This window comes from Snodgrassella sp. ESL0324 (assembly GCF_013344955.1).
Classification (GTDB): domain Bacteria; phylum Pseudomonadota; class Gammaproteobacteria; order Burkholderiales; family Neisseriaceae; genus Snodgrassella; species Snodgrassella alvi.
This window is the reverse complement of sequence record NZ_JAAEDS010000001.1, coordinates 1-57671: the sequence shown is the minus strand read 5'-3', so window position 1 is coordinate 57671 and position 57671 is coordinate 1. Positions and strand designations below refer to the sequence as shown.

Sequence of the window (57671 nt, the reverse complement as noted above, 5' to 3'; positions counted from 1 at the left end):
TGATGGTTGTCGTTGCACCTTCATCTATTTTCAGCTCAAGTGCAACACGATTACGTTCCAGTCTGGTAACCTTGGGAGTAATTTTTACCGCATTTTTACCACGCTGGCGATAGGCATCCTGCAAACCTATTATTGCCTGCTCCAATGTAGCCGGATTAAATACGCGTGATTGACCCAGACCAAAACCACTCAGGTTTTTCTTAATATCATTATTATTGATGGATTTACCGCCAGTAACATCAAAGCTGCTGATAATTGGCCGTTCCACTACAGTTAACAGGACCTGATTACCCATGGTTTCAACCCGTACATCATCAAAAAAACCTGTCGCATACAGTTTTTTGATAATCTCTTCACCCTCCGTATCGGTAAAAGTATCACCGATTTTAACCGGAAGGTAACTGAAAACAGTTGTGGGAGCTGTACGCTGTAAACCCTCTACCCGAATGTCTTTTATGGTAAACGGTTCGACTGCTAAAGCCAGTGAAGACAGGCCAAGCGCCATTAAACTGACAGTAATCTGTTTTAATTTCATCATTCATCCAAACAAACGGGTAATATCATTGAAGAAAGCCACCAGCATTAACATTAACATGGCAGCAATACCAAAACGCAACCCCATTTCCTGTATACGCAAACTCAGGGGTCTGCCACGAATCCACTCGATGGCATAATACAGTAAATGCCCCCCGTCTAATACGGGAACGGGTAATAAATTGAGTACGCCAAGACTTACGCTGACCAGAGCCAGAAATTCTGTATAACTTTGCCAGCCCATAGCAGCAGTTTTGCCAGCTACATCTGCAATAGTCAATGGACCGGAAAGATAATGCAGTGACGCCTGACCAGTAAGTAATTTGGCAAACATGGAAAGAGTAAGTGTAATGTAATCCCACGTGCGTTGCATAGCCAATCGTGCAGATTCAAAAAAACCGGGCTGATAATGCTGGCGAATCTGGGCATCCCATGTTTTATCACGCATGGCACCTACACCAACCTGACCAATTATTGCTCCCTTTTCAAGCACTGATTCCGGTCGCAGGCTAGTTTGCAGAATCTGTCCGCTTCGCTGATAACTAATGTCAAGTTTTGCACCGGCACTGGCCCGGATACTGTCTACCCAATCCTGCCAGCCAGTAAGTTTGCGTCCGTTAATGGTCAATAAGATATCACCTGTACGCAGACCAGCTTTAGCTGCGACACTATCCGGTATAACCATACCTATCTGATTAATAACTTTGAAAGGTGCAATACCCAGATAACCGGTTTTGGCAACATTAGCAGCAGCATCGGTACCGGCAATATTCAGTTGCCGCTGCTGCGGTTGTCCGGCTGCATTGATAACATCAACCTGAACTTTGCCGCTATCCAGATTAAGCATAATTTTAGCCTGAGCATCCGTCCAGTCTGTGACAGCCTGTCCGTTAACGCTATTGATACGGTCGCCTTGCTGAAAACCTGCATCAGCAGCTACTGTAGCTGGCTCAACCATACCCACCCAGGGGCGAATTTGAGTAATACCGCCTATACTGAAACTTGCTGCATACAGCAGTACTGCTAATATCAGGTTGGTCAACGGGCCGGCAACAACGATTGCAATACGTTTAAGAGGATGCTGCTTATCAAAAGCATAAGGTAAATCAGCTTCACTGACATCTCCTTCACGGGTATCAACCATTTTGACATAACCCCCGAGAGGGATGGGTGCCAGACACCATTCGATATTGCCGCGTTTTAAACAAAAAAATGGTTTACCAAAACCAATACTAAAACGCAGTACTTTAACACCACACCAGCGAGCCACAACCAGATGGCCTAATTCGTGCAAACTTACCAGCAGTAAAATTGCTACAATAAAAGCAAATATGGTTAATAACATGGTTTATCCTGTTCTCATCCGGCAGACCGGCCAGCTATCCATGCACTAGCTACACTACGCACCCGTGTATCAAGTTGCAATAGTTCTTCTATAGAAGACGCAGTTTGCCCGCTAAAATATTGCAGACAGTTATCAACAACTGACGCTATATCAACAAACTGAATGTTTCTGTCCAGAAAGGCAGCTACGGCAACTTCATTAGCTGCATTCAGCACACATGAACTGGCCGGATGATTGCTGTGTAATACATCATAAGCCAGTTTCAGGCATGGAAAACGCACGAAATCCGGTGCCAAAAAGTGTAAACCACTTAAACTGGTAAAATCCAGCTGTTCAACCCCTGAATCAATTCTGTCTGGTAAGCCCAGACAATGTGCAATCGGAATACGCATATCCGGTTTACCCATTTGAGCCAGTACAGAACCATCTCGGTAACGAACCATACTGTGTATCACACTTTGCGGATGAATAATCACTTCCAGCTGTTCAGCAGCAGCATTAAATAACCAGTGAGCCTCTATTAACTCAAGGCCCTTATTCATCATACTAGCTGAATCAACAGAAATTTTGCGACCCATCTGCCAGTTTGGATGGCATATTGCAGCCTCAGGGGTAATAGCCGCAAAATCTGCCAGTGCAGTATGCAGAAAAGGACCACCTGATGCCGTTAAAACCAGCGATGCTACGCCAGCATGCTCCAAATTTCCCTGATAATTATCAGGTAATGCCTGAAAAATAGCATTATGCTCACTATCTACAGGTAACAGCCGTGCACCGTACTGCTGAACAGTCTGCATAAATAAGGCACCGGCGACTACCAGAGTTTCTTTATTTGCCAGATAAATAGTCTTACCGGCTTTTGCTGCTGCTAATGTAGGTCTTAAGCCGGCGGCACCCACAATAGCAGCCATTACAGCATTAGTTTCACTATCCTGTGCAACATCACACAGGGCCTGCTCTCCAAATAAAACCTCTGTGGTAACAGCAGCCGTCTGTAATTGTACTCGCAGAACATCCGCCTGCGCAGCGGTAGCAACCACAGCGTAAACTGGATGATAACGTACACACAGTTCTGCCAGACGATCAATTTTCTGGTGTGCGGTTAACGCAAAAACAGAAAACCTTTCAGGATGGCGCCCAATAACATCAAGAGTACTCTGACCAATGCTGCCAGTCGCTCCCAGAATAGTTATAGATGTAGGATTATAACCACTCATCAAAAAATCACTTTACACTAAAACAGGCTATCAAGGCGGCATAAACACTCAGTACAGCAATCAGGGAATCTATCCGATCAAATACACCGCCATGTCCGGGTAAAAGCTGGCTGCTGTCTTTTACACCACCGGCACGCTTTAACCAGCTTTCCAGCAAATCACCGCAGATACTGACTGCAGTCAGAACAAAAGCCAGACACAGAGTTTGCCACCAAGGCAGAATAATGGGTAACCAGCCTTGCTGTTGCAGGACAATTGTATAGATAGCAACGCAAATAACCGCACCAATAGCACCTTCCCAGCTTTTATTCGGACTGATAGTTGGAGCCAGTTTACGTTTACCTACAGCCCTTCCGACAAAATAGGCAGCAATATCGGCAATCCACACTAACGCCATGATCGATAAAAGAGCACCGGCAGCTTTAGTATCCGGCCGCAAGGAAATTAATGCCTGCCAGAAAGGCACCATTAATAGCCAGCCAATCATGACACCAGACAAGTTGGCTCTGATTTTCCATTTAAATTTTAACCAGACTGGTACGATAATCAGCCAGAACAACAAAACCATTATCTGTATCCAGAGTGGTAATGCCGTCTGCTGATAATAAAAATAAAGACATCCGCCGCCTACTGCGCTGACCAGCAGATAGAGGGCATTCTGTATGTTAGTGAAATGGGCAATACGGGCATATTCCCATAAAGCCAGTAAGGCAATCAGACCGCTAAATGCAGCCCATAAACTGTTGTTAGCCCCGAACAACATACCTATCATTAAGGGCAGTAAAACCAGAGCAGTAAGAATACGTTGTTTGAGCATAAATAAATTTAGAGTCGCTGTTGGGTAAGTGGCAACTGCTCCGAGGTTCTGCCAAACCGTCTCTCCCGTTCCTGATAGGAACGTACAGCATTAGCCAGCTGAGATTCATCAAAATCCGGCCACAGAACTGGCGTAAAATATAACTCGGTATAAGCCAGTTGCCATAGAAGAAAATTACTGATACGGGTTTCGCCGCCTGTACGGATAAATAAATCCGGTTCGGGAGCATAACCAAGTGACAGATATGGCAGGATGCTGGTTTCAGTCAGTTTGGTATCTCCGGCCTGAATAGCCTGATTAACCGCCTGCAAAATATCCCAGCGACCACCATAATCAGCAGCTATAGTCAGAGTTAGCCCGGTATTGGCTGCTGTCAATGCTTCTGCTTCTTCAATCCCGTGTACGATTTCTGCTGCAAAACGGCTGCGATCACCAATGACACGCAGACGCAGATTATTTTTATGCAATTTTTGTACCCGTTTTTGCAATGACTGCAAAAACAGCCCCATCAGAAAATTAACTTCGTCCAGAGGACGACGCCAGTTTTCAGTAGAAAAAGCAAAGACTGTCAGATACTCCACACCCATACGTGCGCAGTTTGCTGTCATTTCTTCCAGCATTTCCAGCCCTTTTTTATGCCCCATAATCCGTGGCATCAGACGTTTTTTAGCCCAACGTCCATTACCGTCCATAATAACGGCAATATGCCTCGGGATTTCGGTATGTTCGGGCACACTCTGAGTACTACTAGTAACCAAAATACATCCTTTACTGCAATTATATAGTTCAGATTGCCATCAGATCGGCTTCTTTAGTTGCCAGCATCTTATCAATTTCAGCAATGTATTTATCAGTAAGCTTCTGAATACCTTCTTCACCGCGATGAACTTCGTCTTCACTGATTTCTTTGTCTTTATGCAGACGTTTGAGGTCATTATTGGCATCACGTCGTATATTACGCACGACTACCCGGCCATCTTCAGCTTCACCACGGACTACTTTAATCAGATCTTTACGTCGCTCTTCGGTAAGCATTGGCATGGGTACCCGAATCAGATCACCCATTGCTGCCGGATTCAGGCCAAGATTTGAGTTACGAATAGCCTTTTCGATAACAGCAGCCATTTTACTTTCATAGGGTTTCACCCCGATGGTGCGGGCATCCAGCAAGGTTACACTGGCAACCTGACTAACAGATACCATGCTTCCGTAATATTCCACCTCAACCTGATCTAGTAAACCGGTATGAGCGCGCCCTGTACGAACTTTAGACAGATTATCGCGCAATACATCCAGTGATTTCTGCATTTTGGTTTCAGCAGTGCGTTGAATTTCGTTAATCATGAATATTCCTGTCTGGCCTGACAGCATTTATTTCAATTTTCTCAAATTTTTGCTGTCAGAAAATGGCAAACGCGCATACTAACGCAGTTATACGCGTCACCACAAGTTTAGTTAAGCAGTCTGATGTTTATACATGGACTAATGTACCTTCATCTTCACCCCAGATAACCCGTTTAAGTGCTCCCGGTTTGAAGATGCCGAATACCACAATATTCAGTTTCTGTTCACGACATAAAGCAAATGCTGTGGCATCCATTACTTTCAGATTCTGGCTAATCGCCTCATCAAAAGTAATTTGCTGATAACGTTTGGCTTCAGGATTGGTTTTAGGATCAGCAGTATAAACCCCATCAACATTGGTTGCCTTTAACATAATATCACAATTCATTTCTACTCCACGCAAACTTGCTGCGGTATCTGTAGTAAAAAACGGATTGCCGGTTCCTGCTGCAAAAATCACCACCTTACCTTCTTCCAGATACTGGATGGCTTTCGGGCGTGCATAAGTTTCTGCTACCTGCTGCATACTTAGTGCTGACTGCACTCTGGCTTTAACCTGCTGACTTTCAAATGCTTCTTTCAGAGCCAGTGCATTCATCACCGTTGCCATCATGCCCATGTAATCGGCAGTAGCACGTTCCATGCCTTTGGCTGATTGCGCCATTCCGCGAAAGATGTTACCGCCGCCAATAACAATAGCCACTTCTACACCCATATCGACCACTTCTTTAACCTGTGCAGTGATTTGCATAATAGTATCGCGATTGATACCAAAAGCATCCGGCCCCATCAGGGACTCTCCGGATAATTTCAATAATACACGTTTGTATTTTGCTGGTTTGGTCATGATCATTCTTTCTGTCAGTTTGCTATTAGATGTTTAACAGCGATCGATAAATTTTAAAAAAATGGGAACTTTTATTTCAGCTATCTCAACCTGAGTAAACAGATAACTCAAAAAAAAGCACCCTGATTCAGGAGCCTGAATCCAGAGTGCCCGTAGCATAAACAGCCTTATACTTTAGAAGCAGCGGCTACTTCAGCAGCATAATCCACTTCTTTTTTCTCAATACCTTCACCAACATGGAATGCAACAAAACGACTTACTTCAGCATTTTGTTCTTTCAGGAATTTTTCCACAGTCTGATCAGGATTAATAACGAACTGCTGACCCAGCAGAGTTACTTCAGCCAGGAATTTCTGTACCCGGCCTTCAACCATTTTTTCAATGATATTTGCCGGTTTGCCGGAAGCTGCAGCCTGCTCTTCATAAATGTGGCGTTCTTTTGCCACAATTTCCGGGTTCACTTCAGCAGCAGAAACGCATTGTGGTTTGGATGCAGCAATGTGCATGGCTACCTGACGGATAGCCTGTGTATCGCCACCTTTGTGTTCCACCAGTACACCGATTTTGGTACCGTGCATATAGGTTACCAAACTGTTATCAGTTTCAATCCGTTCAAACCGTCGTACAGTGATATTTTCACCCAGCTTAGCAATGACAGCTTTACGAGCTTCTTCAACAGTAACGCCATCATCTGTTTTGGCTTCTGCCAATGCTTCCAGTGTAGCAGGGTTGTGCACGGCAACAGCTTTAGCCACAGCCTGAGCAAATGCCATAAAGCTGGCATCTTTGGCAACGAAATCTGTTTCACAGTTAATTTCAGCAACTGCACCTACTTTGCCATCCACGTATTCAGCAACTACACCTTCTGCTGCAGTACGGCCAGCCAGCTTACCAGCTTTTGCACCGGATTTAATGCGCAGAATTTCTTCGGCTTTTTCCATATTACCTTCGGCTTCTACCAAAGCTTTTTTGCATTCCATCATGCCCAAACCGGTAGCAGCACGCAAATCACCTACCATTTTTGCAGTAATTGCAGCCATGTTTTACTCCTTAAACTTAATTATGCTCAGCCAGACAGATATCAGGCTGAAAAATTGTTTTAAAAAAAGGGGCACTAACGTCCCCTTCTTTTACAAAGATATGAGATAACTAATTATTCAGCAGCAGTTGCAGCCTGTTTCTCTTCTGCGGCCTGAGCAGCCTGAACCACTTCCTGTAAAGACTGAGCTTTACCTTCCAGAATGGCATCAGCAATACCACGGCAGTACAAACGAATTGCCTTAGCTGAGTCATCATTACCCGGAATTACATATTTAACATCATCAGGGCTGTTATTGGTATCAACCACAGCGATAACCGGAATACCCAGTTTAGCTGCCTCTACCAAAGTACCTTTCTGATAACCGGTATCGATAACGAAAATCGCATCAGGCAGGCCTTTCATATCTTTAATACCGCCCAAAGAACGTTCCAGCTTAGCAACTTCACGCTGCATTTCCAATACTTCTTTTTTACCGTAACCGGCTTCAGTAGCATTTTCCAGCGCAACAGTTTTTTCTTCCAGACGTTTAATAGACTGTTTTACGGTTTTGTAGTTAGTCAGCATACCGCCCAACCAGCGATGATCAACGTAAGGAGCACCGGCGCGGGTAGCTTCTTCCTTAACGATATCACGTGCCTGACGTTTAGTACCTACGAACAGTACAGTTCCTTTATTGGCAGCCAGACGGCGTACTACATCCTGAGCCTCTACAAACATCGGCAGGGTTTTTTCCAGATTGATGATATGGATTTTGTTACGCGCACCAAAAATGTACTCAGCCATTTTCGGATTCCAGTAACGTGTCTGATGACCAAAGTGTACGCCTGCTTCCAGCATCTGGCGCATAGTAATTTGTGACATAATAATCTATCCTTAAAAGGGTTAAAGCCTGACACTGCCACGCATAGAACTCTGTAACAGAGCACCCTTTCGCGTACAGTGCGAGCGTTGTTTATTTTTACCGAGGTAAAACACTCAGATGATACAGAAAAAAAGCAGTTACGGCAAGTATGCAGCTTTAGGGTATCCTGCCTGAGTATTAACAGGCTAAATTATGCAGATACATACAGATAAAAGACAACAGCGTGGTTATTTGCGCCGGCAGCGGCAGCAGTTAAAGGATGATATACGTCAGCATGCTACTACCCGAATTAACCGTCTACTCTATCCTCTGATCCGACGTGATAAACGGATAGCCGTATACTGGGCAGTAGGCAGTGAATTATCACTGTGGTCATTTATTATTACTGCTCAGAAACGCGGAGCAACAGTTTATTTGCCTTATATTGCAGCCAGACAACGACAATTATGGTTTACTCCCTGCCCTATCTTCTCTCGTAAGCAAGCCACAGCCCGTTTTATGGCTCAGTACGGTTTAAAACAAAAGCGCGGTTTAATTCCTCAATTTCATGGTCAGCGCATTCGGGCTCGCTATTTACATACTCTGATTGTACCGTTGCTGGGAATCGATCAAAGAGGTAATCGTCTGGGACAAGGCGGCGGTTATTACGATGCCACACTTTCTGCATTACAATCCTGGCAACCGAAATTAATAGGGGCTGGTTTTGCCTGCCAGCGGTTACAAGAAATTCAAACTGAAAAACATGATATCAAAATACCTTATTTTGTCTGTGAACAAGGTATTGTGCACTTTAAGCTGGGTATAAATAAATTATCTGCTTGAATATTTATACAGAAAATGGTTTTAGTATTTAAGATACTTTTAAAAGTATAAATAAGCGATAAATTTAATTTCAAAAATCTTAAATAGATTGTAAAAATAAAATATTATGCAAAAGTAATATTTTTAAATGAAGATATTGCGGGATACATTTATTTATTAGAGCTTGGCTTATGATTTCCTGATGATATGCTAATTAAACTATCTAAAGATAGAAAATTTTTGCTCGAAAGAATAGAAAATACGGTTTGGCTGGAATAAACGGTTATTTATCTGAATATAAACCAGTCTTATCAAATTTTATTTTTCAAGATAATTTATTCTATGATTTTTATTTTAAAGATGATTTTATTATGCTTAAACCAGACAGGATAACTGTATTAATTATTAATAATATCAACACAATTCAGAGTAAGAATTAGAAACTGAAAACTATCAGTATCACCTTGGTTAATACAATACACTTTATCTGCTGATGCAAAATATACCATTTATATTTTAAGTGAAAGTTTTGGCTATTATTCCGTAGAAATTTAAAAGAAAAAGATAAAAATTAAATGATTATTTTCTTTAAGCTTCAGCATTATTAAACTGTATTATTCAATAAGTTTTCTCTTCGTTGTTATCATTTAGTAATCAGAAATTTAGCTGTCTGGTTATTTCTGAATAGATCCCATTTTAAACTAAATCAAATCAAATCAAATCAATTATAAGGTTAGCTAAGTCTTATATTCGAAGGTGCCACAAACAAATATATAATTCAGCACATAAGTACAATTTTTTATAAGGCAAAACAATAAAATACGGATATTCAGTATATTTATTGTTTTGCCCGATAATCGGTAATAGTCTGGAACTGATAATTACAAGCGAGTAAATATCTGCTCTTCAGGCAAGCGTGATTTTGGCCGGGTAGCATTACTGTCATTAGCGGCACGATAGCCAAGACTGACTACCAGTACACTCTTCAGTCCCTGTTGTTGCAGACCAAGAATTTCATCCATTTTCTGATCATCAAAGCCTTCAATTGCTGTTGAATCGATACCAATAGCTGCTGCTGCAAATAATAACTGCCCCAATACAATATATAACTGTCTGCTTTCCCACTCTAGCTGGCTATGAGATGTTGCACTATTTTTATTAACAAAAAAATGGCGGCCTTTATCCGTCATTTCCTTAAATTCATTCTCTCCGAAACGGCCATCCTTTTCTTCCTGAACCAGTACATTCTGTAAATGCTGCTCATCCAGGGGGGTTTTAGCACAGAATATTAAGGTATGTGATGAATCAGCTACCCGCGGATGATTCATTTCTACAATTGCCGGCATGATTTTGGCACGAGCATCGTCATTATCTACTACAAAAAAATGCCAAGGCTGTGAATTTACTGATGAAGGGCTATTTCTGATAACTTCAAATAGTTGCGCCAACTGCTCTTCCGGAATTTTTTTTGTTTTATCGTAATGTTTGGTCGTATAACGCTGTCTGGATATATCAGTAATATTCATTGTCTGGATTCCTGTTGTTTCTCAATAATTATTTAATAATTCAATTGATTAATTTAATTCGAAAATAATAATCATATTGATTAAATAAGTAAGGATACTCATAAAATATATATAACCACTATATATAATATACCGACTATATAAATTAATTAGCTTACATTTATATATATTTGAATATGGTACTTCTGAAAAATTTTACCAGTAGTGTTTTATGTAAAAAATTGTTCAGTAAAATAATAATGTTCATGGTATACATTACTTTTAAACCAGTATATCCAGTGTATCTAACTTCTCAATAACATACTGAAATCATCACTATTCATTGTTGTTTAATTTTTTGCTGACACTGATAACAATATATTTTACCGCCAAATATATTTTTATGATTCCGGCAATAATCAACTACGCCTGATGAGATATTTTTATGACACATGGAGCAAAAATAATAAGTTGCTGAACTCAAATTTTCATTTTGTGGATGAGCTATATAAGCTGATTTAGTTATCAATTGATCAGATAACTTATTCAAACCAAAATAACTTGGCCAGTCATATCGTGCAGGTTGATGCAACTGCACCAGCTGACGGGCGAATTTTTGTATACTGGCAATTTGTGCTGTACGGATAAAACTTAAGATACCCGCGGGTTTGCTTAACTGCTGTACTTTTGTTTGCAATTGCTCATTTTTTATTACGCTATCCAACCCGGAAATCGGATTTCGGGGACGCCGGATACAGGCATCGTTAGAGACGAGTATCAGGCTATATAATGACGGACGCAATTTTCTGCCAAAACGGCTGGGCAGCTGAATCTTATCTGAAAGTAATAAATTATTCAGCAGGCTAATATGACGTCGGTTTTGTTCAAGAGGAGAAGACATTCCCTGTTCATTACCTTCATATATACGTGAAAACTCACCCTGCTCATTAATAATCAGGCTGCCAGTTATTCTTTTACTTTCACATACAAATATTTGCATATGACGATTAATTAGTAAATGGTCAATTTGTGCCACTTTTCCCTGATACTTTAATCTTAAATCATTGATAATTACCCATTCGGAATGATTGCCAAAATGAAACTGCAGCTGATAAGCAGATTCTGCTTCACCTTTGATTCCCGAACGGATTAACCGCAGATGATGTTCAATATGCTGACGCGTCTGCTGTGTTAGATCAGACCGTTGCAATAGCCGGTGGAGTATTTCTATGTCTTTTACTTTACTGTCAGCCTGCTTAAAAATCATTTTTAGAATTCAATTGCAATAATTAGTGATAGACGTCTGTCCGGGTCTGATATTGGGCTGCATATGATTGTCCGGTAAATGATAAAACCACCGGAAACCAAAAGAGTCGTATTATATTTAATAATACGACTCACTAGCTATAATGATTATGCCAAATAAGCTATTATGTTTTTCTCATGATTTAGCTATCAAGTTTGATAAATTTCTGCATATCATTAGTCTGACAGGCTGTTAACTGCGAAAATAAAAAAACCGCTGTTATCAGCGGTTTTCAGAATCTGGTGCCCAGGGACGGACTCGAACCGTCACACCTTGCGGCGGGGGATTTTGAGTCCCCTGCGTCTACCAATTTCGCCACCTGGGCTAGCGAAGAAGACGCATTATAACGGATTTTCCATGGCTGTAAAGAATTTTTTTATGGTAAAAAATTTTTTTAACTGATTCTGAATAAAATATTGATTTTATTTTTGGATTTTTTTATATTTTACTTATTAATTTTAAAATTAAAAAATTTCTGAATTTTAAATATTTATTTAAAGTTCATTTTTGTATTATTATTAACTTTATGCTTAACATACAAAATTTTCTGGCTGTATTAACATCCGCGATTTTATTGGGTGCCTGCCAGCCTCAGTCGGCAGTTAACAATGCTCAGCCGGCAAGTGCTGATTCAGCCAAACCACTGCATCAGTATAATTTTGAAGGCAGTGATGTACGCGATGCCGGCTTGGGTGGTAAAGATTTTTCCTTGCTTGGTTCTGACGGTAAAACAGTACATCTGCGTGATTTTCAGGGTAAAATAGTAGTATTAGTGTTCGGTTATACTCATTGTCCGGATGTTTGCCCGACTAATCTGCTTGCTTATGCAGATGCAATAAATCAGCTAGGTGAGCAGGGAAAACAGGTACAGGTATTGTTTATTACGGTTGATCCGCTGCGTGATACACCACAGGTTATGGAGGCTTATGCTCCGGCATTTAATCCTGACTTTATTGGTTTAACTGTAGATAAACAACATCAGCAAGAGCTTAATAACGTTATTAATCAGTATAAAATTGCTGTACATAAAGTAGCAGGCAGTAGTTCCGGTGAATATTTAATGGATCACAGCACAGGAACATATTTAATTGATAAACAAGGCCGTACCGTAGTTTATGAACCACACAGCCAGACAGCGGCACAATTGGCTCATGACATAAAACAATTACTGGATTAAAATTATTTAATTATTATTTTTATAATTTCTGCAAACTTATTTTTCTGCAAAAATAATTTATCGCTTAATAAGTTTGCTTTTATGTATATTATTCAACACTGACAAAAAAATGACTGTACAATTAACCATAGCGTTATCTAAAGGTCGAATTTATGAAGAAACCTTGCCATTACTCGCTGCGGCAGGAATTAATGCTATTGAAGACCCGGAAGAGTCACGTAAACTGATTATTAATACTAACCATGACAATATCCGTTTAATCATTGTTCGGGCAACAGATGTGCCTACATATGTGCAATACGGAGCAGCTGATTTTGGAATCGCTGGAAAAGATGTTTTAATTGAACATGATGGTGACGGGTTATATCAACCTTTGGATTTGAATATTGCCCGTTGCAGAATGATGGTAGCCGTACGCAAAGGGTTTGACTACGCAGCAGCTTCACAACCCGGCTGCCGCTTACGCGTAGCCAGTAAATACCCTAATATTGCTGCTGAACATTTTGCCGGCAAAGGCGTACACATTGATTTAATTAAATTATATGGTTCAATGGAGCTGGCACCTCTGGTAGGGTTGGCTGATGCAATTGTTGATTTGGTTTCGACGGGTAATACGTTAAAGGCAAATAACCTGGAGGCTGTTGAGCATGTTGTAGATATTTCCAGCCGGCTGGTCGTAAATAAGGCGGCCTTAAAGCTGAAATATGCAGCTATACAACCAATTATTAATGTATTTACTAGTGCACGAAATCACGAAATTTAAATTTTTATTAACAGGAATTCTATAAATGACTACGGAAAATTCGGCCAAACTGGCAGTACTTATTGATGCTGATAATGCTTCAGCCAGTATTGTTGAATCTTTACTGGAAGAGATTGCCAAATACGGTATTGCCAGCGTTAAACGCATTTATGGCGACTGGAGCAGCGGCCTGTCCAAATGGAAAGATGCACTGTTACCACACGCTATTACCCCTGTACAGCAATTTGCCTATACTAAGGGAAAAAATGCCACTGATATGGCTATGGTAATTGATGCCATGGATTTATTATACAGTAATACTTTTGACGGCTTCTGTATTGTATCCAGTGACAGTGATTTTACCCGTCTGGCTTCCCGTATTCGTGAAAATGGTCTGACTGTTTATGGTTTCGGGCAGAAAAAAACGCCTGAATCTTTCCGTAAAGCATGTGATAAATTTATTTATACTGAGAATTTACTTAGCCATACCACAGTAGATATGGGTGAAGATAAAGTCCAGACACCGATTTTCCGCAATAAACGCAAAACTCCGGCTGAGCTGAAACAGGATACTGCACTGATGAATCTGTTCCGCAATGCAGTGAAGGAGCATGCAGATGATGATGGCTGGACATCACTGGGCGTTATCGGTCAGTATATCAACAAGGTTAATTCCGATTTCGATGCACGTAATTATGGTTATACCAAACTCTCTTATCTGATCAGTGCCATCGATATTTTTGAAACTCAGATGCACGGCAATCATTTATGGCTGCGTCTGAAAAAACGCAATAGTAGCCTTGCGCCTAAAACAGAAAGCAAACCTTACACATCGGTTAGTGAGCCGACAGCTTTCCAGCAGAATAATGATGCGCCACTGGTTATTACCATTCCGGCAGTCAGCACAGCCATGCCGGCAGAAAAAGTAAGTGTAACCATTGAGCCGGAAGAAAAAAGCAAAGCTAAAGAACCGGTGCTGGTACAGATTGAAACCAGAGCTCCAGAATTCACCAGTTATGAAAAGGGCCGGGATGATCAGACTAAACGCGGCCGTGGCCGTCCCCGCAAGACGGTATTCGAAACGACGGTAACTCCTGCGGAAAGTAGCCGTGGTCGTGGTCGTCCGGCAAAATCCGGTTTCAATAACCGCTCATCCAAATCTGGTCGTTCTTCCGGTGAAACATCCAGCCAGCACCACTGGAACCGTCTGGTCCCGATGGTACAAAAGGCCATTGAAAGAACCTGTGATATTGAAGGCTGGGCGACAGTAAGCTCAGTTGCTCGCGAGCTAGTAACCAGCGATGGCGGCTTTAATGCTAAAGACTATGGTTTTGACAATGCCAATAATGCTATCTCGGCAATTAGCAGTGAGTGGGTAGACAGCCGTAAGGCCGGCCGTGGCTTACGGGTACGGGTAGTAAAACCTTATGACATTGAAGTAGATGGTAATACTATTCCGGCTCATGAACTGGCCACTAAATCAAAAACACCGGTTATCGATGAAGATGATGATAATTTCGGCAATAATTTTTAATTAATGATATCAGGATCGGGCAGCTCAGGCTGCCCGTTATACATAGGCATGAAATATATTTCTACGCTGGATGCTGATTTTAAAGCCCGGCTAACTGCATTACAGGCATTCGAAACAGCACAGGATCCGCAAGTGGATGCAGCTGTAGCCGCTATTTGTACAGATGTGCAGCAACGCGGTGATGAAGCTGTAATTGAATATACTAATCGTTTTGATCACACACAGGCTCAGTCTATGGCTGATCTGACATTAAGTCAGACAGATCTGGCCGCAGCATTTGCCCATCTGCCGGCAGATGTGCAGACAGCTTTACAAACTGCTGCTAAACGGATTGAAAGCTATCACCAGCACCAGAAACAGCAATCATGGCAATATGAAGATGAAAATGGTACTTTACTGGGGCAGCAAATTACTGCTCTGGACAGAGTAGGCATTTATGTACCTGGCGGTAAAGCGGCTTATCCAAGCTCAGTGATGATGAATGCTATGCCGGCACATGTAGCCGGTGTCGCTGAAATTGTGATGGTTGTGCCGATGCCATATGGAGAGAGAAATGATATTGTTCTGGCGGCAGCTTATGTAGCCGGAGTAACTCAAGTCTTTACTATAGGTGGCGCTCAGGCCATAGCAGCTTTAGCTTATGGAACACAAAGTATTGCTCAGGTTGATAAAATTACCGGACCCGGCAATGCTTATGTGGCTGCAGCCAAAAGGCGGGTATTTGGTGTTGTTGGTATTGATATGGTTGCCGGCCCCAGTGAGATTCTGGTGATTGCTGATGGTACTACTCCGGCCAAATGGGTGGCTATGGATCTATTCAGTCAGGCAGAGCATGATGAAATTGCACAGGCTATACTGATCACAACCAATGCAGATTATGCTCAGGAAGTAGAAGCCCAGATGGATGAGTTAATGGCACAGATGCCACGCAAGGATATCATTGAAGCTTCACTGACTAATCGCGGAGCCATTATTCAGGCTCAGAATCTGGATGAAGCATGTGATATTGCCAATTATCTGGCACCTGAACATCTGGAGCTTTCGGTAGCTGACCCACAAAAATGGGCACCGAAAATCCGGCATGCCGGTGCTATTTTCATGGGGCAATATACCAGTGAGAGTCTGGGAGATTATTGTGCCGGCCCTAATCACGTATTACCAACCAGCCGTACTGCTCGGTTTGCTTCCCCGCTGGGTGTATACGATTTTCAAAAACGCAGCAGTCTGATTCAGGTTTCTGCTGAGGGTGCCCGACAGTTAGGACAAATTGCCAGCATTCTGGCACATGGTGAAGGCCTGACTGCACACGCAAGGTCTGCTGAACTGCGTATGGAATAAAAATTTTATTCACACGTGCCAATGCTTCAATAGCATTGGCATTTTTATTTATGTTGTGTGACTAACTATTTCATGCAGATTTTAATCTATTTCTGGAATCTGTGTTTAATCTGAACCAAGATAATTGAAAATACAAACTCTAATAATACGATAATAATTTAAATCAAATATCATAAAAATAAACAATTTTCTAATAAAAAACCTAAAAATATTTTGTATTTTTATATGCTGAATGTTTCCAGACTACAATACTAAACGTCAATTTAAACAATTATTTGTAAGCGTTATTTTTTCTCTATTGACACACTCTGGTAAGCTGGGCTTATACTGAATTGCGAATACATTACTATTCTAATTTTATAGTAAGGAGTTAATAATGCAGATTAAAAGACTGGATCATCTGGTATTAACTGTTAAAGATATTCAGGCCTCCTGTGATTTTTATGCTAATGTACTTGGCATGCAGGTAAGTACATTTGCAGATAATCGTACTGCTTTGCATTTTGGTCAGATGAAGATTAATTTACATCAGCAAGGACATGAGTTTGAACCTAAAGCGAAACATCCTACTCCCGGTTCTGCTGATTTGTGCTTTATTGTAGAACAGACTCTGGATGAAGTAATGGCTGTTTTACATCAGCATAATATTCCATTAGAACTAGAGCCAACTTCTCGTACCGGGGCTTGTGGAAAAATTACTTCGATTTATATTCGTGATCCGGATAATAATCTGATTGAATTATCGAATTATCCAAATTAATAATTTTACCCAGATAATTTATTACTAACAAAAACATTCGAACAAGATAACTAAATACCTAATGATTATTTATTGCTTAAAATAAATCAGTTAATCATAATAAATAAATTTAAATAATATCTAAACATATATTTTCCAAATTTTATTATATTAATTCATATAAAATTTTTATAAAAATATTTTATATATGGTATTGCAATTGTAAAATCTATTCATATATTATTATTGCATCAATTCGATGTTTATTTCTATATTTGGAGATTTTATATGCAAAAAAAACCTTTAGGAACGACTTGTAAGACGGGTGAAAAATGTCCTGAAAGTGGTGTTTGGAAAGTCCAAGAAGAACCATCAACAACCGCTCCTATTGCCGTAGGTAATACATTTCCACCCTATCGTGGCAAAGCTGTTACTTGGGTATTAATTATGTACGCTTAGTATAAAAAAGCCTAAATCTTTAGATTTAGGCTTTTTTATACTATTTAATAATTATTCAATAATATGTTCAATTACTTAGTTTATATGTTTATAGTTAAAAATTTTACTAAATACTAACAATCCACTATAACAACTGTTAAATACCTTGAGCAAAAGCTGAATTAAACTAACTACAATTTTTGAAATTTATTTACTCTAATCAAACAAATCAAAATGTAATAACTAACGTGCAATGCGATTGTCTACTTAATAATATATTCTACCTAGAATAAGCTCAATTTCTAAATACAAAGCAATCTTAAATTATTATAATATCCAAGAAATTATAATTCTATTCGTTAAAAGTTATTTGCATTAATCTGACTGAGCGGGCTAAGCTGTCTGTGATTATATTTTTTGAGCTATGCCATAATATATCCTGCATTTTTACAATAATATTTAAAAGTCAGTTTATTGAATTACTTTAAGATAAGGGGAAAGAATTTCGCTGCTTTCCCCTGTTAATCATTATATTCAGATTCGTTCTGCCAGCTCCTGAGCCTTGCCTACATATAATGCAGGAGTAAGCGCCAGTAACTGTGCTTTTGCCGTGTCTGGAATTGCCAGCTGATTTATAAATGTCTGCAAACTTTCAGGGGTAATTCCATGCTTACCACGGGTAAGTTCTTTAAGCTGCTCATACGGGTTGGCTATCCCATAGCGGCGCATTACTGTCTGAATCGGCTCAGCCAGCAGCTCCCATGTTGCATCCAGATCTGCGGCAAACGCAGCAGAATTGATTTCCAGCTTATTCAGACCACGCAAATGCGCTGTCAGTCCCAATATAGTGTAACCGAAGCCCGTCCCCATATTACGCAATACAGTACTATCGGTTAAATCGCGCTGCCAGCGGGATACCGGCAGTTTTTCAGCAAGGAATCCCAGCACAGCATTGGCCATACCCAGATTACCTTCTGAATTTTCAAAATCAATCGGATTGACTTTGTGTGGCATGGTAGAAGAACCAACTTCTCCGGCTTTAACTTTCTGCCGGAAATAGCCAATAGAGATATAGCCCCAGATATCACGGTTAAAATCGATCAGAATGGTGTTTATACGGCTAATCGTCTGGAAAAATTCCGCCATATAATCATGTGGTTCAATCTGAATAGTATAGGGGTTAAAGGTCAGCCCCAGATTATATTCAACAAAACGGCGGCAATGTCCTTCCCAGTCTATATCAGGATAGGCAACCAGATGCGCGTTGTAATTACCCACAGCACCATTGATTTTGCCCAGAAACTGCTGTTGCCGAACTAATTCCATTTGTCTTTGCAAACGAGCCACGACATTGGCGATTTCTTTACCCAGTGTACTGGGAGTAGCCGGCTGCCCATGGGTGCGGCACATCATAGGCAAAGCAGCATGAGTATGAGCCAGATTGCGCAATACAGTTATCAGTTTATTAAGCTTAGGCAGCAGTACTTCATCACGTGCCTGTTTCAGCATCAGAGCATGTGAAAGATTATTGATATCCTCACTGGTACAGGAAAAATGAATGAATTCACTGACTGCTATAACTTCAGGCACATTGGCAAAACGCTGTTTCAGCCAGTATTCAATAGCTTTCACATCATGATTGGTTGTGGCTTCTATAGCTTTAACTGCTTCGGCATCTGCTATTGAAAATTCAGCAATAACACGATCAATTTCTGCAATGGTGGCCGGACTGAATGGCGGAACTTCACTGATTCCTGCTTCGGCTGCCAATGCTTTCAGCCAGCCAAGCTCAACCTGTACGCGAGCATGCATCAGACCATATTCAGAAAAAATCGGGCGCAAATCAGCCACAGACGATGCATAGCGCCCATCCAGCGGAGACAGCGCATATAACGGATTTATCATGTTTCTTCTACTTCCAGAGTTATCAAAAGACAATTTTCAGTTAATCCGATGCGACAGCATTAACCGGTTAAATCAGTAAAAAGCTGTAATGCCTGCTTTCCCGGTTTCGGATGATTCAGTATCTGACGCAAATCAAGTAAGCGATGCACAATAGTCTGAGTAACAGTATTGGCTTGCTGCATCGCATGCTCATCACAATCAGGACGAGCTTGCCCTGACAGCATCGAATCAAACAGTTTACGTACATACATACTGTCATGACCATAAAAATTGACACCGATGTCGGTCATGCCGGCTTTATCAAAAAGGGTAGCAACCATGCAGCTTTCTATTGTAGCCAGACCAAGAGCACCATCTTCCCCGCCTAGCTGCCGAAACAGAGAGTCAGCCGGAAAACCACCACAAGCGAGAAAATAGGCACGGTTAAAAACGGTATTGGTGGCGGTAATCATTTCAAAAGTACGCCAGATCAGATCAAACTGTTCATGCTCCCGGTATTCTTCCGGAATATTGTATCCGGTTACCGGCAGGCGCAATAAACCACTCTGCGGGCGAAAGTGAAATACGGCACATGCTGCCTGTAAGGCATGAGGCTGATAGGCATCATCGGCATCCAGAAAAGCAATATGGCTGCTGGCAGACAATAATGCCCCCCAGTTACGCGCCAGCGCAGGTCCGCGATTAGATACCAGATATTCTGCACGAATTTTTTGCGGATAACGCTGCTGCCACTGCTGAATCAGGATGGCGGTATTATCGGTAGAGGCATCATCAATCAGCCACAGACAACCCAGCTCAGGCTGTGCCAGTACACTCTCTACAGCCCGCGCCAGTGTGTTTTCTGCGTTGTAGCAGGGAATAATGACATCAATACAATTCATGCTACATACCTTAAAAAATAAGGCTGCCTAAATGCATCAGACAGCCTCGTGACTGTTTCTTAAACGCCCTGTTTCAGACTGGCTTCAATAAAGCCATCAAGGTCACCATCCATAACTGCCTTGATATTGCCGACTTCATAGCCGGTACGTAAATCCTTAATGCGCGAAGAGTCGAATACATAAGAACGAATCTGATGTCCCCAGCCCACATCATCTTTACTGGCTTCCAGATTCTGCTTTTCTTCATTACGCCGGCGCATTTCCAGCTCGAACAATTTTGCCTTAAGCATATTCATTGCTTCTTCGCGGTTGCGGTGCTGAGAACGGTCATTCTGGCACTGCACCACAATACCAGTCGGTTCATGGGTAATACGTACAGCTGAATCAGTTTTATTAATGTGCTGACCACCAGCGCCAGAAGCACGATAGGTATCAATGCGCAAATCAGCCGGATTGATTTCAATTTCAAAGCTGTCATCGACTTCAGGATAGACAAATACCGATGCAAATGAAGTATGGCGTTTGTTATTTGAATCAAAAGGTGAATACCGTACCAGACGGTGAATACCGGTTTCAGTACGCAGTAATCCGTAGGCGTACTCTCCGTCCAGTTTGATAGTAGCACGATTCACACCGGCAATTTCGCCTTCATCTTCTTCAAGTATTTCTACTTTGAAGCCTTTGCGTTCGCCATAACGCACGTACATGCGCAACAGCATCCCAGCCCAGTCTTCCGCCTCTGTACCGCCGGCACCGGCAACAATATCTATGAAGCAGTTATTGACATCGGCAGGCTGATTAAACATACGTTTGAATTCAAGCTGTGCCAGTTCATCCTGTAAGGCGGTAATATCTGCCTGAACGGCTTCAAAACCGTCTGTATCATTTTCCTCCACAGCCATCTGCAGCAGCATCCGGTTATCTTCGATACCGCTGTGCAGATGATCCAGTGTGAGTACGATGCCCTCCAGCACTTTGCGTTCTTTACCGACTTCCTGAGCTTTTTTCGGATCGTTCCACAACTCAGGATCTTCTGACAGACCAATTACTTCTTCGAGGCGGTCTTTTTTGCCAGCGTAGTCAAAGATACCTCCGTAAATCGTGACTACGGGATGCCATATCATCCAGAATATTATTTAATTGATTAATCTGCTCCGCTTCCATGATGTTCTCTTAGCCATGTATTTGAAAATAGGCGCGTATTATAACAGAAGCCGGTGTGTCAATCAGGCCGCTTTTAAGCGGCCTGATGATAAAGAATAAATTGTAATCAGATGTTGATTGATAATTCTTTTTACCCGTTTACGGTACGAGGTGCCAAAGCAGTTAGTTTGTATAATAAATAGCGCAGTACGATGCCATAAGTAGGCAGGAAAAACAGAGCGGCAACGCTGATTTTGAACGCATAATCGGTCAGGGAAATCTGTAACCAGTTCTCGGCCATAAATGCATCCGGCGAATGGTAAAACGCAACAGCAAAAAACAGCAATGTATCTACAGCACTGCCTAAAACAGCAGAAGCGCTGGGAGCAGGCCACCAGCGCCGGCACTGCCGCAGCCGGTTAAATACCAGAATATCCATCAGCTGACCGACCACATAGGCTGTAAAACTGGCCAGGGCAATACGGGCAACAAATAAATCAAAATGGCTTAATGCCGCCCAGCCCATCCAGTGCCCGTCTTGAAACAGGACAGAAATGGCATAAGAAAACAGTAATGATGGCAGCATTACCCAGAAAATGATTCGGCGCGCCAGACCTGAACCAAAAATTCTTACCGTTAAATCAGTGGTAAGAAAAATAAACGGAAAGGTAAAAGCGCCCCAGGTATTGTGTAATCCAAATAAAGTAAAGGGAAACTGTACCAGATAATTACTGGCTACGATTACCAGCATGTGCCAGAACGTCAGCCAGCGCAATGCTTTAGAGCGTTGCGCATCAGAAAATTCATACATATTTATTCCTATCAGTCGTATCGGTAACTGCGCCAGGCAGTAAAACTGCCCGAATGATGTAAACCGGCAGCCTGAGATACATGTGTCATTTTAAGAAGATTTATTTCACCTGAAACTGAAGTAATCGCTGTGCAGCCATATCGCTATAGCGTGTATCAGGCTCACCATAATTGGCATACGGATGGATGGCGATGCCGCCACGCGGTGTAAATTCACCATATACCTCAATGTATTTGGGCTGCATCAGGGCAATCAGATCTTTCATGATGATATTGACACAATCTTCATGAAAATCACCATGATTGCGGAAACTGAACAGATACAGTTTTAACGATTTACTTTCTACCATACGCAAACGCGGTAAATAATTGATATAAATGGTAGCAAAGTCCGGCTGGCCGGTTTTCGGGCACAGGCTGGTGAATTCAGGACAGATAAATTTAACGAAATAATCGTTATCAGGGTGTTGATTGTCGAAGGCTTCCAGCAGCTCCGGGGCATAATCACTACGGTATTCCGTATGCTGATTACCCAGCAGGCTCACCGTGCCCAGATTATTTTGCGCACGCATATATTTGATTTCCTAGTTTTTTTATGTGGGAGGTTTACGAACCACAGGGTGGGCGATTGTACCTGAAATTTGTCTGAAATCAAAACTATATCAGTACAATCCGCTCTATTCCGTAAAGACAATATAATGGTTATTATTAGTATATTATTCCGATAATTTATAAAAAATCATCATAAAAAATAATTAAATGTTATTTAAATCCGAATTTAAGCAATAATATATCTTTGCCAAAGTTTTGTCCTTGCTTTTTAAGCATATTCATTATAGCCTGATGGATAAATCACGAAAAATTTAAAATAATAGAGTCAGACAGGAATTACTATGAATCAGGTAGCATCCCGCCCAATTGATGATGTCAGAATTAAAGAAATTAAGGAGCTGTTGCCACCCATTGCTCATTTATACGAATTGCCCATTACAGAGCAGGCCTCTGAGGTAGTACACAATACACGCCATGCTATTGCTGATCTGGTACATGGCAAGGATAAACGTCTACTGGTGATTATCGGTCCGTGTTCTATCCATGATCCGGCAGCTGCTATTGAATACGCTCAGCGTCTGAATGTATTACGTGAAAAATATGCACAAGAATTACTGATTGTTATGCGGGTTTACTTTGAAAAACCGCGTACTACGGTAGGCTGGAAAGGATTTATTAACGATCCGCATATTGATGGTTCCTATGATATTAACTATGGTTTGCGTCTGGCACGTAAACTGCTGCTGGAATTAAACAATATGGGGATGCCGGCAGCTACTGAATTTCTGGACATGATTACTCCGCAGTATTTTGCTGACCTGATTTCATGGGGAGCAATTGGTGCCCGTACAACCGAAAGTCAGGTACACCGTGAGCTGGCCTCAGGTTTAAGCTGTCCGGTAGGTTTCAAAAATGGTACTGATGGCAATCTGAAAATTGCTATTGATGCCATTGGTGCTTCCAGCCATCCGCATCATTTTCTTTCAGTAACCAAGGCCGGCCATTCGGCCATTGTACGCACCAGCGGCAATCCTGACTGCCACATCATTCTGCGTGGCGGTAAAGAACCTAATTACAGCCATGAATATGTACAGGCGGCGGTAAATGAACTGAACAAAAATCAGGTTACTCCTAATCTGATGATCGATTGCAGCCATGCCAACAGCCGAAAGGATTACCGCCGGCAAATGGAGGTAGCACAGGATATTGCCGGACAGATTCAGGCAGGTGAACAGCACATTATGGGTGTAATGGTAGAAAGTAATCTGATGGCCGGACGACAGGATAACCCGGAAAATTACGGTCAGAGTATTACCGATGCCTGTATTGGCTGGGAAGAAACAGAAACTATGCTTGCCTTACTGGCACAGGCTGCACAGGCACGTCAGCAAAAGTAAACAGTATCGACACATGTGATATCTTAAAATTATCCCCGCTATTTGCGGGGATAATTTTTTACCGTACTGATTTAAAGCTAAGCAAATGCTGACGCGTAGCCAGCCATGCGCCCAGCATACCCAATCCGCAGACTACCAGCATAATAGCCAGTATTTCCCATAGATTGAAAAAACGCCAGACAACATGCACGCCATACGGCTGCAAAATCGCACTGAGTAAAGGCTGGGTCTGATAGTTAAGCCAGTAACACGAACCAATGCTGATTGCCGCAGCCAGCAGGCTTTGCCAGATAGCCAGATACAGAAACGGCCGACGGATAAATGAAGCCGGAGCGCCCAGCAGTTTGGTAATTTCGATTTCTTCCCGATGGCTGAGAATTTGTAACCGGATAGTATTGTAAGCAACCAGAGCAAAAGCCAGACCCAGTGTAATGGCCAGAAACCACAACAACTGATGGATAAACTGATTAATCTGATACAGCGTCTGCATCCACTCAGCATCCATTTTTACGCTTTCAACCATAGGTAATTGTTCGAGCTGAGTCTGTAAGGCAGTCAGTTCTTCCGGCGAACCTGCCTGCGGTGTAACCGTGAATGCATCCGGCAGAGGGTTACTGTCAAGCATTGAAACCAAATCCTGATTACCCATGCTGCGCTGCAACTCTTCCAGCCCTTGCTGTTTACTCACAAATACTACTTTTTCAAGTTGTTTATTGGCCTTTAAGGCTTTTTCAACGGTATGATTATCATTGGCTGTGGCATTAATCTGCATATAAAGTGTCATGGTGGGCACTTCATTCATCTGCCCCAGTACCTGCTGACCGCTCTGTACACCCAGATACAGAGCCAGCGGTAAAGTCATGGCAATGGCCAGCATAAGTAAAATCAGCAGGGTTGCTACCGGCTGACGCAGTAATTGACGTAATGCCTTGTATGCCGCTTCTTTATGCAGAGAAATAAACTGGATCATGCGTATAACCTGCCTTCCTGTAAGCGGATAATACGGTGTCCGTAGTCTGCCATTAATGTTTCATCATGTGCTGCCACCATAATCGTAGTACCGGCCTCATGAAATGTTTTAAACAGTTCCATAATATCCAGTGCATAGGCTCTGTCCAGATTGGCAGACGGTTCATCTGCAATCAGCAGGCTGGGCTGATGTACCACAGCACGCGCAATACACAACCGCTGCTGCTCGCCGCCGGACAAAGTAATCGGATCAGCCAGTTCACGTCCGCTCAGACCAACTTTTTCAATCGCTATCCGCGCCCGCCGCTCAGCCTGTTTACGTTCATAACCGGTGATACGCAGAGGTAACATCACATTTTGCAACACATTGCGGTCAAATAATAATTTATGATCCTGAAAAACGATACCGATATGCTGACGCAAATAACCGAGCTGGTTATCATTTAATCGCCCCAAATCCTGATTATTCAGCCATACCTTGCCCTTAGTAGGTTTAACGATACCGCTGATCAGTTTAAGAATCGTTGACTTACCCGCACCGGAATGGCCTGCAATAAAAATCATTTCACCTTTGCTGATAGAAAAACTCAGGTTTTTCAGGGCAGTAAAACCGCCGGGATACGTTTTTGAAACCTGCTCAAAACGAATCATCTCTACATGTCCGTTTGTTATATGAATATTGATCAATTATACCGCAGCATACTGCCAAAGAAAGCCTGCACCTGTTCAGTATCTCCAGTTCGCGGTATGCTACCCTTTTTTAACTATATCTGTATGCAACCAAGGAAACTGCAATGCAACCGATTACCATGTATACCACCGGGGTATGCCCTTACTGCCAGATGGCTAAGGCATTACTCAAACAAAAAGGTGTAACCGATATCAATGAGATCCGGATTGATACGGATGCGCAAATCCGGGAGCAGATGATGCAGCGTACCGGCCGCCGGACTGTTCCGCAGATTTATATCGGTGAGGTACATGTCGGCGGCTTTGATGATTTGAATGCTTTGAATCAAGCAGGTAAACTAGACGCTCTGCTCGCAGGTTAAGCACGTACTATCTTTTTTCACTTTTCATCCGGTACAACCAGATGAAATCTGCAATATTAATTTTATTCCCTTGTTGAAAGAAAAGCATGAGCAAAAAAGAAAAAACACCAGAACAAACCTCACAACAACCGGTATTCAGTATTGAAAAAATTTATCTGAAAGATTTATCACTGGAAGTACCGCATGCGCCACAGATCTTTCTGGAAAGCGGAGAACCACAAATTGAAATGCGTGTTACTTCTGCTTCTGAAAAACTGGAAGATGAATTTTATAATGTAACAGTAACTGTTACTGTTACTGCAAAAATGACTGAAGAACGTGTATTATTTCTGAATGAAGTGGCACAAAGCGGTATCTTCCGCATTGCCAACATCCCGGATGAAGATGTAGAGCTACTGCTGGCTGTAGCTGCTCCGAATATTCTGTTCCCTTATGCACGCGAAACTGTATCTAATACCATTACACGCTCCGGCTTCCCGCCGGTAATGCTGGCTCCGATCAATTTCGAAGCCATGTATCAGGCTGAACAGGCTAACGCCGGCAATGCCTGATATAGAATTATAGACAAAAAGCTGCTTTATCCCGATACAATAATACTTGCGGATAAAGCAGCTTTTTTATATCTGTTACGATGCAGCTACAGCATCACCGGTAACGACTTTGAAATTCAATGGCAGCCAGTATACCTACTCCACATAAATACAGAATATAATACATCGCGCCAATCTGACTAAAAAGGCTGAACCACTGCACCAGAGGTAAGGTTAAACCGCCGACAATGGCATAAGCCACATTGTAGGAAAAAGAAATCCCTGTAAACCGTATAGCCGGCGGAAACATTCGTATCATGGCAGCTGAAACAATACCGGCCACACCAGCCGCCAGCCCTAGCAATAAATACAGAACAAAAATCAGGCTATCACTGAATTTGCCCAGTGCCGGATAAAATAACGCTGTCATTACACCTGTAAACACAATTCCGCCAATCAGTACCCGTCCGGTGCCCAGCCGATCTGCCAGCAAACCATAAATCACACAGCCCAGCATTTGCATCACAATAGCCATACTCTGCATTTCAAATGCCTGCGTACTGGAAAAGCCAAAACTGCCGGTTAATAACTGTGGCATAGCCAGCAAAATCACCACAATACAGCCAGTCAGAAACCAGGTAAGCAGCATGCCGAGAGCTACAGCAATTTTATGTTTAAAAACCAGAACTTTAACCGGCATTTCCGTTGTCAGCTCCTTGCGTTGCTGCATTGCTTTGAAAACCGGCGTTTCATGCAGATAGCTGCGTAAATACAGAGTCAGCAGCCCAAACAGCCCGCCAATAATAAAAGGTATACGCCATGCTCCGTTCAGAATAGCTTCACTACTGAAATGTTTTGCCATACCCAGCGCAATCAGAGAGCCCAGTAATATTCCCAGCGACAACCCGCCTGTGAGAAAACCATTTGCCATACCAATACGTTTTTCAGGTACATGCTCAGACACAAAAGTCCAGGCTGCCGGAATTTCTCCGCCAATAGCCACACCCTGTATCATGCGTAATACTAATAGCAGTATAGGAGCTGCATAGCCGATAGTAGCAAACGTAGGCATCAGACCCAGACATAACGTAGGTAAAGCCATCATCATAATAGACAATGCAAACAAACGCTTGCGCCCGAATAAATCACCAAAATGTGCCATTACAATACCGCCCAGCGGACGAAACAGATAACCGGCAGCAAAAATTCCGTAAGTATTCAGCAGCGCCCAGAATGGATTTAAACCTGCCGGAAAAAACAGTTCAGACAGCACTTTGGCATAAAAAACATAAATGACAAAATCATAAAATTCCAGCGCCCCGCCAAAGGATGACAGCATCAGCGTACGCACATCTTCCCGTGTTAACAGCTTTTGTTCAGCTGCAACATCTGCATTCCGGCTCTTCATGTAACTTTCTCAATTAAACAGATAAAAAAATTAAAAGCGGTTTATAACAGCCTAAGCCAACTTTTTCAAATTCACAGCCCTCACTGCTTACATTTCATCTGATTATCAGACTGCTATCTTGCTTTTGGTTATAAAGAAACAAAAAAACAGTATTTCCGTACCCGCACCAGCATTGCTACATTAAAACCTCGTCTAAAACCTATTTTCCGGCATGAATATATTCTGGCGCTACGGTCTGCTGGCAGCAATAATTGCAGGTCTGACATCTTGCGATAACAACTCCGGCAGCAGAGCAACTCTGCTGAACGCTTCCTACGATGCTACACGTGAATTGTATCAGCACTACAATACTGATTTTGAAAACTACTGGTATCAGCAAACCGGTCAGAAAGTGCATATCCGCCAGTCCAACGGAGGTTCCGGTAAACAGGCTATTGCTGTACAGAATGGTCTTAAAGCCGATGTGGTGACACTGGCGCTGGCCGGAGACATCAATGCTCTGAACCGTGGCAAAAAAACATTACTGCAACCGAACTGGCAGCAGCGTTTACCCCATAACAGCACCCCCTATACCTCTACCATTGTTTTTCTGGTGCGTAAGGGAAATCCCAAACATATCCGTGACTGGGGAGATCTGATTCATAACAATGTTCAGATTATCACACCTAATCCTAAAACATCCGGTGGTGCACGCTGGAATTTTCTCGCTGCATGGGCTTGGGCGAAGCATCAGCCAAACGGTAGTGATGCCAGTGCTCAGGCATATCTGCAAGCTTTACTCCGGCATGTACCCATGATGGATACCGGAGCACGTGCCGCTACCATCACCTTTACCCACCGCCAGCTCGGCGATGTATTACTGGCATGGGAAAATGAAGCCAGACTGGCACTCAAGCAGTCTCCTGACGAATTTGAAATCGTCACACCGTCACTTTCAATTTTATGTGAACCACCGGTAGCCGTTGTTGACAGTAATGTTCTTACCCCGGATAAACGCCGGCTGGCCACTGCCTATCTGCAATATTTGTATAGCGACAGTGCCCAGCGTCTGATAGCACAAAGTTATTTCAGACCGGTGAATCCAAAAATCATGGCAGAATACCGGCACCAGTTTCCCAGCCTGCAACTGGTGACCATTGATAAAGAATTTGGTGGCTGGAAAGAAGCTCAACAACGCTTTTTCAGCGATGGCGGTATATTTGATCAGATTTATGCCAATCAGCAACCGTAATCTGACACCATAGATACAAAATAGTCCGGACCTGTTATCAGGTATCCGGACTATTTACTTAAATCACAGAAATTTCTCTTTTCTGATTAGTCGTTTACACTGAAACTTTATCTGCATCCCAGAAATCTACTGCGGCATCTACTACCGGTTTAACAATACCGGTACGAATAGCAAAATCACCAAAATCCTCAGCATTATTACGCTCCTGTGCCCAGCGCGCAATCCAATCCTGCAAGATAGCCAGCACTTCATCAACTGTAATATTCTCGCGGAACAAACGCGGAATACGCGTGCCAGCCCGGTTACCGCCAACGTACAGATTATAACGGCCGACTGCTTTGCCTATCAGCCCGATTTCAGCCAGTAACGCACGACCGCAGTTATTCGGACAACCGGTTACCCGCAGAATAATATGCTCCTTAGACAAACCATATTGCGCCATAAGCGCATCGACCTGATCAATGAAACCGGATAAAAACCGTTCAGATTCAGCCATCGCCAGCGGACAAGTTGGAAAAGCCACACAGGCCATACTGTTTTTACGCTGTTCAGTGATTTCATCGTCAATGAGTTTATATTTACGGGCAATCCGTTCAATTTCATCCTTATCTTCAGCATGTACACCGGCAATAATCACATTCTGATTGGCTGTCAGGCGGAAATCGCCTTTATGAATTCTGGCTAATTCACGCATACCGGTTTTCAGCGGCCGGTCAGGATAGTCAAGTAAACGGCCGTTTTCAATAAATAAGGTCAGATGCCAGCGTTCGTCTTCCCCTTGTACCCAGCCAATGCGATCACCGCGTTCAGTGAGTTCATAAGGGCGACTGGCAGCAAATTTAAAACCCTGCCGGCGTTCAACCTCCTCCTTAAATACTTCTGCGCCTACACGCTGCAAAGTGTAACGTGTACGTGCATTTTTGCGATCACTGCGATTACCCCAGTCGCGCTGAGTAGTAACCACAGCCTCAGCACAGCGTACAGCCTGCTCCACCGGAATAAAACCAAAATCTTTAGCGGTATTCGGGAACGTACGCTGATTACCATGATCAATAGACAGCCCGCCGCCTACCAGTACATTAAAACCAACAAGATGACCGCCCTCATCAATAGCGACAAAATTCAAATCATTGGCATGTAAATCCACATCATTCAGTGGCGGAATAACCAGAGCAGTTTTAAATTTACGTGGCAAATAAGTCTTACCGTTGATCGGTTCGACCGCATCATTACTCACACCATCTGACAATGGTGCAGCCGGTTCTGAACTAAGCACCTTTTCACCATCCAGCCAGATATCAGCATAAGCATGTGTTCGCGGCAGTAAATGCTCAGAAATCTTACACGCCCACTCATAGGCTTCACGATGCAAGCTGCTTTCAATCGGGTTACTGGTGCACAGCACATTACGATTAATATCACCGGCGGTAGCAATTGAATCCAGACCGAGCTGATGCAGCCACTGATGCATCGGTTTAATATCAGGTTTCAGCACGCCATGAAACTGAAATGTCTGGCGTGTAGTCAGACGAATACTGCCATAAAGTGTATGTGCAGTAGCAAATTCATCGATTCCAAGCCATTGTTTCGGGGTAATAATTCCGCCGGGCAGACGGCAGCGCATCATTACATTTTTCAGCGGTTCCAGTCTGGCTGCCTGTCGCTGGGCACGGACATCGCGGTCATCCTGCTCGTACATACCATGAAAACGAATCAGCTGAAAATCATCACCATTAAACCCGCCGGTAATCCCGTCATGTAAATCGGCAGCAATCTGCCCGTATAAATAATTACTTTCACCTTTCAGCCGTTCATTGTCGGCCAATGGTGCATCTGGCATTCTGGCTCGCGGGTCATTATTCATTTACAGTATTCCTTAATATGGCATCTTGTTATAATTCATTCAAACCATTGTATAATTAATCGGCTTTCAGCCAAAAGAATACCGAGTTGTAATTAAAGAGATTTTAGTTATAACACCTCTGACAGCCGGCGCTCTCCGGCTGTATCTGACTATGCAGGAAATACCTATGCAACGAGGCATTTATCAGCACTATAAAGGCAGGCTTTATCAGGTTACCGGTACAGCACGCCACAGTGAAACCGAAGAAGAACTGGTTATTTACCAGTGCCTGTACGGCGATTATTCAACCTGGGTGCGTCCCAAAAGCATGTTTAATGAAACCATAAGCGTTGACGGACAACCAGTGCCAAGATTTGCTTTAATACAGCCTCTTTAACCAGTAAAACAAAAAAGCACTAACTATCCGTTAAAAGTGATAGTTAGTGCTTTCATTTAGTAGTAATAACTGTGTAAAATTTATTTACCGATACAAAAACGGCTGAATATAACGCCCAGCAAATCATCGGCACTGAATTCACCAGTAATCTCATTCAATGCATTCTGCGCCAGACGCAAATGCTCTGCAAACAATTCAATCTGATTTTCCTGACACATACTGGCATTTAACAGCTCCTCTTTGGCCTGTTCAAGTGCCTGAATGTGGCGTGTTCGTGCCAGAAAAAGCCCTTCACTTTCACCCTGCCAGCCTACCTGCTGCAATAAAGCCTGACGCAATAAGTCCAGCCCTTCACCGGTTCTGGCCGACAAAGCAATGACCTGACCGGCATCCGTGAATGCCCGCAATTTTCCCGTTTCACGTGAAACACAGCTGGCTGCTTCTCCTGTTAAATCAATCTTGTTGTGTACTTCGATTTTGTGCAAACTGGCCGGTAACTGCGCCAGAATTGCCGCAGTAGTGGCATTGAGTCCTTCACGCTGGTCAATCAGTATCAGCGCTACATCTGCCTGCTGTACAGCCTGCTGACTGCGCTCAATACCAATACGTTCAACCACATCTTCTGTTTCACGCAGACCGGCTGTATCAATAATATGGACAGGTACCCCGTCCAGAGTAATCTGTTCCCTTACTGTATCCCTGGTTGTACCGGCGATATCAGTAACAATGGCTATATCGTCGCCAGCCAGTGCATTAAGCAGACTTGATTTACCTACATTAGGCGCACCCACCAGTACCACATTCATTCCTTCACGCAGCAGTGCGCCTTGCTGTGCATGCTGTAATACCTTGTCCAGACGGTCACGTAACTGCTTAAGCTTGCCGCTTGCATCTGCGGCCTGAAGAAAATCAATATCCTCCTCCGGAAAATCCAGAGTTGCCTCTACCAGCATACGCAAAGTAATCAGATCATCAACCAGCCGGTGAATTTCTTCAGAAAAAGCACCCTTCAAACTGCGTACCGCCATCCGTGCGGCCGACTGACTGGAAGCATCAATCAAATCAGCCACACTTTCAGCCTGCGCCAGATCCAGCTTATTATTTAAAAAGGCACGTTTAGTAAATTCACCCGGCTCTGCCAGCCGCGCACCCAGTTGCAAACAGCGCTGCAATAGCATCTGCAACACCACAGGTCCGCCATGCCCCTGCAACTCAATTACATCTTCACCGGTAAAGCTGGCCGGCTCTGCAAAATACAACAACAGACCATTATCAATAACCGTATCCTGCTCATCAACAAAATCGGTATACATCACTTTGCGCGGCACCGGTGTTTTTCCACCACTTAATTTTTGTGCCAGAGACAACAGATTTTTACCGGATAAACGTACTACGCCTACGCCACCACGTCCCGGAGCAGTCGCAATAGCAGCAATAGTCGGATTAGTTTCCATCATCAGAATCCCTGCTTATTAAAACAGTTCAGGCAGCCTGAAACAGCTGCCTGAGCAAAATCAGCGTGCAACAGCTTAATCATCAACCTGCAACAATTCCACATCAAAAATCAGTGTGGCATCAGGCGGAATCACACCACCCGCACCCCGGCTGCCATAAGCCATATGCGGCGGAATAGTCAGCTTGCGTTTACCGCCTACCTTCATACCATTAAATCCTTCATCCCAGCCGGCAATAACCATACCCGCACCCAGAGTAAATGTTAACGGCTGCTGACGGGTAACACTGGAATCAAACACCGTACCGTCTTCCAGCATACCAGTATAATGTACCGTAATTTCCTTACCCTTTTGAGCTTCCGTACCCGTACCCTGCTGCAAATCTTCAATCACCAGATCCATATTCATTCATCCTTGATTAATAAATTAGCGTACACTGTAACACAGACATTCAACCCTTGCATGTTATTGTCCATAGCAGGCTTTTCAATTAATAGGAGATAATATGACTACCAGCGAAATCGTTTTTCTGGACCGTGCAACTCTGCCCGAATATCCGTTTAACTTCAAATTTCCTCATCACATTACCAGCTATAGCCATACCAGCCCGGATGAAGTAGCCGGCCGGATTGCTCAGGCAAATATTGTTATATCCAATAAAGTGCGAATTAATGCTGAAGCTATTCGCAATAGTCCACAATTACAATTAATTGCGGTGCCGGCTACCGGTCTGGATCACATTGACCGGCAGACAGCACAACAACACAATGTCGGTATTCGTAATGTTCGCGGTTATGGAAACGATACGGTTGCCGAACATGCCATGATGCTGATTCTGGCACTGATGCGCCAGTTACCTGCTTATCAGCGCGATGTCGCTGCCGGCTTATGGGAAAACAGCCCTTTTTTCTGCCATTTCGGTGCACCTATACATGATTTGAACGGCAAAACACTGGGAATTTTCGGGAAGGGCGGTATCGGACAGGCTTTAGCTGCACGAGCGCAGGCATTCGGAATGCATGTTCTCTGGGGAGAACACAAAAACGCCAGCAGTTGCCGGGATGGCTATACCCCATTTACCCAGCTATTACAACAAGCTGATGTGGTTTCCCTGCATTGCCCGCTGAATGAACAAACCCGCAATATGATTGATGAAGCGGAATTAAAAATGATGAAGCCACAAGCCGTACTGATTAATGTCGGACGAGGTGGTCTGGTTGCAGAACAGCCACTGGTTGCGGCTTTGAAATATGGTCAGTTAGGCGGAGCAGGCGTAGATGTACTTAGCGAAGAACCACCGGTACATGGCAATCCGTTACTACGTGCTCACCTGCCTAACCTGATTATTACCCCGCATATAGCATGGGGCAGCGAAGAAGCCATACAGCGTATCTGTACCATGCTGGAGGATAATATCAATACGTTTATGCAGGAAAATGCATAGGCATTAGCGAATTGGTCTGGCCATCAGTTCTGTCAGCAAGGCAGAATAGCTGGCCACCAAATCAGTATTATTCGGCAGGAAACGGGCAATCTGCTGTCGCTGGTCATATACGTAATGAGCAGCATTATAGGCATGGTCACTCATGGCGGCAAACAACTGTTTAGCACCTTCTTCCACGTTATTACCCTGATAATAATAGCCCAGATCTGAAATCAGTTCAGCATTATGAATCAAAGGGTAGCCCTGCCAGCACACTTCAAGATAAAAGTAATTAAGCGGATTTTCCCACTGGTGCGATATCACTGCATCCGTATTGGTTGCCAGAAATGTAGGCGTATCATAACGACCCAGAAATACTGACTTGCGATTTTTCACAATATCCAGCTGATTCATCAGCGCAATGAATTCCATGGATTTCTGAGCCATCGGTAAAGTATTACAAACCTGAAGAATATTAATGGCTTCAGGTTCAGTACGATAGGCCATTTCAGCAATCAGAATCGGATACAGGCAGAATTTAACCACATCTATATTCGGTTCCATTATCGACAAACGCCAGCCCTTACGGGATGTCGGAACCTGCCATAAACCCTGAAAAGGCATAGCGGCGGTTTTCTGAATCAGAAATACCGGACTCCACACAAAGGGTACAACACGCGCGTCATGGCGACGGAATACTTCAAAATATGCCTGACTGCAGTTTGCAACCTGCGGAATCATCCAGATATCATCATAGCGCTGATTAATAAACAGATTGGCGCCACCCATATTACGGGAAAACAAAATCGATTCCATCATATGGATATATTCAAAACCGCAGCAATAAGAAATCAGGCGCACACCCCGATCTTTGATATAGGCCGTTTGCTCCGCGCTAATCTGCCCGCCCAGCTCGATCAATACATCTATCTGATCCTTGGCCTCAAGAAAGCTTTTGGTCGGCCATATCTCCAAATCCCATGGCAAGCTTGATGTAACCGGTACGTCAGTTGTGTTTACCAGTACTACAGAATCTACATTAGGACAATTCTTCAATGCATCAGCAAGAAAAACAGCATTCTGTTTAATACCATTATTCCACAGAGTCTCCTTAGGATGACTCAGACCAATAGTAATCCCGATACGCAAGCGTGTGGGTGCAGCATCCTGACCATGGCTGGTAATTAAATTTGGATTATTAGATAAGTTCATAATTTCAATCGAAATGTTTTATTGCTGGCTGGTTTTATGCATACATTATACTAAAGAGTTGGCAAATTTAGTGTAATCTATGCCTTAAATAAAGATTCCAATGCCTCTGTATAACAGCGCACATTGTTTTCTGCTTCCGGATCAAGTGTTGCCAAAAAGGCTTTTGCACGTTCACGGTAACCGGCAAGAATTTCATCATGCATTTTATATGCTTCTGCCAGTTTCTGCCCGCCTTCTTCGCAATCAAAATCATGATAACGGTATCCGCAATCGCCAATCAGATGCGAATTGTGGATTAGCGGGTAACCGCCATACAAAGCTTCATAATAAAGATAATTCTGTGCATTTTCCCACTGATGGCAGACAATTGCGTCACAATAGCGCGATACAACCTGCCAGATCGGATAACGGCCTTCAAATGATGTCAGACCGTGACGAATAATATTCAGACTCTGGGCAAACAGATTAAAAGCAGTCTGCTCTTTCAGATTCATGGTATTACAGGCATAGATATGCTCAATAAAATCCGGATTCAGCCGATGTGCATTTTCGCAGACCAGCATAGGTATATAACTGGTTTTTACCATACACATATTTGGCTCAAACAAACCAATACGCCAGCGTCTGCGGCCGGGCTGATACTCAAATGTCTCACCTTCCGGCAGTTTTTCACAAGCCTTATTCAGAATAACCGGACTCCACAAATGCGGCATAATTCTTACCGGAGTACGGAAAGTACTGGCAAAATAGGGCATACAGGTTTTCTCGTACTCAGGTAATGTCCATACCTCATCATACGGGGCACCTGTAATCAGTAATGCAGATGGCTTATCAAACAGCATGCGTTCAATATCAATTACATAGTCATTACCTACCCGCATACTGACTACTCTGCCGCCCTGAGCCTTGAAACTTATCATCCATTCCCTGGCTAGCTGAGCGCTCATTTCAATCATGACGTCCAGCTCGTTCAGAGCACTGGCCATGTCAATTACCGGTACTGGTGAATCCTTCAGAAAATTCATCGCATCCTGCATATCACCGTCACCGGAACCGGCAACCAGTACTACATTACTGACAACCGGTGATTTCTGTAACAGCATTGCCAGAAACAGACAATTCTGAAATATGCCGTTTTCCCAAAGCGACTGTGCTCCTTTACGCACATAAATCGAAACACCTACACGAAGTGAAGACACCGACGACATGAGTTAATTCCTTAATAATTCTGGACGATCAGCACACAGATTAGACAACAGCTGCACATGAGCGGCGATATTGGCTTCAGTGAGAGGTGAAGTAGCTTTAAATAATGCCTGAGAAGCCTGACGCTGACTGCCCAGATTTTCTTCATGATGCTGCCAGGCAAAAATTAACTGTCTGCCCGCCTCTGCAGCATTAAAATCCGGATAATAATAGCCGGCACCAAACTCTTTTAACCATGGTGAATTATGAATCAAAGGATAATCACCATACAGTGCATCCAGATACAAATAATTCTGATCATTGCACCATTGATGCGAAACCACTGCATTAGCATGCTGTGCCATAAAACCGGCAATATCATGGCGGCCGTAAAAACAGGCTTTATGATCTTTTACCAGATTCAGTGAGTTGGCCAGATACAGCATCGTCAGATGATCTTTCATGTGCAGCGTATTGAGCACATGCATCATACCTATTGACTGTGGCTCTGCCCGGTAGGCCTCATCACAGGCCAGCATCGGAATGGATGAAGTTTTCACAACTGAAATATTGGGCTCGAAAATAGCCACATTCAACGGTGTTTTAACACCATCCTGCAGATTGCCGCGCCAGCCAAAATAGAAACCGTGCTCACTAATTTCCTGTTTGCGGCGGGATATAAACATCGGATCCCACAGATAGGGCGTAACATGTACCGGACAACGATACATTGTCCGCAACATCGGAATATAGTCCTTATCTTTAGGTAAAACCCATACTTCATCAGAACGATCTACGGGCGGAAAACTGGTTGGTTTTTCAAAAACATTGAATTCTGCCAGACCTACATAAGGCTGACCAACACAATAAAATACCACTTTTTTACCACGTGCCCGCTGCAAAGCCAGCCATTGCGGATTTAATGCACCGGCCAGTTCTATAATGACATCAAAAGCATCTTCAGCTTCCTGTTCCGACAACAGTCGCAAGTCAAACAGACTTAAATCAATTTGTCCGGCCATTCCCGGCTGTCCGCCCACATTAATCAGATCGACTGATTTAACAAACGGGATAGCCTTCAGGCTCTGAACCAAAAATATAATATTCTGACTCATACCATTTTCCCAGATATTCTGGTTGGCATGAGTAATAACAGAGATACCGATGCGCATATTAATCCGTATTTTAGTAAAAATGTAATTACTGATAAACAAATAAGACTTCCGGACTTCCACGGGAAGACCAGAAGTCTGCTTAATCAGGTTTTCTTACCACTTAAAGCCAAGTACAGAATTAACTGCGATCTCTTTACCTGTTGTGGAAACACCTGCACCCCATGTTATTTTGCCGTTTTTACTTGCTGCCTTATAGTTTACACCAATAGCACCATAGCCACGATATGCACCGACACCAACACCAACAGTCTGTTCACCACCATTCAGGGAAGGCAGATAAGCACCGGACAAGGCCATAGCCATTGCCGTTCCTGAATATGCACGGCGCTCAACACGGTGAACATTATCATTTATCTGGTTAACATATTCATTTATTCTGCTAACCTGATTATCAACACCTTTAAGCTGAGCCACGTTTACTGCATCAGTATCAGCCGTACCTGCCGCAACTCCGGTTATCTGACGATATACACCTTTCGATGCATCACCTACAGATACCGCACCTTCCGTACTCTTCGTTGCCCGGATCGCTGCTGCCTGCTGTGACGTTGCCGTTACCGGAATATAGCTTTCTATTCCGGCTGCCGTATTCGCTACTGAACCCGCACCAAGTGCTACGCCTCCGGTCTGTGTTACCTTAGCCTGACTACCCAGTGCCACAGCATTGGCTGACGGAGCACTTGCAGAATCACCGATTGCAACTGCCGATGTTCCGCTGGCCATAGCTGCTCCGCCTACTGCGATAGAATCAGCACCCTGTGCAACTGAGGTTGCTTTTGCAGAATTACTTTTCACAAACTTAGTACCGTAATTCCTCAAATTTGCCAGTGCATCATCTACATTATCTGCCGATACCACACCTCCTGTCGGTGTAATACTATCGTATTTTGGCGGCTCAATACTGTTTGCACTCGGCTGGTAGGAAGTACCCAGACTAGACGCTGCGGTAGAAATCTGATTGGCTATACCTGTACTGATTGCCGTTGACAGACTGGCCAGTTCAGCATCTGAAACATTCCCCGTCGGCAGAGTATCTACTTTAGTTGACAGAGTACTCAGGCTACTTTGTACCGTCCACAACTGACCGGCATTAACCGCATCAAGAGAACCTTGAGCTATATTACCGGCTGCAATATTGGTAATCCGCTGTGCAATACCATTATAACCAGCATCATAAAACCCTGTATTGTTACCTGTACCATCATCTTTCCATTGCAATGCATTTTTGGTCAGATTAGCTACGTTAGTAATAACATTACTTGTTGATAATTCATCCAGAGTTTTGTTTAATGAATTCACTATATCCGATGTAGATGTTGACAGAGCAGACAGATCGGTTTGCACTGTGTAAAGCTGTCCGCCGGTTACTGCTTCATGCGAACCCGCTGCAATCTCACCATCTTTCACGTTATAGATCTTACCTAAACCTGGATCACGGGTCAGATTGTTTGGTCTTCCTGCATCAAATCCGCCTTTATCATCATTCCATTTCAGTACTTTCTCTTTCAGATCTGTCACATCGTTCTGAGTTGTACTTGCAACAGTTGATAAGCTGCTCAGACTGCTGCTGGTGATGTTTGTCAGCTGTTGCAGATTGTCTGTTGCCGTACTCAGGCTGTGTGACAGACTTTCATAGCCGGTAGACAGGGAGTTGCTTATAGTGCTGATTCCATTAATAACAGTGGATGAAACTACTGTCGACAGACTGCTCAGCCCTGTTGATGTTGAGCCGGACAGACTGAATAGCTGACCACCATTTACTGCATCTGTAGAATCAGCTGCTATTCTGCCTGCTGCTACATTGGTAATCCGCTGCGCTATACCATTATGGCCGGCATCATAAGCAGTCAGTGTGCTGTTCCACTGCAATGCATTCTGCTGCAATGTAGTCAGATTCTGATTCGTACTGTTCAGACTGGCTGTCAGATTGTTCAGACCGGTAGTCGCAGACTCTGACAAACTGCTCAGACCGGTGCTGATACTGTTCAGTCCTGTTTGAGTTTCTGTGGACAGTGACTCCAGACTTCTATTTACATTATCCAGAGAAGATGAGGTAACACTGCTCAGGCTGCTCAGACCAGTACTGATGCTGCCCAGACCTGTCTGAGTCAGCGTTGACAGTCTGAACATCTGCGTACCGTTAATAACATCAGATGAAGTTGCACTGATATCTCCGGCAGCTATACCAGTCAGTTTCTGCTCTTTATCTTCGCGTCTTGCATCAAAATCACCGCTTACCCGGTTTCTTTGCAATGCATCTTTCTGCAGATTGCCTACATTAATATTAGTTTTATCCAGACTGGTTGACAGACTAGTCACATTTTTATTCACAGTGTTCAGATTATCACCAGTAATAGTAGACAAACTGCTTAACTGATCGTTGGTTACTGTGCTCAGACTGGTTGACAGACTGTTCAGCCCTGTTGATGTTGAACCTGACAGGTTAAAGAACTGGCTGCCGTTCACTGCATCAGTAGAATCAACTGCTATTCTGCCTGCCGCAACGTTAGTAATTTTCTGTACAGTATTACTTCTACCGGCATCATACGCAGTGCCATTCCACTGCAATGCATTCTGCTGCAAGGTAGTCAGATTCTGATTCGTACTGCTCAGACTGGCTGTCAGATTGTTCAGGCCGGTACTCGCAGACTGTGACAAACTGCTCAGACCGGTGCTGACACTGCTCAGTCCTGTATGAGTTTCTGTGGACAGTGACTCCAGACTTCTATTTACATTATTCAGAGCAGATGAGGTAACACTGCTCAGGCTGCTCAGACCAGTACTGCTGCTGCTCAGACCTGTCTGAGTCAGCGTTGACAGACTGTACATCTGCGCACCGTTAACCGCATCACTTGATGTATCGCTGATGTCCCCGCCGGCAATTCCGGTCAGTTTCTGCGCACGACCGCCACGGGTTGCATCATAGGCACTAATTGTACTGTTCCATTGCAATGCATCTTTCTGCAGATTGCCTACATTAGTATTAGTATCATTCAGACTGGATGACAGACTGGATACGTTTTGATTCACAGTGTTCAGATTATCACCAGTAATAGTAGACAGACTGCCTAACTGATTGTCGGTTACTTTACTCAGGTTGGTTGACAGACTGCTCAGTCCTGTTGATGCTGAGCTGGACAGACTGAATAGCTGACCACCGTTTACTGCATCTGTAGAACCCAATGCTATATTGCCTGCTGCTACATTGGTAATCCGCTGCGCTGTACCATTATGGCCGGCATCATAAGCAGTCAGTGTGTTGCTCCACTGCAATGCATTCTGCTGCAAGGTAGTCAGATTCTGATTCGCACTGCTCAGACTGGCTGACAGATTGTTCAGACCGGTAGTCGCAGACTCTGACAAACTGCTCAGACCGGTGCTGACACTGTTCAGTCCTGCTACAGTTACCGTAGACAGACTATACAGCTGTCCGCCGTTAACCGCTTCTGTGGATACTGCACTCACTGCTCCTGCTGCCACACCACTCAGAACTTTGGCACTGCCGTTTCGGCTGGCATCATAAACACCTTTGTCTGCGTTCCACTGCAAGGCATTAGTCTGCAATGCGGATACGCTGCTGCTGGTATCTTTCAGACCTTTGTCCAGAGCCTGCAGGCTGTTAGCTGTAGAAGTAGTCAGTGTGTCCAGACTGGTGCTAATGCTCTGTATACTGCCTGAAGTACTGGATGTTAGCTGAGTCAGTTTATCGCTGGTGCTGTTCAGGCTGTCTTTCAGATTTTTCAGGTCTGTGTTTGTTGCTGTGGACAATGAACCTAATTCTAAATTGGTTTTATTCAGGTTTTCAGTCAGTTTATTGACACTGTCAGCAGTACCGGTTGACAAACTGTACATCTGCGCACCGTTAACTGCATCGGTAGAATTTGCCGCTATCGAACCTGCTGCTACCTGTGTAATCTTCTGAGCATTACCGGTACCATGATCAGCCTTGTAATTACCGTTTACTTTATCCCATTGCAGTGCATCAATCTGCAATGCAGTAACCTTTTCAGTAACAGTATTCAGTCCGGTTGACAAACTGGATACGTTTTGATTCACCGTGCTCAGACTATTACTAATAATAGTAGACAGACTGTTTAACTGATTGTTGGTTACTGTGCTCAGACTGGTTGACAGATTGTTCAGCCCTGTTGATGCTGAGCCGGACAGTTGGAAGAACTGGCTGCCATTAATAGCATCGCTTGAATCCGGTGCTACATTACCGGCAGCTACGTTGGTAATTTTTTGTGCCTTACCAGTTCCATGATTTGCACTATACGCACCGGCTTCTTCATTCCATTGCAGTGCATTCTGCTTGAGTGTATTTATACCCTTGTTAACAGTATTTAATGAATTAGTTAATTCTTCAGCAGATTCTGCAATATTTGAAGTCAGGTTATTCAGATTATTATCAAATTCTGTAGACAGCTTATTGATACTATTGTCTATACTGTCAGACTGAGCGCTCAGGCTTGTATTTATACGGTCAGCCAGATTCGACACAGTAGTTGAATTACCAGTGGACAAGCTGTCTAAACTTATCGAAGTACTAGTGGAAAATTCATTGAAATTGTTCGAAATATCTTTTGATAACGTATCATATTGACTAGAAAGTGAAGCAGAGGAACTATCTACTGAATCTTGTATTGTACTTAAACTTAAATTCATTGAGGAGGCTACGTTGACCAGGTTATCTTTAGACACCGTGGACAGGCTAAACAGTTGAGCACCAGTAATAGCATCTGACGAATTTAATTCTACCCGACCATCGGCAACCTGAGTAATTTTTGCCGGTTTGCCAGTTACAGAACTTGCATCATATGCAGAAATACTCTTGTTCCATTGTAACGCATTCTGTTGTAATTTACTTACTTCTCCATCAATACTGGCAACACTGCTAGAAAGGCTTCCAACACCTTTATCAATTAAACTGTTTAATGTAGTTGAAAAACTATCAAAACTAGTACTGAAACTATAACTCAGTGCATCCAAATGGCTGCCGGTTGTATATAACTGATCGCCGGTAATGGCATCGGTTGAACCGGCATATACATCACCTTTACCAGCATTCTTGATAAAATTTTTATCATTTTCTTTGCCATGGCTGGCATCATATGAACCATCTTTCCACTGTAATGCATTTTCACTGAGAACAGCGAGATCACTGTCAGCCGAGCTTAGTACTGAAGAGGTAGTTGAAGAGAGACTTGTAATATCACTTTCAATGCGGTCTCTACTCTGCTCCAGAGCAGACAAATTGGAAGTGGTTAAATTATTCAGTGAGTCAGATAAACTACTGATACCAGAACTCAAACTATCAGATACACCTGTCAGTTTGCTTTCCAGAACGGTAATATTACTTTGGGTACCGAATAGCTGTGCACCCGTTACCGCGTCTGATGAATTTTCTTTCAGACTACCTGCTGCCACATGAGTAATGATGTTTTTATCATCTTTTGTACCATGACGGGCATTATAAGCACGATCTTTCCATTGCAAAGCATTATCCTGCAAATTGGAAATACCAGTATTAATACTGTTCAGATCGGTTTCAGTAGTTGTAGACAGACTTGACAGACTGCCAGCAGTTTTTTCAAGTTTTTCAGTTAAAGCAGCTATATTTTTATCAAAAATATCATGGGAACTGGTTAAACGCGTTACACCGTCATCTACTTCTTTTTTCAGATCACTGATAGCTACATCAGTATTATGGAGCTGATTACCTGTGACTGCATCTTTTGATCCTTTTGCAAGCAGACCATCGGCAACATTAGTAATATTTTTCTTTTCACTTTCAGCACCATAGCCGGCATTATAGGCATTGCCTTTCCACTGCAATGCATTCTGTTTCAGATCTGAAATACCATCATTTATATTACCCAGAGCTAGTGCAGCTGATGAAGACAGACTTTCAAGATCGGAAAAAGAAGAATTGCCCAGAGCTGTAGATAAGCTGTTTAAACTGTTTTGAGTTGTACTTTTATAACCTTTTACTTTATCGTCAAATGATGTAGAAAGCGAATTTAGCTTCGTATTAGTAGTCAATAACTGAGCACCAACTATTGCATCATGTGAATCTTTCTGCAAATCACCTTTTGCTACATTAGTAATGGTTCCTTTACTATTTTCAACAGAGGCATCATAAGCACTACCGTTCCATAGTAATGCATTTTTCGTTATCTTTGAAAGACTGGTATTAATACTACTTAAACCGGAACTAATACTTGCAGAGAAAGAATCTTTCCGGGTAATCAGGTCTTTTTCCCAGTCAGATGAATATTGATCCACGATAGAAGAAATGGAACCGGATAATTTCTGCAGACTGGTACTAAGACCGTCAGATAAAGTTTTAATACTGGTATTGGTTCTGGCTAACTGATCACCTATTACTGCATCGGTTGATTTTTCATATAAGTTACCCTGATCCACATTGGTGATTTTGTTTTTACCGCCTACCTGACCATGACTGGCATCATAAGAACTACCGTTCCATTGCAGCGCAGTCTGTTTCAAGTCTTCAATACCAGAATCTACTGACTGTATATTAGAATTTATATCACTGCCCAGTTTATTGATACCTGTAGCAATAGAATTGCCCAGAATAGCCTTTTGATTATTCAGATTATCGTTAATGCTATTGGATTTCTTATCCAGATCATTAACTAATGATGTACTCAGCGTTGCGATATTAGATTTAGTTTCAAATAACTGTTTACCGGTTACAGCATCTGTTGAACCGGAAACCAATCTGCCCTCAGCAACATTGGTAATTTTTTCCGCTCCAGCAGACGTATTATGACTGGCATCATAAGCTCCGGCTTTGTCATTCCATAGTAACAGATTCTGTTTTAATCCCGCTATTTCCTGATTAACTCCATTCAGACCATTCGTAATTTCACTTTCCAGTTTTTTGATTGAATCTGCAGATAAGCCTTGTAAGTCTGCATATACTTTATTAATACTTTTATCTCTGGAAGTAATGAAACGGCTAACCTGACTACCTGTTAATGCATCAGTTGAACCCGGGGCAAGATTACCATCAAGAGCAGAAACGTTGGTAATTTTCTGATTTCCTTTAATATCATGGGTAGCACTGTATCCATTATCTTTGTCCCACAGTAAAGCATTACTCTGCAAAGAACTGATACTTGTATTAATACCATTTACCAAGTCTGTCCCTGTTTTTTTGGTATTTTCAGAGTACTGATCTAACGAGTTGGAAAATGCTTTAAATCCGGCATTAGTTGAAGTAATTAAGCTACTCAGAGAAAAATTCGTTGAAGACAGCTGCTTTCCAACAACAGCATCTGTTGAGGCGCTATTCAGCGCAGCTTCAGCTACACCGGTAATTTTCTGATTTTTTTCAACACGTTCAGCATTAAATTTGTTTCCGTCAAGCGTCAACATCTGTTGCTGTAATGATGAGATACTCTTATTAATCCCATCAACAGAACTCAGCGCATTTATCGAAAGTGTACTTACTTTGTCAGTTATAGCTGTATCCAGATTATAATACTGTCCGCCGGTTACCGCATCGGTTGAATCCGGACTGGTAATATTGCCTTCAAGAACATTAGTAATTTTCTGCCTGCCATCTGTAGTACTATCTGTATTACCATGCTTTGCACTGTAAGCTTTAGCAATATCGTCCCATTGCAGTGCATTAGCCTGCAGAGAAGAAACTTTATCTCTGTTTACATTCAGACTTGCTGATAAGTCACTCAGGCTCGAACTAACTGACACAGATATTGAACCGGATAAGCTGCTGAACTTATTGTTAACAGCAGTGGACAGATTGTCAATCTCGGAATTGGTGGTATATAACTGACCACCATTAACCATATCCTTTGAATTCTCACTCAGTTCTGCCGGAGCAACACCGGTTATTTTTTGAGCCAGATTATCACGCGTGGCATGGTACATACCATCTGCGCCGTATAATATTGTACTTTCCTGCAAATTACTGATTGCAGTAGAGGCAGAAGAAGATAATACCTGCAGATTATTACTTAAAGTTTGTAAACTATTAGTAGTGACTGTTGATAATGATTCCAGTTTTCCATTTATTATACCGGATAAAGTACTAAGACTACTGCTGGCTGAAGTCGAAATACTGCTGCGCTGTTCAGAAAGAGTATTCCATCCGGCAGAAATAGATGAAGACAGATTTATCAGTTTAGTATTTGTAGTATATAGTTGTCCTCCGGTTATTGCATCGTCAGAATTTTCACTTATATCACCTGCTTCTGCATTACTGATTTTTTGCGGAGTCTTGTTAGTATCTTCCTGATATTTACCTGCGGTCTCATTAAACAAAAGAGCATTACGTGTTATCCGGCTCAAACCTGTAGAAATAGAAGTAGTCAGAGTATCCAGCTTAGTATTACTGTCGGATATTGCCAAATCTGTATCTAATGCCAGTTTGTCAACCTCAATATTATTATTGGTAGTACTATCCTTTACATCATTAGTTACTTTAGTAACTAATGTGTTAATTTCACGTAATTGTCCGCCGGTTACAGCATCTGTGGAATCTTCACTGTCTGCATTACCTCTGGCAACACCGGTTATTTTTGTTTCATCTTTAGATTTAAAAGTTTTACTTTTATCAGGTTCTTCAGTCCACTCAAGTATAACCGATCTTAAATTGCTGATATCTTTAGAAAGAGACTGATTAAAACCAGTCATCTGATCATCTATTTTCGGTGCTTTATCACGTGTAGTCGATAAAACTTCATCAGCTCCGGAGTTAAGTTTAGTAACACCATCGCTTATACTTGATGATAACAGACTGATCTGAGAATTAGTTTTGTTTAAAAGACCACCATTAATCAGATATGTAGATCCGTCAGTAACTACAGAATCATCTGCATTCACATTGATTATTTTATTTTGAGTTCGTCCATCATCAGAACCAACATTATAAAAACCTCCGGGATTGTTGCTATCTTTCTTATACTGTAAAGTATTCTTCTGTAATAATTTGATACCTTCAGAAGTTGACAGACTTAAATCAGCAATATTTTTATCCAGTCTGTCGAGTTTTCCATTCTCTCCTAATGCCGTCACCGAGAGAGAATTGATATTTAAATTCAGATCCGTTAGTTTACTATCTACTGAAGCTGAAAGGGTGTCGATTGAATTACCAACAGAAACCAGATTATTATTAAGGGTTTCTGATCCGGTATTCAAACTGCTTAAAGTAGAAGAATGTAAACTCTTCAACTGAGCAACATTGACTGCATCAGTATCCTCATTACCGGCAGCTACATCTGTTATCTGCCGGGTAATGTTCTTAGAGGTATTTCCTACTGCTACTGCACCAGTAGTGCTTTTCCATGCTCCTGTACTATCAGCAGGTGCATTTTCATACGGATTGTAACCGGCAACACCTCCTGCAGTATTTGCAAAAGAATCTTTACCCAGAGCAACAGCTCCAACTTCTGTAGCTTTGGCGCTGTTACCAATAGCAATCGCACTTTCACCACTGACATAGGTACTGTTACCCAGAGCAACAGCATTATCAGCAGTAACAATAGTATTATTACCAATTACCGTAGCGCCGTTACCGGGAAGCGGTTTGGTTGCATTGGCAACACCAATCTGATTACTATTACCAATTACATGAACGCCATCAAGAGCTTCATAAATTTTATTGCTGTTACCAAATAATGATGCATTGGCGGCAGAAATACCACCAGTATCTGTTGTACCGGTATTTTTATTACCTATAGAAAGTGTACGGTTACCGGTGATTATGGTATTACCGCCGGACTTACCACTCTGAGTACCGTCTACAGAGGCATAGGTAGAGGCAGTTTCAGAATTGCCTATAGCAATTGACCCTTCACCTGAAACTTTATTACCTGAACCAATACTGATACTTTCTTTCCCGTCTGCAGAGCTGTCGTTACCAATAGCAACCGCAGAATCCACAGAAGCCTGAGAATTAACCCCTACAGCAACAGTACCATCGGCTGCAGCATTTGACTGTAAACCAAAGGCAACACTTCCAACTCCTGTAGAATTAGCTACAGATCCTAATGCGACACTGGATACTCCTTCAGCCTGAGAAGAAACACCTATAGCGTTAGACGCCCGGCCCGCAGCATATGCGGCCACACCAAATGCCTGAGCTCCACCTGCCGTAGTAGTAGCATTAGCATTAAATGCTAAAGAATGATTTCCTGAAGTATAAGAATTACAACCATAAGCAAAAGAACCAATACCAAAAGCATTTATATATGTGTTCAGGTAACCACCAGTAAGTTGATTCTGATATCCAGAACCAGGTGTAAACTTACCATTCTGATCTTTACCCTGTGTTACTTGCCCAGGACCAACAGCTGATACCCAATTTTCAGACCGTTCGGTTGTACCATAAGGCCGGTAAGAAGTTTTTGAATTATCTGTAAACGCTGTATTCTTTGCAAAGCGTAAATACTCTTCTAAAGCAGAAATACTATTTGCCGGACGTGCACTTTTATTACCCCGGTCTGTTATATTATCAGCTCCGCAATAGTCATAATCATCACCCTGAATAGCTGTAGTGTTGATATTCTGATAACCATCAAGGTTAGAGCCAATGGTAGTCCCCGCTATTGAAGAGTGAGTCCCTGAGCCTGCATAGCTATTAGGTGCCAGTAAAGCAAGATTAACCAGAGATGTCAGTAAACCAGCTTTGAACACATTACTACAAATTTTACCCAATACAGGCAATTCATTATTTCCACAGGAAACAGTGTTTGCCTTAGTTTTACTTTTAGCTAATTCAGAAGCAGCCACCCATGTCTGCGTGGATTCATTCCATATCGCACGATATATTTTATTCAATTGGTTAACTCCTAATTTTTTAAAATCATGCGTTTATCAAAAAACCAAAAAAAATTTAAAAAACGTTAAAATTAAAGTTAAATTATTAAGTAATATAACATAAATATTTGTATAAATGTGGTAAAACAAACAGGCGTTTCAGAGAAGATTATTTGAAGCTGAATAAAATATTTTAGAAAAAATTAATTATAAAAACAGTATATTACATATAATCTTTTTATAAAATTTTGCGATTATACGGGATAAATACTATTTATTTACCTATTATTAAATGTATTATAAAAGCCACAACAGGATATTAGAACGAATTTTACTTATTGATAATTCTTGTAAATAAATTTAGAACGTTATTGCTTAATTTTTATAGAAAAGTAAGATAAAAAGCTTAAATTAAATTTTGACAGATTTTGTATCATTTATCAGTATTTTTGCAGTTACTGAATATTATATTGGTATTTTATGAAATTGTTTAACCATATAATGCAGAATTATAGCGGTATATCTGAATTTTAAATATCCCGTTTATATTTTCTGTAATAGTTTTGTATTAAATCTATTAAAAAGAATTAAATTTACATTAAAATTATGAATAATAAGCCGGTAAGTATTAATAGCAGTAGTTAGAAATTTAAATTATATGTCCGAATTGGTTCGTATCTTTATAAATATAAAAACTATAAATGCAGACAAATAAAAATAGTGATTTTATAAACTGTGTATAAGTCTGTGGATATCATTTAACAGATAGAATAAATATCAGTTACAAAAATTGTCATTTTGTAAATCGAAACTGATTATGGAAGCATGATTATTACAAATCAAACAAAAATAATATCCCGAACAAAAAAAGTAATTAAAAAATTCAGTTTTTCAAACTATAAGCTTTATAAACTAAACTGTTAATAAGTATTTTATTTCTCTTAATTAGTTAAAATAACAGTCAGACTACTGGAGCGGATAACGGGATTCGAACCCGCCCGAACTGCTTGGGAAGCAGTTATGCTGCCACTACATCATATCCGCTCAAAAAACGCTTATTGTAAGTAGGTAATGTTACCGAGAAGTTATTTTATTATAATCTTATTAGTACCAAACAACCAGATATCACTTCTATCCGGTTTAGAAATTCAGGATTAAGTACAGCTATACTTAGCACTGCATATTCAATATCCGGTTAATTTACTGAGAATTGCAATAAATTATTTTCTCTGGCTGTTAAATTTTTGCCTGATTTAAAATTTACTGATTACTGATAGTTAACATCTTTGCCGGGAAAAATTTCAGCATATTTTTAAACAAAATAGATGATAAACAAGCCGGAATACAAAAACAGTTATTTTTAGCCGGAAACCCGGTGACTGTGGATAAATACTGGATAAATGACTATGTGCAGACACTATAGTATTGATGACGTTTATCCTTTTCTGTCATGTCTGTTATTAATAATTGATATCTGAATAAGTCATATTCAATTTTGATTATAATTGCTGATAATACACAGTTAATAAAGAATATTCTGATGCTTAAATCCTCTTATTGAAGTCAGTTCAAATTTTCCGCATAAAACAGTTTTATACTGATTCCTCAAAATCATTAATGAATATGCCGATTTATTTTAACTGTTGAGGATGTAATCAATCTACAGACAGCCTTATCCATAACATCATTTTTATATTTATCCACAGAATCGATTCAGTTACAGTTTTATATTCTTATCATTTACCTGTGCTAAGCTAAAATTGAATATCACGATAATCAAAATTTGTCTTAATAATTTGATAGTACATACTATTTGTCTGGTTTAGCCAAAAAATTATGTATTCTGCTCAGCCAGACCAAACAGAATACATAATTAGAATATCTGTTGATAAACGGATAAAATATAAAAATCAGACTTAGTTATCCACAGCTTTTAATGCTTTTGCACCAATATCATGCCGGTATTGCATACCGGCAAATTTTATTGATTCCAGAGCAGTATAAGCTTTGGTTTGTGCAGTTTTGATATCGGCACCTAATCCGACTACACATAATACCCGTCCGCCATGGGTAACCAGTTCATGCCGGGAATTAAACGCTGTACCGGCATGGAAAACTTTTCCGGTTTGATTAGCCTCAGTAATCCCGGAAATTACATCTCCCTTACGCGGATCCTGTGGATAACCAGCCGCCGCCAGTACCACACCAACAGCAGCCTGATCTCGCCATTCAGCGGTCACCGTATCAAGCCGGCTGTCCAGAGCAGCTTCTATCAGCTCCACCAGATCACTTTGTAACCGGCACATAATCGGCTGAGTTTCCGGATCACCAAACCGGCAGTTAAATTCTATGGTATACGGTGCTCCGCTATCATCTATCATCAAACCGGCATACAGAAAGCCGCGATAAGGATGACCGTCAGCCTGCATTCCCTTTACTACAGGAAGAATAATTTCATCCATTACCCGCTGATGTACAGCTTCAGTCACTACCGGTGCAGGAGAATAAGCACCCATTCCGCCGGTATTCGGGCCTTTATCGAAATCAAGCAGGCGTTTGTGATCCTGACTGGTAGCCATGGGTAAAACATGCTCACCATCCACCATAACAATAAAGCTGGCTTCTTCTCCCTGTAAAAAATCTTCGATTACCACCCGGCTACCGGCAGCACCCATAGTATTGTCCAGCAACATATCATCTACAGCCTGATGAGCTTCGGCCAGTGTCATGGCAACAATCACTCCTTTACCGGCTGCCAGACCATCAGCCTTGATAACAATCGGTGCGCCTTTCTGACTGATATACTGATGAGCAGCTTCAGCATCAGTAAAAGTCTGATAGGCAGCTGTGGGGATACCCGTTCTGGCCATAAACGCCTTAGCAAAATCTTTTGAGCTTTCCAGCTGAGCACAATATTGGCTCGGACCAAAAACAGCCAGACCAGCGGCAGTAAAATCATCCACAATACCGGCTGCCAGTGGTGCTTCCGGTCCGACTACTGTAAATGCTATTTGCTGTTCACGACAGAAGGCAATCAACTGCTGATGATCAGTTACAGCAAGGTTGAGCAGCTTTGGTTCTGTTGCAGTACCGGCATTACCCGGAGCAACATAAACCGTATTTACTTTGGGAGACTGTGCCAGACGCCAGGCCAGAGCATGTTCTCGTCCGCCGCTGCCGATAACCAGTAATTTCATATACCCCTTCTCCAAAATAAGGTGTGTATGCAGCCAGCCGGCTGCGTTTTATAGCATTAACCAGTAATATTCAGTTATCCAGTTTAACATCAATCATCCGCAGCTTGCGTAAAGATGACAGCCCGCTTTCCAGCTGAGCAAGCGGCAGGCGGACAGACAGACAGCACTGCTGCTGCAGATCCTGCTGTATTATCTGTGCCTGCTGCTGCCGGCACCAGCGCATTGCTTCACTCAAATGAGCATAATCACAATAAAGCCATAATTGCCGGCATACATCCAGACAAATTTTATCAGCAGTTTCTATCGCTGCCGCAGTAGCAGATTTATAAGCATGGATCAGCCCGGGTACTCCCAGCAAAGTACCACCAAAATAACGTATCACTATCACTACAACGTCAGTGATATTTGCAGAATCAATCTGTCCGAGAATCGGCCTGCCGGCACTCCCGGCAGGTTCTCCATCATCATTGGCACGATAACGGTTACCATCTACGCCCAGACGCCATGCAAAACAGCAATGACGTGCCTTATGATGCTGTTCCCGCAAAGTTTGCACATTCTGGCGAATTTCTGATTCATCCTGCACCGGATAGGCAAAGGCCAGAAAACGGCTGCCTTTATCTTTAAATTCTGCCTGTGCCGGTGCTGCCAGCGTTGTGTACTGATAAATTGTACTCATTTTTCTGCAACAGCCTGCCTGATTGCGGCCGCAAATGCATCAACTTGCTCAGTTGTGGTATCAAAACTGGTCATCCAGCGTACCTCTCCTTTGCTTTCATCCCAGTCATAAAAATGAAACTGTTGATGCAAACGAGCACGAGCATTAGCAGGTAATATGGCAAATATGGCATTTGCCTGAACTTTTTGAGTAACCGATACCTGCTCAATTGCGGTCAGTGATGCAGCCAGCCGCTTTGCCATCAGATTACTGCCGGCGGCCAGATCCAGCCACAGATCGTCTTCCAACCATGCCAGAAATTGTGCTGAAATAAAACGCATTTTTGCACCAAGCTGAGCATTAATTTTACGCAGATACGGCATAGCAGCATGAGTATCTGCGCGCATACTGATGATACATTCGCCCTGCAGCATACCATTTTTAGTACCGCCCAGATTAAGCATATCCACACCCGTATCAGTAATCATGGTTCTGGCATCAGTATTTTCCGCTACCAGTGCATTCGCCAGCCGTGCTCCATCCAGATAAAGCTGCATATTATGTTTATGACAATATTCGGCCAGATCATGGATTTCAGCCACGCTATAACAAGTGCCCAGCTCAGTAGTCTGGCTGATATACACAACTGCCGGCTGAGCACGATGTTCCATTCCAAAACCCCAGGCTTGCCGGGCTACCAGTTGCGGGGTTAATTTACCATCATCAGTAGCAACCGTCAGGAGCTTTACGCCGGCCAGATGTTCAGGCGCCACTCCTTCATCACACTGAATATGTGCGCTCTCCGCACAAATCACCGCACCCCAGCGCGGCAACAATGCCTGTAAAGCGGTAACATTGGCTCCGGTTCCGTTAAATACCGGAAAAGCTTCAGCCTGCTCACCAAATAACTGTTTGATTTTCTGTTGCAGAGCATGCGTATACACATCAGCACCATAAGCAGGCTGATGTCCGCCATTAGCAATTGTCAGTGCCCGGATAATTTTCGGGTGAACACCTGAATAATTATCTGATGCAAAAGCATAACTCTGATTATCATGTAATCGGTTCATCGTTTTAAGCTGAATTTTTTATAAAAGACATCATAAAAATTGCCTGAATACTGGGTATATTCAGGCAGTTCACCGGCAATCAGTTACAGCAAACCGGATACTTTCTACCCGTTTGTTTCAAGGTCAAACTGTTGAATAATGTTTCACGTGAAACATTATTCAACAACCATCAGCAATTTAATGCCCAAGAGCCTTTAACTGTTCAAGCAATTCTGGTACAGCAGTATTTAAATCAGCAACCAGTGCATAATCAGCTACGTTAAAAATCGGAGCATCAGCATCTTTATTAATAGCCACAATAACTTTACTGTCTTTCATTCCGGCCAGATGCTGAATGGCTCCTGAAATACCAATAGCAATATATAACTCCGGTGCGACTACCTTCCCTGTCTGCCCTACCTGATAATCGTTCGGAGCATAACCGGCATCCACAGCCGCGCGTGAAGCACCGATAGCTGCATTCAGGGTATCGGCAAGCGGGTTGAGAAGTGCAGCAAAATTTTCAGCACTGCCCAAACCACGTCCGCCACTGACTACCACTTTAGCAGTAGTCAGCTCAGGATGATCTGATTTAGTCAGTTTACGTTCAATAAAACGGCTTAATTCAGGCACAGGAACAGCGGTAACAGATTCAATTGCCGCTTGCCCGCCAGCAGATTCTGCCAGAGCAAATGCGGTAGTCCGGATTGTCAGCAACTGTTTCGATTGTTCACTACGCACTGTTTGCAAAGCATTTCCGGCATAAATCGGGTGAACAAATGTCTGACTGTCGATAATGGCAACAACATCAGAAACAGGAGCACAATCAAGTAAAGCCGCAACACGCGGTAACAAATTTTTACCGAAACAAGTAGCTGCTGCAATAATATGATCATATGAATCAGTAAGTTGCACTACCAGTGGAGCTACTGCTTCCGCCAATACCTGAGCATAGTCAGGAGCATCAGCCAGTAATACTTTTCGTACCCCGCTAATTTGCTGTGCCTGGGCAGCGATACCGGCTACATTGTGCCCGGCTATCAGAATATCAATTTCCCCCAGTTGCTGTGCCGCAGATACAGCATGCAAAGTGGCCTCATCCAGACAGGATTGCTGATACTCAGCAATAATCAATACAGACATTAATATCTCCTTTAAATGACTTTTGCTTCGTGATGCAATCTGTCTGCCAGCTCGGCCACATTTCCAACCCGGATGCCGGCAGCCCGCTCAGCAGGTTCAGTTACCTTTAACTGTACTAACCGCGGGCTGATATCCACACCCAGCTCAGCTACTGTTTTTTTCTCAAGCGGTTTCTTTTTTGCCTGCATAATATTCGGCAGCTTGATATAGCGAGGTTCATTCAGCCGCAAATCAGTACTGATTACAGCAGGTAATTTCAGCGCCAGCTGTTCCTGTCCGCCGTCAATTTCACGGGTAACCAGCACTTCATCTGCTTTAAGCTCTATTTTGCTGGCAAAAGTACCCTGAGCAAACTGCATTAAAGCGGCAAGCATTTGTGCCGTCTGATTGGCATCATCATCAATTGCCTGCTTACCCAGCAACAATAACTGCGGCTGCTCGGTTTCGGCCACGGCTTTTAATAACTTAGCCACGGCCAGCGGCTCGAGCTTTTCATCTGTTTCAACATGAATGGCACGATCAGCACCCATTGCCAGAGCTGTACGCAAGGTTTCTTCACACTGTTTCACACCTAAAGATACTACCACCACCTCAGTGGCTTTACCGGCCTCCTTTAAACGTACAGCTTCTTCCACAGCTATTTCATCAAACGGATTCATCGACATTTTCACATTGCCAATATCCACATCTGATTCATCAGGTTTAACACGTACTTTCACGTTGTAATCGACAACACGCTTTACCGCTACCAATATTTTCATCTGAACCACCCTTAGATTAATCATAACCGGCAATCATCAGTGATTACCGGTATTCTGATTGCAGATTAACCACCGCAATACAGATAAATCAGTTAATCAGTGTAATTTAATTGCTACTATCAATTTATACTTAACCGGATATAGTAACAGAAATACAGATAAACTGCCGACACTCAGTTGGAAATATCATTTTGCTGTTCAAATATTATTTGTGGATAACTTTATCCGGCCGGTTTTAAAATCACTGTGTACAATAATTTTTAATTCTGTAAAAAATAATCAACAGCTATAAACAGATCAATTCAGCCTAATTTCGGGTATGAAATAAAACCATTGCAACTTAAAATCCGCAATTCAACACGATTATTTTTTATAATATTAAAATCATATAGTTAACCACTCCCCTACTCTGTTATATTTATCCACAGGCAGGTCTTCAGGCTACGAGTCCGGAATACCGGGTTAATAATTTATTCTGGTTGAAATCATGAATCAGACATTTCCATACAAGATTAAAATCCACAGAAATTCACTTATCACTAAAAATTAAATTATCCACAATCATAATGGTCTGTTTATCGTTATTAATAATATTTTTAATTAGAAAATATACTTTTAAACAGCTAATAAATCAGTAATACAGCCAGATAAACAAGCTGTTTCGAATTTATACGAAATCAGTATAAAACAGTAAATAATAAAAACATATTTATCAACAACTTAAACGATAATATTATGATTCCAAGCATAATTTAAGCAGCCGGATATCAGCTGAAACTCATTAAATGATTAATTTAAACATAATAAAAACAATAAATTAATTATTTTATCCACAATTTATATACAGAGAAATATACTAATTACCGTACAATATACCTGTTCTGATTAATCATATTTTGTACGTTTTATGCCCGCATCTTCTGAAAATTCCGGTCCGCACTGGACAATTCGCCCGATTGGTTACATTAATTCTCCCTATAAACAAAAATTCGGAGTTGCCCGGCAGCCCGGACTGGTACCGGCAGCTCAGGCATATATCGATTTATCCACAGAATTTACTGCTGAATGTATACGCGGTTTAAGTGATTATGAATATATCTGGGTTCAGTTTATTTTTCATGCCACCATTAAAGACGGCTGGCAACCTCTGATCAGACCGCCAAAATTAGGAGGTAAAGAAAAAAAAGGGGTTTTTGCAACCCGCAGTCCGCACCGGCCTAATCATTTAGGTTTATCACTGGTAAAACTAGAGCGAATTGAATGTAATAAACAGATTCGATTGTATGTAAGCGGTGTGGATTTTCTCGATCAGACACCGGTAATTGATATCAAACCCTATATTCCGTTTGTTGAGGCTAAACCTTATGCACATAGCAGTTTTGCACATGAGCGCGAATTACTGACAGTTCACTGGTCACAGCATGCATTAAATCAAATGCAATTTTTTTCATTAGATTCTGAATATTTTCAATTAGTTAATCAAAGTCTGGCCCAGGATCCGCGACCGGTGCATCAGCACCATACAGACAAAGTTTTTGTTATGCATCTGGGTAATTTTGATGTTTTATTTCAATTCAGAGATAAAACTGTTGAAGTAACCGGACTACGTGAACATGTCGGAATTTAAAATTATTATTCAAATAAAAATATAAATAATAAATGGATGAAGACAAAGACGAAGCCATACATCCTGTGGAAAAGTGAAAATAATATTAAAAAATCATCTATTTAATCGTAGATAACTTATTATTTGCGGATGAGTATGATTTGTGGATTATGTGGATAACTTTTCTGCTGATAATACTTCCTGTGGATAATTGGCAGAAATAAATTCTGATAGCAATAATTTATCCACTGTTTGGCAAAATTCATTACTTTTACCGGTTAAATTCGTTACCA

Annotated in this window: 44 protein-coding genes, 2 tRNA genes, 1 pseudogene and 1 riboswitch (1 of these 48 running past the window's edge); of the genes and pseudogenes, 14 read left to right on the top strand and 33 right to left on the bottom strand. The window is 42.2% G+C overall.

Going from position 1 to position 57671, the window contains the following annotated elements; translation table 11 throughout:
• The 9 genes from bamA to rpsB all read right to left on the bottom strand — a co-directional run.
• Positions 1 to 535, bottom strand: the 5' portion of a protein-coding gene (gene bamA, locus GYY70_RS00235) for an outer membrane protein assembly factor BamA (protein ID WP_174830834.1). 1841 nt of this gene lie to the left of the window's left edge; 535 of the gene's 2376 nt are visible here — the first part of the coding sequence; it begins with the start codon at positions 533 to 535; its stop codon lies beyond the left edge, outside the window.
• Positions 536 to 538: 3 nt separating this feature from the next.
• Positions 539 to 1879 (bottom strand): RIP metalloprotease RseP, encoded by a 1341-nt coding sequence (gene rseP / locus GYY70_RS00230; protein ID WP_096766028.1) that lies wholly within the window; start codon positions 1877 to 1879, stop codon positions 539 to 541.
• A 14-nt stretch (positions 1880 to 1893) separates the two neighbouring features.
• Positions 1894 to 3096, bottom strand: coding sequence for a 1-deoxy-D-xylulose-5-phosphate reductoisomerase (ispC, locus tag GYY70_RS00225; RefSeq protein ID WP_174830833.1), 1203 nt, complete (start codon positions 3094 to 3096; stop codon positions 1894 to 1896).
• A gap of 7 nt (positions 3097 to 3103) precedes the next feature.
• Positions 3104 to 3913: a phosphatidate cytidylyltransferase gene (locus GYY70_RS00220; RefSeq protein ID WP_174830832.1), complete on the bottom strand. Its 810-nt coding sequence runs from the start codon at positions 3911 to 3913 to the stop codon at positions 3104 to 3106.
• 8 nt (positions 3914 to 3921) lie between these two features.
• Positions 3922 to 4671, bottom strand: a complete 750-nt coding sequence (locus GYY70_RS00215) for an isoprenyl transferase (protein WP_143555308.1) — start codon at positions 4669 to 4671, stop codon at positions 3922 to 3924.
• Positions 4672 to 4699: 28 nt separating this feature from the next.
• The gene (frr, locus tag GYY70_RS00210) at positions 4700 to 5257 is read right to left on the bottom strand and encodes a ribosome recycling factor (RefSeq protein WP_174830831.1); all 558 of its coding nucleotides are present in this window, start codon (positions 5255 to 5257) and stop codon (positions 4700 to 4702) included.
• Between the two features lie 127 nt (positions 5258 to 5384).
• On the bottom strand, positions 5385 to 6104 hold the full coding sequence (pyrH, locus tag GYY70_RS00205; RefSeq protein WP_025329696.1) for a UMP kinase: 720 nt from the start codon (positions 6102 to 6104) through the stop codon (positions 5385 to 5387).
• A 167-nt stretch (positions 6105 to 6271) separates the two neighbouring features.
• A complete protein-coding gene (gene tsf, locus GYY70_RS00200; RefSeq protein WP_025329695.1) occupies positions 6272 to 7144 on the bottom strand; it encodes a translation elongation factor Ts in 873 nt (290 codons plus the stop codon).
• A gap of 113 nt (positions 7145 to 7257) precedes the next feature.
• Positions 7258 to 8007 carry a 30S ribosomal protein S2 gene (gene rpsB, locus GYY70_RS00195; protein ID WP_025329694.1) on the bottom strand — a complete coding sequence of 250 codons (750 nt, stop codon included), beginning with the start codon at positions 8005 to 8007 and terminating at the stop codon, positions 7258 to 7260.
• Between the two features lie 193 nt (positions 8008 to 8200).
• On the opposite strand from rpsB, the gene GYY70_RS00190 reads away from it, so the two are divergent.
• Positions 8201 to 8830 (top strand): 5-formyltetrahydrofolate cyclo-ligase, encoded by a 630-nt coding sequence (locus GYY70_RS00190; protein WP_174830830.1) that lies wholly within the window; start codon positions 8201 to 8203, stop codon positions 8828 to 8830.
• Between the two features lie 860 nt (positions 8831 to 9690).
• On the opposite strand, the gene nfsB is transcribed toward GYY70_RS00190, so the two are convergent.
• The 3 genes from nfsB to GYY70_RS00175 all read right to left on the bottom strand — a co-directional run bounded on the left by nfsB (position 9691) and on the right by GYY70_RS00175 (position 11945).
• The gene (gene nfsB, locus GYY70_RS00185) at positions 9691 to 10335 is read right to left on the bottom strand and encodes an oxygen-insensitive NAD(P)H nitroreductase (RefSeq protein ID WP_174830829.1); all 645 of its coding nucleotides are present in this window, start codon (positions 10333 to 10335) and stop codon (positions 9691 to 9693) included.
• Positions 10336 to 10654: 319 nt separating this feature from the next.
• On the bottom strand, positions 10655 to 11581 hold the full coding sequence (locus GYY70_RS00180; protein WP_174830828.1) for a nuclease-related domain-containing protein: 927 nt from the start codon (positions 11579 to 11581) through the stop codon (positions 10655 to 10657).
• A 279-nt stretch (positions 11582 to 11860) separates the two neighbouring features.
• Positions 11861 to 11945, bottom strand: a tRNA-Leu gene (locus GYY70_RS00175).
• 201 nt (positions 11946 to 12146) lie between these two features.
• Between GYY70_RS00175 and GYY70_RS00170 the strand changes: the two genes are divergently transcribed.
• The 6 genes and pseudogenes from GYY70_RS00170 to GYY70_RS00145 all read left to right on the top strand — a co-directional run bounded on the left by GYY70_RS00170 (position 12147) and on the right by GYY70_RS00145 (position 17609).
• On the top strand, positions 12147 to 12797 hold the full coding sequence (locus tag GYY70_RS00170; protein WP_084548519.1) for an SCO family protein: 651 nt from the start codon (positions 12147 to 12149) through the stop codon (positions 12795 to 12797).
• A gap of 109 nt (positions 12798 to 12906) precedes the next feature.
• Positions 12907 to 13560: an ATP phosphoribosyltransferase gene (hisG, locus tag GYY70_RS00165; protein WP_025329689.1), complete on the top strand. Its 654-nt coding sequence runs from the start codon at positions 12907 to 12909 to the stop codon at positions 13558 to 13560.
• A 25-nt stretch (positions 13561 to 13585) separates the two neighbouring features.
• Positions 13586 to 14968 (top strand): annotated as a pseudogene (locus GYY70_RS12290) (NYN domain-containing protein); the annotation flags it as partial.
• A 153-nt stretch (positions 14969 to 15121) separates the two neighbouring features.
• A complete protein-coding gene (gene hisD / locus GYY70_RS00155; RefSeq protein ID WP_174830826.1) occupies positions 15122 to 16411 on the top strand; it encodes a histidinol dehydrogenase in 1290 nt (429 codons plus the stop codon).
• Between the two features lie 376 nt (positions 16412 to 16787).
• Entirely contained in the window at positions 16788 to 17171 is a 384-nt protein-coding gene (locus tag GYY70_RS00150) for a VOC family protein (RefSeq protein ID WP_174830825.1), read from the top strand.
• Between the two features lie 267 nt (positions 17172 to 17438).
• Positions 17439 to 17609, top strand: a complete 171-nt coding sequence (locus GYY70_RS00145) for a hypothetical protein (protein WP_172397057.1) — start codon at positions 17439 to 17441, stop codon at positions 17607 to 17609.
• 513 nt (positions 17610 to 18122) lie between these two features.
• On the opposite strand, the gene purB is transcribed toward GYY70_RS00145, so the two are convergent.
• The 5 genes from purB to queF form a co-directional block, all read right to left on the bottom strand.
• Positions 18123 to 19493 carry an adenylosuccinate lyase gene (gene purB, locus GYY70_RS00140; RefSeq protein ID WP_174830824.1) on the bottom strand — a complete coding sequence of 457 codons (1371 nt, stop codon included), beginning with the start codon at positions 19491 to 19493 and terminating at the stop codon, positions 18123 to 18125.
• Between the two features lie 59 nt (positions 19494 to 19552).
• Positions 19553 to 20374: a glycosyltransferase family A protein gene (locus GYY70_RS00135; RefSeq protein WP_174830823.1), complete on the bottom strand. Its 822-nt coding sequence runs from the start codon at positions 20372 to 20374 to the stop codon at positions 19553 to 19555.
• Positions 20375 to 20433: 59 nt separating this feature from the next.
• Positions 20434 to 21538 (bottom strand): peptide chain release factor 2 gene (gene prfB / locus GYY70_RS00130; protein WP_096766013.1). Its coding sequence is split into 2 segments (ribosomal slippage): positions 20434 to 21456 and positions 21458 to 21538, totalling 1104 coding nucleotides; the frame shifts between segments, so codons are not numbered across the junction.
• A 130-nt stretch (positions 21539 to 21668) separates the two neighbouring features.
• Positions 21669 to 22328 (bottom strand): 7-cyano-7-deazaguanine/7-aminomethyl-7-deazaguanine transporter, encoded by a 660-nt coding sequence (locus GYY70_RS00125; protein ID WP_084548526.1) that lies wholly within the window; start codon positions 22326 to 22328, stop codon positions 21669 to 21671.
• A gap of 100 nt (positions 22329 to 22428) precedes the next feature.
• Positions 22429 to 22899 (bottom strand): preQ(1) synthase, encoded by a 471-nt coding sequence (gene queF, locus GYY70_RS00120; protein WP_025329682.1) that lies wholly within the window; start codon positions 22897 to 22899, stop codon positions 22429 to 22431.
• Positions 22900 to 22905: 6 nt separating this feature from the next.
• Positions 22906 to 22950: riboswitch (PreQ1 riboswitch) on the bottom strand.
• Positions 22951 to 23220: 270 nt separating this feature from the next.
• On the opposite strand from queF, the gene aroG reads away from it, so the two are divergent.
• The gene (gene aroG / locus GYY70_RS00115) at positions 23221 to 24276 is read left to right on the top strand and encodes a 3-deoxy-7-phosphoheptulonate synthase AroG (RefSeq protein ID WP_084552691.1); all 1056 of its coding nucleotides are present in this window, start codon (positions 23221 to 23223) and stop codon (positions 24274 to 24276) included.
• Positions 24277 to 24334: 58 nt separating this feature from the next.
• On the opposite strand, the gene ftsX is transcribed toward aroG, so the two are convergent.
• Together ftsX and ftsE are read right to left on the bottom strand one after the other, a co-directional pair.
• On the bottom strand, positions 24335 to 25252 hold the full coding sequence (gene ftsX, locus GYY70_RS00110; RefSeq protein ID WP_174830837.1) for a permease-like cell division protein FtsX: 918 nt from the start codon (positions 25250 to 25252) through the stop codon (positions 24335 to 24337).
• Complete coding sequence (ftsE, locus tag GYY70_RS00105) at positions 25243 to 25896, bottom strand: cell division ATP-binding protein FtsE (protein ID WP_025329679.1); 654 nt, start codon at positions 25894 to 25896, stop codon at positions 25243 to 25245. Before ftsE ends, ftsX begins: the two co-directional genes overlap by 10 nt.
• Positions 25897 to 26039: 143 nt before the next feature.
• Here ftsE and grxC point away from each other — a divergent pair, with 143 nt between their 5' ends.
• Both grxC and secB read left to right on the top strand, forming a co-directional pair.
• Complete coding sequence (gene grxC, locus GYY70_RS00100; RefSeq protein ID WP_025329678.1) at positions 26040 to 26297, top strand: glutaredoxin 3; 258 nt, start codon at positions 26040 to 26042, stop codon at positions 26295 to 26297.
• 86 nt (positions 26298 to 26383) lie between these two features.
• On the top strand, positions 26384 to 26848 hold the full coding sequence (gene secB, locus GYY70_RS00095; protein WP_025329677.1) for a protein-export chaperone SecB: 465 nt from the start codon (positions 26384 to 26386) through the stop codon (positions 26846 to 26848).
• Positions 26849 to 26942: 94 nt separating this feature from the next.
• Here secB and GYY70_RS00090 read toward each other — a convergent pair whose 3' ends face one another.
• The gene (locus tag GYY70_RS00090; protein WP_174830822.1) at positions 26943 to 28235 is read right to left on the bottom strand and encodes an MFS transporter; all 1293 of its coding nucleotides are present in this window, start codon (positions 28233 to 28235) and stop codon (positions 26943 to 26945) included.
• 211 nt (positions 28236 to 28446) lie between these two features.
• Between GYY70_RS00090 and GYY70_RS00085 the strand changes: the two genes are divergently transcribed.
• Complete coding sequence (locus GYY70_RS00085; protein ID WP_174830821.1) at positions 28447 to 29466, top strand: sulfate ABC transporter substrate-binding protein; 1020 nt, start codon at positions 28447 to 28449, stop codon at positions 29464 to 29466.
• 94 nt (positions 29467 to 29560) lie between these two features.
• Here the strand turns inward: GYY70_RS00085 and cysI are convergent, their stop codons facing one another.
• Positions 29561 to 31330 carry an assimilatory sulfite reductase (NADPH) hemoprotein subunit gene (gene cysI, locus GYY70_RS00080; RefSeq protein ID WP_174830820.1) on the bottom strand — a complete coding sequence of 590 codons (1770 nt, stop codon included), beginning with the start codon at positions 31328 to 31330 and terminating at the stop codon, positions 29561 to 29563.
• A gap of 166 nt (positions 31331 to 31496) precedes the next feature.
• Between cysI and GYY70_RS00075 the strand changes: the two genes are divergently transcribed.
• Positions 31497 to 31706, top strand: coding sequence for a DUF1653 domain-containing protein (locus GYY70_RS00075; RefSeq protein WP_232346154.1), 210 nt, complete (start codon positions 31497 to 31499; stop codon positions 31704 to 31706).
• A gap of 80 nt (positions 31707 to 31786) precedes the next feature.
• On the opposite strand, the gene mnmE is transcribed toward GYY70_RS00075, so the two are convergent.
• Positions 31787 to 33163, bottom strand: a complete 1377-nt coding sequence (gene mnmE, locus GYY70_RS00070; protein ID WP_084548533.1) for a tRNA uridine-5-carboxymethylaminomethyl(34) synthesis GTPase MnmE — start codon at positions 33161 to 33163, stop codon at positions 31787 to 31789.
• Positions 33164 to 33235: 72 nt separating this feature from the next.
• Entirely contained in the window at positions 33236 to 33562 is a 327-nt protein-coding gene (locus GYY70_RS00065) for an FKBP-type peptidyl-prolyl cis-trans isomerase (RefSeq protein ID WP_084550608.1), read from the bottom strand.
• 103 nt (positions 33563 to 33665) lie between these two features.
• On the opposite strand from GYY70_RS00065, the gene GYY70_RS00060 reads away from it, so the two are divergent.
• Positions 33666 to 34604 (top strand): D-2-hydroxyacid dehydrogenase, encoded by a 939-nt coding sequence (locus tag GYY70_RS00060; RefSeq protein WP_084548534.1) that lies wholly within the window; start codon positions 33666 to 33668, stop codon positions 34602 to 34604.
• Between the two features lie 3 nt (positions 34605 to 34607).
• Here the strand turns inward: GYY70_RS00060 and GYY70_RS00055 are convergent, their stop codons facing one another.
• The 10 genes from GYY70_RS00055 to GYY70_RS00010 form a co-directional block, all read right to left on the bottom strand.
• The gene (locus GYY70_RS00055) at positions 34608 to 35795 is read right to left on the bottom strand and encodes a DUF2827 domain-containing protein (RefSeq protein WP_025329669.1); all 1188 of its coding nucleotides are present in this window, start codon (positions 35793 to 35795) and stop codon (positions 34608 to 34610) included.
• A gap of 77 nt (positions 35796 to 35872) precedes the next feature.
• The gene (locus tag GYY70_RS00050; RefSeq protein ID WP_174830819.1) at positions 35873 to 37003 is read right to left on the bottom strand and encodes a DUF2827 domain-containing protein; all 1131 of its coding nucleotides are present in this window, start codon (positions 37001 to 37003) and stop codon (positions 35873 to 35875) included.
• A 3-nt stretch (positions 37004 to 37006) separates the two neighbouring features.
• Complete coding sequence (locus tag GYY70_RS00045) at positions 37007 to 38152, bottom strand: DUF2827 domain-containing protein (protein ID WP_174830818.1); 1146 nt, start codon at positions 38150 to 38152, stop codon at positions 37007 to 37009.
• A 96-nt stretch (positions 38153 to 38248) separates the two neighbouring features.
• Positions 38249 to 48985 carry an ESPR-type extended signal peptide-containing protein gene (locus tag GYY70_RS00040; protein WP_174830817.1) on the bottom strand — a complete coding sequence of 3579 codons (10737 nt, stop codon included), beginning with the start codon at positions 48983 to 48985 and terminating at the stop codon, positions 38249 to 38251.
• 949 nt (positions 48986 to 49934) lie between these two features.
• Positions 49935 to 50008 (bottom strand) — tRNA-Gly (locus GYY70_RS00035).
• An 872-nt stretch (positions 50009 to 50880) separates the two neighbouring features.
• The gene (gene purD / locus GYY70_RS00030; protein WP_174830816.1) at positions 50881 to 52161 is read right to left on the bottom strand and encodes a phosphoribosylamine--glycine ligase; all 1281 of its coding nucleotides are present in this window, start codon (positions 52159 to 52161) and stop codon (positions 50881 to 50883) included.
• Positions 52162 to 52231: 70 nt separating this feature from the next.
• Entirely contained in the window at positions 52232 to 52840 is a 609-nt protein-coding gene (locus GYY70_RS00025) for a YigZ family protein (protein ID WP_174830815.1), read from the bottom strand.
• Complete coding sequence (locus GYY70_RS00020; protein WP_174830814.1) at positions 52837 to 53889, bottom strand: low specificity L-threonine aldolase; 1053 nt, start codon at positions 53887 to 53889, stop codon at positions 52837 to 52839. The genes GYY70_RS00025 and GYY70_RS00020 overlap by 4 nt, the downstream gene beginning before the upstream one ends.
• Before the next feature lie 177 nt (positions 53890 to 54066).
• Complete coding sequence (locus GYY70_RS00015) at positions 54067 to 55011, bottom strand: electron transfer flavoprotein subunit alpha/FixB family protein (RefSeq protein WP_174830813.1); 945 nt, start codon at positions 55009 to 55011, stop codon at positions 54067 to 54069.
• A gap of 11 nt (positions 55012 to 55022) precedes the next feature.
• Positions 55023 to 55772 carry an electron transfer flavoprotein subunit beta/FixA family protein gene (locus GYY70_RS00010; protein ID WP_174830812.1) on the bottom strand — a complete coding sequence of 250 codons (750 nt, stop codon included), beginning with the start codon at positions 55770 to 55772 and terminating at the stop codon, positions 55023 to 55025.
• Between the two features lie 907 nt (positions 55773 to 56679).
• Here GYY70_RS00010 and tsaA point away from each other — a divergent pair.
• On the top strand, positions 56680 to 57399 hold the full coding sequence (tsaA, locus tag GYY70_RS00005; protein WP_174830811.1) for a tRNA (N6-threonylcarbamoyladenosine(37)-N6)-methyltransferase TrmO: 720 nt from the start codon (positions 56680 to 56682) through the stop codon (positions 57397 to 57399).
• Positions 57400 to 57671: the final 272 nt, after the last annotated feature.

What these genes read in the sequence shown, in the direction of transcription:
- rseP (WP_096766028.1), bottom strand. Translation starts at nt 1,879, where the DNA reads ATGTTATTAACCATATTTGCTTTTATTGTAGCAATTTTACTGCTGGTA.
- ispC (WP_174830833.1), bottom strand. Translation starts at nt 3,096, where the DNA reads ATGAGTGGTTATAATCCTACATCTATAACTATTCTGGGAGCGACTGGC.
- GYY70_RS00220 (WP_174830832.1), bottom strand. Translation starts at nt 3,913, where the DNA reads ATGCTCAAACAACGTATTCTTACTGCTCTGGTTTTACTGCCCTTAATG.
- frr (WP_174830831.1), bottom strand. Translation starts at nt 5,257, where the DNA reads ATGATTAACGAAATTCAACGCACTGCTGAAACCAAAATGCAGAAATCA.
- pyrH (WP_025329696.1), bottom strand. Translation starts at nt 6,104, where the DNA reads ATGACCAAACCAGCAAAATACAAACGTGTATTATTGAAATTATCCGGA.
- tsf (WP_025329695.1), bottom strand. Translation starts at nt 7,144, where the DNA reads ATGGCTGCAATTACTGCAAAAATGGTAGGTGATTTGCGTGCTGCTACC.
- rpsB (WP_025329694.1), bottom strand. Translation starts at nt 8,007, where the DNA reads ATGTCACAAATTACTATGCGCCAGATGCTGGAAGCAGGCGTACACTTT.
- GYY70_RS00190 (WP_174830830.1), top strand. Translation starts at nt 8,201, where the DNA reads ATGCAGATACATACAGATAAAAGACAACAGCGTGGTTATTTGCGCCGG.
- nfsB (WP_174830829.1), bottom strand. Translation starts at nt 10,335, where the DNA reads ATGAATATTACTGATATATCCAGACAGCGTTATACGACCAAACATTAC.
- GYY70_RS00180 (WP_174830828.1), bottom strand. Translation starts at nt 11,581, where the DNA reads ATGATTTTTAAGCAGGCTGACAGTAAAGTAAAAGACATAGAAATACTC.
- GYY70_RS00170 (WP_084548519.1), top strand. Translation starts at nt 12,147, where the DNA reads ATGCTTAACATACAAAATTTTCTGGCTGTATTAACATCCGCGATTTTA.
- hisG (WP_025329689.1), top strand. Translation starts at nt 12,907, where the DNA reads ATGACTGTACAATTAACCATAGCGTTATCTAAAGGTCGAATTTATGAA.
- hisD (WP_174830826.1), top strand. Translation starts at nt 15,122, where the DNA reads ATGAAATATATTTCTACGCTGGATGCTGATTTTAAAGCCCGGCTAACT.
- GYY70_RS00150 (WP_174830825.1), top strand. Translation starts at nt 16,788, where the DNA reads ATGCAGATTAAAAGACTGGATCATCTGGTATTAACTGTTAAAGATATT.
- GYY70_RS00145 (WP_172397057.1), top strand. Translation starts at nt 17,439, where the DNA reads ATGCAAAAAAAACCTTTAGGAACGACTTGTAAGACGGGTGAAAAATGT.
- purB (WP_174830824.1), bottom strand. Translation starts at nt 19,493, where the DNA reads ATGATAAATCCGTTATATGCGCTGTCTCCGCTGGATGGGCGCTATGCA.
- GYY70_RS00135 (WP_174830823.1), bottom strand. Translation starts at nt 20,374, where the DNA reads ATGAATTGTATTGATGTCATTATTCCCTGCTACAACGCAGAAAACACA.
- GYY70_RS00125 (WP_084548526.1), bottom strand. Translation starts at nt 22,328, where the DNA reads ATGTATGAATTTTCTGATGCGCAACGCTCTAAAGCATTGCGCTGGCTG.
- queF (WP_025329682.1), bottom strand. Translation starts at nt 22,899, where the DNA reads ATGCGTGCGCAAAATAATCTGGGCACGGTGAGCCTGCTGGGTAATCAG.
- aroG (WP_084552691.1), top strand. Translation starts at nt 23,221, where the DNA reads ATGAATCAGGTAGCATCCCGCCCAATTGATGATGTCAGAATTAAAGAA.
- ftsE (WP_025329679.1), bottom strand. Translation starts at nt 25,896, where the DNA reads ATGATTCGTTTTGAGCAGGTTTCAAAAACGTATCCCGGCGGTTTTACT.
- grxC (WP_025329678.1), top strand. Translation starts at nt 26,040, where the DNA reads ATGCAACCGATTACCATGTATACCACCGGGGTATGCCCTTACTGCCAG.
- secB (WP_025329677.1), top strand. Translation starts at nt 26,384, where the DNA reads ATGAGCAAAAAAGAAAAAACACCAGAACAAACCTCACAACAACCGGTA.
- GYY70_RS00090 (WP_174830822.1), bottom strand. Translation starts at nt 28,235, where the DNA reads ATGAAGAGCCGGAATGCAGATGTTGCAGCTGAACAAAAGCTGTTAACA.
- GYY70_RS00085 (WP_174830821.1), top strand. Translation starts at nt 28,447, where the DNA reads ATGAATATATTCTGGCGCTACGGTCTGCTGGCAGCAATAATTGCAGGT.
- cysI (WP_174830820.1), bottom strand. Translation starts at nt 31,330, where the DNA reads ATGAATAATGACCCGCGAGCCAGAATGCCAGATGCACCATTGGCCGAC.
- GYY70_RS00075 (WP_232346154.1), top strand. Translation starts at nt 31,497, where the DNA reads ATGCAACGAGGCATTTATCAGCACTATAAAGGCAGGCTTTATCAGGTT.
- mnmE (WP_084548533.1), bottom strand. Translation starts at nt 33,163, where the DNA reads ATGATGGAAACTAATCCGACTATTGCTGCTATTGCGACTGCTCCGGGA.
- GYY70_RS00065 (WP_084550608.1), bottom strand. Translation starts at nt 33,562, where the DNA reads ATGGATCTGGTGATTGAAGATTTGCAGCAGGGTACGGGTACGGAAGCT.
- GYY70_RS00060 (WP_084548534.1), top strand. Translation starts at nt 33,666, where the DNA reads ATGACTACCAGCGAAATCGTTTTTCTGGACCGTGCAACTCTGCCCGAA.
- GYY70_RS00055 (WP_025329669.1), bottom strand. Translation starts at nt 35,795, where the DNA reads ATGAACTTATCTAATAATCCAAATTTAATTACCAGCCATGGTCAGGAT.
- GYY70_RS00050 (WP_174830819.1), bottom strand. Translation starts at nt 37,003, where the DNA reads ATGTCGTCGGTGTCTTCACTTCGTGTAGGTGTTTCGATTTATGTGCGT.
- GYY70_RS00045 (WP_174830818.1), bottom strand. Translation starts at nt 38,152, where the DNA reads ATGCGCATCGGTATCTCTGTTATTACTCATGCCAACCAGAATATCTGG.
- purD (WP_174830816.1), bottom strand. Translation starts at nt 52,161, where the DNA reads ATGAAATTACTGGTTATCGGCAGCGGCGGACGAGAACATGCTCTGGCC.
- GYY70_RS00025 (WP_174830815.1), bottom strand. Translation starts at nt 52,840, where the DNA reads ATGAGTACAATTTATCAGTACACAACGCTGGCAGCACCGGCACAGGCA.
- GYY70_RS00020 (WP_174830814.1), bottom strand. Translation starts at nt 53,889, where the DNA reads ATGAACCGATTACATGATAATCAGAGTTATGCTTTTGCATCAGATAAT.
- GYY70_RS00015 (WP_174830813.1), bottom strand. Translation starts at nt 55,011, where the DNA reads ATGTCTGTATTGATTATTGCTGAGTATCAGCAATCCTGTCTGGATGAG.
- GYY70_RS00010 (WP_174830812.1), bottom strand. Translation starts at nt 55,772, where the DNA reads ATGAAAATATTGGTAGCGGTAAAGCGTGTTGTCGATTACAACGTGAAA.
- tsaA (WP_174830811.1), top strand. Translation starts at nt 56,680, where the DNA reads ATGCCCGCATCTTCTGAAAATTCCGGTCCGCACTGGACAATTCGCCCG.